Below are 57,671 nucleotides of genomic sequence, written 5' to 3' on the forward strand. Positions count from 1 at the left end.
CCCAGTTGTAAAGGTTACCGGTGGTCAGCCAGCTCTTGAGCGCACCGTAGTAGACGTTCAGGTCAAAGAAAACCCGGGGCTCCATCTTTTCGTTCCATAAGAAGGGGTAGAGGCTGATTACGGTCAGCAGCAGCCCCGTCACTATTGCTATGTTGCTGGTCAACCCAGAGGTGAGGGCGGCATAGGGCGAACCTGGGTGCTGCGGTGAGGTGGTCTGTGAGGGTGATACTGCGGGGCGAGGGCGCATGACCGTCCTGGTAGTGGATGGGGTAGTACAAGAGAAGAGTCTACCGGGCGGGCCAATCCTGCTTAGGTGCTCACCTGCTGGTGGCTTGGTCACTATGAGGCTAGGTGCCTCTTTGAGCCAGCTGGCATATAGACTGGTGGGGTGACTGAAGAACCTGCATCCACCACTCAAGACCTGCTCGGCCCCCAAGAAATCCGCGAACTCGCCGATATGCTCGGTATTCGCCCCACCAAAACGCTGGGGCAGAATTTCGTGATTGACCCCAATACTATTCGTCGTATTATCGCCACGGCTAAGATCAGCCCTGATGAGACGGTGGTTGAAGTTGGCCCTGGTCTGGGCTCTTTGACGCTGGGCATTCTGGATGCCGCCAAGGATATGGTGGCGGTGGAGATTGACCCGCCCCTGGCTGAACAGCTCCCTGCAACAATTGCCAAGATGCGCCCGGGCTCAGAAGCACGTATTGATGTGGTGCTGTCGGATGCCATGAAGGTCACCGAACTGCCTAAAACTCCCACCGCACTGGTAGCTAACCTGCCCTATAACGTAGCGGTCCCCGTCCTCTTGCATATGTTTGCACAGTTCCCCTCTATTGAGCATGCCTTGGTCATGGTGCAGGATGAGGTTGCTGACCGTCTGGCAGCCAAGCCCGGTTCTAAGATTTACGGGGTGCCTAGTGTTAAGGCCAACTGGTTTGCTGAAGTTTCCAAAGCGGGCGTGATTGGTACTAACGTTTTCTGGCCAGCACCCAAAATCAAATCTGGGCTGGTTGCCTTTGAACGCCGCGCAGAGTTGCTTTCTGACCTGCCGCGTGAAGAGGTCTTTGCCATTATTGATGCAGCATTCGCTCAGCGTCGTAAGACCTTGCGCGCTGCCCTGTCTACCTGGGCCGGTTCCGGTGCCCGCGCCGGCACCATTCTCGAAGCTGCGGGTATTGACCCCCAGCTACGCGGTGAAAAGCTGGATATTCACGACTTCATCAAAATCGCTGAAGCTGCCCGCACGGTGCCGGCGGTAGGAGAAGCCTAATGTCTGTATCGGTTAAAGCAACCGCTCCGGGCAAGGTCAACCTGTATTTTGCGGTCGGTCCCCTGAAGCCTGATGGGTACCACGATGTAGCCTCGCTGTATGCTGCGGTGAATATTCTAGAAACCGTTACTCTGACGGAAACCGATGTAACTGGGATAAGCCAGTCAATGAGCGTTGCCCCCGGTTCACCGGTGGCTCAGCAAGTGGAGCTAGGCGCTTTTGACCCTTCTGTAGTTCCTCTGGACAACACGAATCTTGCCTACCGCGGTGCGGCGGCTGTCCTGGCTGAAGCTGGGCTGAGCCCTGATGACGTCTGCTTGAACCTGCACATCGAAAAAGCGGTGCCCGTTGCCGGTGGTATGGGCGGAGGCTCTGCAGATGCTGCAGCGGCTATGAAAGCGATGAATTCTTACCTAGTGCAAACTGGCAGGCTTTCACAGGAGCTACCACACAACCGGTTGTTGCAACTCGCTGCTCCTCTTGGGGCAGACGTCCCCTTTGCCCTCCTAGGTGGGCTGGCTGTTGGGCAGGGCATCGGTGACCGCCTCCAAGCTATTCCTTTACCTGTGGGCGTTGAGCCGCTTCATTTCGGTTTTGTGCCAGCGGTCTCTGGGCTCTCAACCCCTGAAGTTTTTCGTGAGCTGGACGCTGGTCGGGCGAGCGGGCGTTACCCCGCGCCCGATGAAAACTTGGAGGTGCCGCAGCAACTTATTGCTACTCTGACATCACCGGCTCCGCTGACCGAGCGCCTGCCTCTTATTTCTAGCCTTCTGCGCAACGATCTCGCTGCGCCCGCCCTCAATCTGCTGCCTGAAGTGGAGCAAACCCTGGCAGTGACAGCAGAAAACCCAGGTGTAACGGCATGTTTTGTATCAGGATCCGGCCCCACCGTCGCCTACATCTCACAGTGAGTTAGCTGAAAGAACCTGCAGTCTACCCCTGAGGCGTGGGTAGAATAGGAGCTGTTCTTTTCAGATTGCAGTGACTGTGTAGGGAATTATGCTCAGCAATATTCGCAACCTTTTTTATCTGGTTGATTTCCCGGTGAAAACCAAATTGGCGTTATCGGTGATCGGCGCCTTCATCGTTTCCCTGCTTGAAATATTTGGTGTAGCTGCAACCTATCCGCTCATCTTGCTGGTTTCAGGGCAAAGTATTGAAAACGGACCCCTAGCCACTCTTGCTCAGCTTCTGGGAACCACTGATAGGCAACGTCTGATTGCACTTACTGGAATAATAGTTGTATCTGCATTTATCGGAAAATCATTGTTTACTATTGGCTTCCGATGGTGGCAAAGCGGTTTTGTCAACAAAATGGAACTGTCCGCAAGAGTCAATCTGCTGGACCTTTACCTAGACTCTCCCTACCCGGACCACAAGAAACGGGAACTCTCCAAAATCCATACCAACCTCGTGACATCAATGGCTCAGGCCTATCGAATGAGTATCTTTGGAGGGTTGAGCCTGCTGACAAACCTCATGACGATCACCCTCATGCTCGTCATTGTTTTCATTCTCTCACCACAGGTTGCCATTATTGCTGTACCTATTTTTGGTGCCGTGGGGTATGCCATTCCCGCCCTTTCTAAAAGACAGCTAGAAAAAATTAGCCATCAGATCACAAAGGCTGATCAAATCTCCTGGTTCTCATCAATGCCAGCTTTATCAGCTTTCCGAGAGATGCGATTGTTCTCCGTGGGAGATCAGTTTGTGCAGAAATATAAGCGCGGCGTTGAAATGAGCGCTAAGGCCCAACGCCAACAGGGTCTGGTCAACGAGCTACCTAAAAACATTATGGAAATCGTTTTTATTGTTAGTATTGCGTCCCTGGCAGTCTTTATGTTTTCTACCCGGGACCAAGCAGAAGCAATTGCAACTATGGGCGTTTTCAGCGTGGCCGCTGTACGTCTTATGCCCGCCATTAACTCAGCTATGGCCTCTCTTAACGTCGTAAGATCTGGGACTGCTGGTGTGCTCCTTCTCAACAGAGAAATTGAGTACTTCAAGGGTATTTCACGGTATTCAGCACTACCTTCTTCGAACACTGTTTTCACCGGCGATGTTGATGTTCAAGGGGTTAGCTTCCAATATGACCCGGCAGCTGAACCGGTCTTAAAGAATATCTCTATCTCAATTCCCGCAAACAAAACGGTAGCTTTTGTAGGGTCTAGCGGATCTGGAAAATCGACTCTGGTTGATATTATTTTGGGTATGCTCCCACCCACCCAGGGATCTGTCACCTGCGGCGGAATCCCTATTAGCGCTGACCTCAAGGCGTGGCAACAGCAACTGGGCGTCGTGCCGCAAAGTGTTTATGTGCTCCCAGGGAATCTCAAGGAGAACGTTGCTTTTGGTTTACCCGAGACTGACATCGATGATGCACAGGTAATCTCTGCTTTAGCTCATGCTGAGCTGAATGAACTAGTCGATATCCTACCGAACGGCATTACAGAAGACTTAGGGCAGGACGGCGGCAGGTTATCTGGCGGGCAACGTCAGCGTTTGGGGATTGCCCGTGCGCTGTATCGCACCCCCAAATTACTGGTTTTAGATGAGGCTACATCAGCTCTAGATAATAAGACCGAGCATAAGATCACGCAGACTATTGAAGGTTTAGCTGGTGAAATGACGATCGTGATGGTGGCTCACCGACTGTCTACTATCAAAAAAGCAGACATTATTTACTATATGAAAAATGGTGAAGTGGTGAACCAGGGAAGCTTCGAGGAGCTTTCTGAGCTGAACCCTGAATTCAAAGAACTTGTAGAGCTAGGTAAACTCTAGGCCAGATTTTTTCTATGAGTAGATGCACGGGAAACTAGCGGATGACGAATAATAGGACAATCTATTTTTTAGTAGATGAATTTCCGAGGCTTGGTGGAGCTGAGACTGTGACGGACAGGTTGGCATCGGAGCTTACGGAAAGAGGTGAGCGTGTAGTTGTACTTGCCAAAACCTCCGGTATGAAGCTACCCAGGGAGGGCGCATACACAGTTGAATATTGGTCTCCTTTCTCTTTTGCTCTAAAGCAGCCGGTTCTTAGGAAAACTTCATTGAGGCAAGTTCCTCGTGGGCTTTTCCTGTTCGCTCTTAAGAAATCTGGTCTCCTTAATAAACTTGTTGATATTTCTGCAGCGATACTTATTAAGAAGAAGATTCGTCGGTGGAATTCTGCTGACATAGTCATATCTACTCGGGCAGATATTCTGCTGCAGTTAATATCTTCTCCTGCATTTAATATTAGGGATAAACCTCTGATAATTAATCAATTTCACACGTCCTTAAACCCTCTTGGTGAATATGGCGCCTTTGTCGAAGAGGCAAGGCGTTCTCTGAAAGTAATTGATGGTTTTACTGTGCTGAGCGAAAACTGCAGGAACAGTTTTATAAACGATTGGTGCATTCCTACTCTCGTTCTGGCTAATCCTAATGCGCCGCTCAACAAATTTTCTATTTCATCTTTTGAAAAGAGAATTGTTATAGCCGCTCGTTTAGTTGAGAGCAAGCAGGTGGATATTGCTATTAAGGCCTTTTCCCGTTTTGTCCAAGACCCGCTCTATGAAGATTGGTGCCTGGAAATCTTCGGTGATGGAAGTGAACGTCATGCTCTAGAAAGTATGGTCCAGAATTTAGGTTTGGGAAAATCAGTTTTTTTCAGAGGTCAAGCCAGAACGCCCGAGGAAATTTTTTCGAGGGCCAGCATTCATCTCATGACATCAAGATTTGAAGGGCGTGGAATGGTTATCCAAGAAGCTGCGTGTTTTGGAATACCAAGTATCGCTTTCGATGTAAGCGGTGGGACGCACGAATTGGTCAAGTCTTTGGACGGAGTTCTCGTTCAGCCAGGAGACGCCGAGCAGCTGCTATCTGAACTAAAGAAAATGGCGGTCAATAGACTCCGGCTCGAGCAAAATTCATTGCAGGTCAGGTCTAAGGCTAACCAATATGACCCATCAACAATAGTAGATACTTTTTTGCGGTGGGTTGAGGAAATTCGGCATTAGGTTTCAAACGTTTTTTGGTAGCGTTTGATAGTGGAAAGGTGGAGAATCAAATTCGCGGACATTCAGTAGTTATTATTTCTAGTCAGGTACCTAAAATGGAACCCACCAGCGCCGGTGAGCGGTTGGTCGGTGAACTTTGTGAGGCCCTCAGTTCCCATGGGCACACCCCTCTGGTCATTGCCCCCCACCCCCGTAATGGTTTGGCCCAGCAGTACGCTGTCGCTCACCGTTTCCTTGATATGGATAAATTCAGCCGCATTCAAAAGTGGAGGGATCCGGTAGGTACCTGGACTCCTAACCTGGAATTCTTGCTTGCTGTGCGAAATGACTCCATGGCCATGAAACTTCTGCAATCTGCAGAAATTATTGATATGCAGTGGTCGGTTAATATTATGCTTGCCCCTTGGCTTCGCCGGGTAAACCCCTCAGCACGGCTCATTGGCACCTACCACGATATTAATGAACAGCGATTTAAACGCAGGTCTGCAGCTGAAACCAGCGCAACAAAAGCGCTGGTCTGGTCTGTGCAAGCCGAAATATCAGGGTGTTTCGATGCTGTTTCTGCTGGGTACCTTGATACGGCCGTAGTTCTTTCTGCTAAAGATGCAGGTTTGTTGAAAATCCGCCAAACGGACGTCGACAAGGTTGAGACTATCCTCCCTCCTGTTTATCTGGGTAACAGCGTCCCCCTAGCCCGAGTTGCACGTAGCAAGCATCTTCTCTTTGTGGGAACCATGTACCGCTGGGAGAACCACCAGGCTGTCCAGTGGCTGATTGAAAAGGTTCTGCCTCTCGTCTGGCAAAAGGACCCCGAGGTTACGCTGAAGGTAGTAGGGGAGAGCCCCTCCACCGATCTCCTACGGTTAGGTCAAGATTCCCGCATAGAATTTACGGGGTTCTTGCAGGAAATAGAGCCCGCTTATGCCGAGGCAACCGCAGTGGTTGCCCCCATCCAGCTGGGCAGCGGCGTCAAATTTAAAACTTTGGACGCTATTTTGCGTGCTGTTCCCGTCATTACCACAGTGGCCGGTTTCGAAGGTATCGCTCAGGTGAGCTGGGCATCAAAAATAGCTCACAACCCGCAGGAGTTTGCTCGTGCGATACTCGATGTGGTGGGTAACCCTGCAACCTACCAGGCAAAAGCAGACGAGGTCTGCTTAGAAGCTCAGCGCATTTATTCACAGCAGAGCTACCGAGCGAGAATTGGGAAAATCTATGGCACGAATTATTCCTGAAGTTTCGGTGGTGATACCGGCTTATAACGCTGCCGACTTCATCAGAGAACAGCTTGATGCTCTATTATCTGGTACTTTTCTACCCGGTGAGATTGTTGTTTCTGATAATGGTTCTACCGACACCACTGCTAGTCTCGTGCAGTCCTATGGCGATTCTGTAGTCCCAGTAAGAGTGGTGGACTCATCATCGCGTCAAGGTGTTTCGTACGCGCGAAATAAGGGAGCTGAAGAAGCTAATGGTAAGAAACTGCTGATTTGTGATGCAGACGATGTGGTGGATTCGCGTTGGGTTGAGCAAATGTCTCTGCATCTTGATTCTTGCGACCTTGTCGGAAGTGGCTATCAACATCTTGTGAGGCAGGCCAATGGCGACTATACGTTAGGTCATCTTTTCATCCACCAGCCTGAGGTCTTTGATGGGAACCGGTATCTACTGGGAGGAACTATAGGATTCAGAAGGGATGTATTTGAGTCCCTCCATGGGTTTGATATGTCTTACATAGGTGGGCATGACGAGGTTGATTTTTGTTTGAGAGCCTCTGCACACGGATATACTCAAGGTTGGATTCCAGAGCCTCTCATTCTTTACCGCCAACGTCCATCGCATAAGGGTCTGGCAAAGCAGTCCCGGAACTACGGGCGGACCTGGATACAACTGGCCCAGAACTTCTCACCTACTTACGACCATCACATCCCTTCCCTCAAGCTCATGATTCGTAAGGTAGTGCCCCAAGTACCTAGCGTGCTCTTGAAAAAGCAGATGAGCTGGGAAGAACTCAGGGGTTTCTACTGGAACGTGGGAAGACTTGAGGGCGTAATCAAGTACCGGGTGTTCAGGAGGACTCCGCAGCGCAATCTGCATAGCTCGGTACCTGATAGCCCTCGCTAAGAGGCTGCCGGAAGCCACCCTCGGTTGTGCAAAGACTGTTCTATACTTCTCCACATCGAGAGGTATGGAAAGTTCGCGTGGACATGCTCTGACGCCCGACGGCCCTTCTGCGCCGCTTCTTGAGGGTCTGCTAGTAATTGGTTGATACGCAGACTCCACGCTTCAGAATCACCCTGCGGATGGTAGTAGGCTACCTGATCGTCAAAGTAGTCTCTCATAGCAGCGGACTCGGTGAGGAGCAGAGCTGCTCCAGTGGCTGCCGCTTCGAGGGCAACAGTTTGCCCGGTAGGGTAGGCAAGCTCGACTGTTGGAATCGCTAAAATGGATGACTCATGCAAGACCTTAACGTACTCTTCGAAAGGCACCAGCCCATGGAAGATTATATTGCTGGGCAAATCGATTCCTGCAACTAACTCGGGCCTGGTATAGAGGTGGATATCCGCCTTGATAGTCCGGGCTGCTTCAATCAGGGTTGCATAATCCCTGCCGCGATCAAACCCGACTGCTGATATCAGCCCCGGCTTCTTCATATGTGGGCTGTAACTAAACAATTCTGGTGCAAATCCAAAATGTATAGCCTCTACCCGTTCCCGGGGAAATCCCGCATCGACTAGGATATCTACCTGATTCGAGCTCAAAACGAAGATAAGATCAACCGCCGAGTATTTTTTCACTAGTTCAGTGCGTTCCGAGGCTGATGCCTGCAGCAGCTCCTCAGCCAGCCAGCAAGAAATCATTGCTAGAGGCTTAGACGCATACGGGGGGATGTTTTTGCTTTTAAGCAGAGCAGGAAATTGAGCATGCTGTTCAAGAAAACATAGGACCGCCTCGCTCTTGACTACACGCGGTATAATCTGCAGAGCTTTGAGAATGGGGTAGCCAGCACGATGTTCAAGCACATCACGGATTTTGATGAGGGGCTGTCGCTCAGCATCTGCACCATCGTAGACAGTGTGGCCTAGTTGGTTTCTGAGTAGGTTGACCCCGTACGGGCCTTGCTCTACGGTTCCTGAACAAAGGACTGAAATAGATGCCATTGATAAAACAACCCTTTCGCAAATATTTTACTTATTATTTTGCGCGAATAATTGTGAATAATGAGCCGTAGCGTTTTGTCTTATGTGACACTTTCTCTATCAGATTTTATGAGACCAGATCGCTGAGCTCCATCCAGCGCATCTCTAATTCTTCAATCTCGTCCTGCAGACTCTGCTGCTGGGCGCCAAGATCTGCAAGACCTGTGTAGTCACTTTGGTCGTGCGCCACCATCTTTTCAGCCAGGGCATTTTTCTGGTCAGCTAGTTTGGCTAACTTGCGGTCAATCTGGTTGATTTCTTTTTGGGCTGCTCTTACTTCTGCTCCGCTCACCTTAGGCTCGGCAACAGCGTCCTGTTTTCCTAATGGAGATGAATCAACCGCGGCGCTGGATGGTGCAGATGCTGTTTGTGTAGATAGTTGCAGGTACTGGTCGACACCGCCGGGCAGGTGGCTGAAGGTACCATTCACCAGTGCGTATTGCTGGTCGGTCACGCGCTCCATTAGGTAGCGGTCGTGGGAGACCACCAGAAGAGTCCCTGGCCAGGTGTCCAGAAGATCTTCCATGGCTGCCAGCATATCCGTGTCAAGGTCATTGGAGGGCTCATCCAAGATCAGCACGTTGGGTTCATCGAGCAAAATAAGGAGCAGCTGCAGACGTCGCTTCTGGCCACCTGACAGGTCTTTGACGGGAGTAGATAGCTGCGCTGAGGTGAAGCCTAAGCGCTCCAACAACTGCCCGGGAGTCATTTCTTTCCCGCCGGTTACATACGTTGTACGTTTGCGGCCAATGACATCTGAGACCCGGTCGTTTTCGATGTCTTTTAGCTCATCGAGCTGCTGAGTAAGGGTGGCTACCTTAACAGTCTTGCCGTGCTTAACTCTGCCGGTGCTGGGCTGGACGGAGCCCGTGACGAGACCCAGAAGCGTCGACTTACCGGCGCCATTAACGCCCATAATACCGGTGCGTTCACCGGGTGCTATGCGCCAGGTAATTTTCTTGAGCACCTCTTTGGAAGAACCCGGGTGCTGGGCATCCGGGTAGCTGACTGAGACATCCTCGATATCAACGACGTCCTTACCCAAGCGTGAAACCGCCATTTGTGATAGTTCAACCTTGTTGCGTACCGGGGGAACATCAGCAATTAGACTATTAGCGGCATCAATGCGGAATTTAGGCTTGGATGTACGGGCGGGTGCGCCACGGCGTAGCCAGGCCAGTTCCTTACGCATGAGGTTCTGACGCTTAGCTTCAATGGTTGCTGCTTGACGGTCACGCTCAACACGCTGCAGGATGTAGGCGGCGTAGCCTCCCTCGAAGGGTTCAACGATGCCGTCGTGTACTTCCCAGGTGGCGGTGCAGATTTCATCGAGGAACCAGCGGTCGTGGGTGACGGTGAGCAACCCGCCAGCGTTTTTGGGCCAGCGGTTCTTCAAATGCTGGGCAAGCCAGGTGATAGCTTCAACATCAAGGTGGTTGGTGGGTTCATCAAGCATGAGGACGTCCCACTCGCCAGCTAGCAAGGCGGCTAGAGCTACTCTGCGGCGCTGGCCGCCGGAGAGTGAACCAATAGGGGCGTTCCAGTTGAGGTCTGAGACCAGGCCGGCAATCACGTCGCGCACTTTGGCGTCGGAGGCCCACTCGTATTCGGGGGTATCGCCCACAATCGTTTGACCCACGGTGAGGTCATCATTGAGGACGTCTGCTTGGTCTAGGTAGCCGATGCGGGTCCCTGAACGAACAGTTACCTTTCCTGAGTCAGGCTCGAGCCTCCCCCCTAAAAGTGAGAGCAGGGTTGATTTGCCGTCGCCATTACGACCTACGATGCCGATTCGGTCACCTTCGTTAAGCCCTATGGTTACACCCTCAAAAACAGTACGGGTGGGGAATTCGATGTGCAGCTCTTCGCCGCCTAATAAATGTGCCACCTCTCTAGGCTACAGGCACCTCGGTGGTTCTGCCCTAGAAAAGTATGTATCTGCAGGCAGAGACCGTTCTTACATCTTGTGAAGATGTGAGGTGCTCTACTCCCTAGGCAGGTAAAATTATGGCGGGTAAGGCACAGCCCCACCTAACGGGACCATAATGAGCGGAGCGCCATGTCAGATTTTAATGTTTCAACCCTTTTACACAGGTTTGGGCACAAAAAAACCTCTGATTCTGTTGTGCCGCTTGTAAAAAAACAAGTTCTTTTTATCTGCACCGGAAATATAGCTCGTAGCGCGTCTGCGCAATACATCTCCCGCTCTAAAATTTCACCGGAGGCGCAGTGGAGCTTTGACAGTGCTGGGACTGGTGCTGTGGTGGGCTCCGGTGTGGCCCCTTATATTGATAGAGAGCTAGATGTTCGTGGCGTTGAATATGGTGCTCACCGGGCCAAACAGGTAACGGAAAGAATGATCGCTGAATCTGCCTTAGTCCTGGTGATGGAGAAGGAGCATCTTCGCTGGTTGGTCCATGAGTGGCCGCAGTATCGGTCAAAAATTCACCTTCTGGGGCAAATGGCACGGCTGCGGAAGCATGCCGGACGGCGCGTTAATCCGGTCGCCTTCATGCAACAGCGCGTCGAAGAGCCTTTAGCATCCGATGAAATAGCTGACCCTTACCTCAGAGGTGAAGCTGCTGCTCAGAAGACCGTTCAGGAAGTCGAGAACGCACTTGATGTCATCATTCCCTGGCTAGGGTACTAAACTTTTGCGTGCGTTATAGCTCACTGTATTTCGTATCAGGGCATGACTTTGATACTATTTTGACTGTCTGTTCTCAAGGAGTTTTGCGTGAGTTCACCTCCAGAGCCAGTCAGTGATCCGCCATGGTGTAATTGGCAACACAGCGGCCTTTGGAGCCGTTATTCAAGGTTCGAGTCCTTGTGGCGGAGCTAGTCACCACGTTAAGCGTTGAAATAATCACCGGTGACGATTCCCATATCACTCGAGGAGTCCACACATTGTGAGCACTGCAGTAGCGAAAGCACCGTCAGCCGTCATCGTTCTAGCAGCAGGTGCTGGAACCCGTATGAAGTCAGAGACTCCCAAGGTAATGCACCCTATTGGTGGGCGTTCCATGGTTGAGCACGCGATAGCGGCTGCTCAGGATCTTCGTCCCCAGCTTCTAGCAGTTGTGGTGCGTCACCAGCGTGACAAGGTAGCAGCCCACGTTACTGCCTTTGACCCTTCTGTCACCATTGTGGATCAGGATGACGTTCCCGGCACCGGTCGTGCAGTTGAAGTTGGCCTCCTGGGTCTTGACGAGAGTGCCACCGTTGAGGGAACCGTTGTCGTCACCTACGGCGATGTTCCTCTACTCCGCTCAGAAACACTCAAAGAACTCATCGCGGTTCATGAGCTTGATGGTAATGCGGTCACTGTTCTGACCACTAATATTGCTGATCCTGGCGCTTATGGGCGTATCGTTCGCAACGCTGCGGGTGAAGTAACCGCTATTGTTGAGGCGAAAGACGCCACCAAAGAACAGCTAGCTATCACCGAGATTAACTCGGGTATCTACGCCTTTGATGCGGCTGTTCTCCGCGAATCACTCAAGCAGGTCACTACCGATAATGCTCAGGGTGAAAAGTACATTACCGATGTTTTGGAGATTGCTCGCAACGCTGGCCACCGCACCAGTGCTCTAGCGATTGAGGATCGTTGGGAAGTTGAGGGCGCTAACGACCGCGTACAACTCGCACAGCTGGGGCGTAAGCTCAACGACCGTCTGCTCGAGATGCATATGCGCAACGGCGTGACCATCGTGGACCCAGCTACCACCTGGGTTGATGTAACAGTAACCATCGACAATGACGTCACCATTCTGCCCGGCGTTCAGCTGCAGGGAACCACCAGCATCGCTACTGGTTCAACTGTTGGCCCTGATTCCACTTTGAAAAACATCACTGTGGGTGCCAACGTCACCATTGAACGCACTCACGGTTCTGACTCAGTTATTGATGCCGGTGCAGTTGTTGGCCCCTTTGCTTATCTGCGCCCCGGCACCCACCTGCACGAAGACGGCAAGATTGGCACCTTTGTAGAGACCAAGAACGCTGAAATCGGTAAGGGCTCTAAGGTGCCTCACCTGTCTTACGCAGGGGATGTCACCATCGGTGAGAACTCCAACATTGGCGCGGCGTCCATCTTCGTTAACTACGATGGTGTCAACAAGCACCGCTCCACCGTAGGTAATAACGTGCGCATGGGCTCCGATAACATGTACGTCGCTCCTGTCACTATCGGTGATGGGGCGTATTCTGGAGCTGGGACCGTTATTCGCCAGGACGTCCCCGCTGGCGCCCTTGCAATCAACGAAGCCCCCCAACGCAATATTGAAGGCTGGGTTACCAAAAACCGAGCGGGTACTGAGGCTGCAGCTGCAGCCGAGGCAGCAACCTCTGAGGAGAACAAGTAATGACGGAGATTACTAATCCGGGCGAAAAGAAGATGGCCCTGCTGAGTGGTAGCGCCCACCCAGAACTTGCACAGCAGATTGCAGCTGAGCTGGGCAACGAAGTTCTACCTAGCTCCTCTTACGTTTTTGCTAACGGGGAACGCTATGTACGCTTTGAAGAATCAGTGCGCGGTGCAGATGCTTTTGTGATTCAGGCGCATCCTGCTCCCATCAATGAGTGGCTGATGGAACAGCTCATCATGATTGACTCCCTCAAGCGTGCATCGGCTCGTTCCATTACCGTGGTTTCGCCGTTCTACCCCTATGCCCGTCAGGACAAGAAGCATAAGGGCCGTGAGCCTATCTCCGCTCGTCTCATCTCAGATCTCTACAAGACTGCCGGTGCTGACCGTCTGATGAGCGTGGACCTGCACACTGCTCAGATTCAGGGCTTCTTTGATGGCCCCGTGGATCATCTGATGGCAATCCCCCTACTGGCAGAGTACGTAGCGAGCAAGGTTGATACCAAGAACGTCACCGTTGTTTCGCCTGATACCGGCCGCGTGCGCGTTGCTGAAGAGTGGGCAGAGCTTCTGGGCGGCGCGCCTCTTGCCTTTGTGCACAAGACCCGCGATATTAATGTCCCCAACCAGGCTATCTCAAAGACCGTGGTGGGCGATATTGAAGGCCGTACCTGCGTGCTCATCGATGACATGATCGATACCGGCGGTACCATTGCTGGCGCGGTGAAGGTGCTCAAGGATAACGGTGCAAAAGACGTCATTATCGCAGCTACCCACGCTGTCTTCTCACACCCTGCCGCTGAGCGTCTGGGCTCCTGCGGCGCCAGTGAGGTGGTAGTGACTAACACCCTGCCGCTGCGCGATGACCAGAAGTTCGAGAACCTGACAGTTCTATCGATTGCCCCTCTCTTGGGCCGGGCTATCAAGGAAGTCTTTGATGAAGGCTCCGTCACCAGCCTGTTTGAAGGCAAGGCCCACTAGCTACCATCACCTATGATCATGCGGTTCCAGCTCAGTAGCTGGTGCCGCACGTTTTCATATTCTGACTTGTCTCGGAGTAGTTGCCGAGTCACTACAAAAGGAGTCTGATCATGAGAGTAGGTATGTTGTCTTCTTGGGATATGGAAGATCCATCCTCATGGTCTGGCGTAGTTTTGCCTGCTTGCCAAAGTCTTGCTGAAAAAGTTGAATTAGTACCTTTACAGGTGCCAAAAATGCGTGATTCTATGGTGGATCGTCTTCTTACACGGTTGCTCGGTCTCCTGAAGATTACCTACCTACCAGGTGATTCTTTCGCCACCTCCTTCCGCAAGGCACGGGCTGTGAGAAAGTTGCTGAATCAGCATCAAGTAGATGTAGTGGTATCGTTCGCAGCTGCCAAAGAGTCCTTGGGTGTGCCTGCCCATATTCCTCTAGTTCAGGTAACTGATTCGTCTTTTAAAGCCATAGTTAAGGCGTATTTTAAGCACCACAAAGTATCCCGCCTCACCCTGTTTCAAGGTGTAATGTTGGATCGTTGGGTAGCGCGTAGAAGTGATTATTTCTGTGTAGCCAGTGAATGGTCTGCCCAACAACTGATCAATGATAACGGGGTGAGCCCAGAAGCTATTCGCGTACTTCCTTTCGGTCCGGGAACTTCGCCTGTATCGGGGCCTTTAGGCTCTAAATCTACTGACCCAGGTATCGCTGTTCTCTTCATTGCATCTAACTGGGCCCGTAAGGGTGGGGAACGGGCTCTGAAGAGCTTTAGAAAAGCCCGTCTTGTGCGCCATGAACTCACTCTCACAGTGGTGGGGGCACCACCGCTCGTAACTGAAACAGATGGAGTGAAGTTCTTACCACGCCAAACACGTGAAGAATTATCTAGCTTGTATCGTTCCCACCACCTCTTATTAGAACCAACCGAGGCAAGCGCAGGTGGAGTGGTTGTGACTGATGCTCTCAACCACGGGTTGCCCGTACTTTCTACCCTGGTTGGTGGCATCACCACCCTGGTTCGCCCGGGTGAAACTGGTTGGCTAGTATCGCCGGATAACGCGGTTGAAGAAATGGCAGAGCTGTTGGTAACTCTGACGCCGGCCGAATTGACTCGAGTTTCAGCAGCTGCTGAGCAAGACGCTGGTCAACGTTTGACCTGGGAGAACTGGTCAAAAGGAATGCTAGAAGTCTGTGAAAAATTGGCTCCTTAGTGATTCTAAGCCTGGCTGAGAATATGGAGTCTGAGCCCAAAACGTCGCCGCTACCACAACAGATGACGTTGGTATCCGCCCCGCAACATGATTCGATAGGGAGTAGAGAGTATGCGAAGAAGAGGAGGCCGTGTGCCATTACTTTCGGTCATTATCCCTTTTTATGGTGACCCCACCGATACCCTAGCACTACTTTCAGAACTTGAATCTCAGGGAATCCCAGATTCCGTTGAAATTATCGTGTCAGATGATTGCTCACCCATCTCCTTCCCATCACATCAAGGTGTTACGGTAGTGCGCCGTAGCTCAAACGGTGGTTTTGGATCCAACGTCAACACCGCTGTTGCTGTTGCTAGGGGAGAGTGGGTGTTGATTCTCAACAGTGATTTGACCCCACCAGAGAACTTCTTAGTACGCATGATTCAGGCAGCCCAAGAGGAAGGAGCAGCCCTGCTGAGCCCTCACATCGTAGGCCACCGGGGTGAAAGTCAGTGGGTAGGGAGGAAATTCCCCCTAACTCGTCATCACATGTGGGAGTGGTTTACTCCGGCGGCGCGATTACGCTCCACCGTATTCTGGCACGCGATGGTGGGGCACGATGTAACCTGTGTCAGCGGCAAGCGAGCTGAGCCTGATTGGCTGATGGGAGCCTGCATGATGCTCCGTCGTCAAGACTTCAACGCTGTAGGCGGCATGGATGAGCGATTCTTTATGAATAGCGAAGAAATTGACTTGCAACGGCGGCTAGCTGAACGAGGCACGAAGAGAGTCTTTCGCGGAGATATCGTAGTGGAGCACCTGGGTGGAGGCTCATCGGGCGCGTCAGCTCAACGTCGTCAGTGGGTATTGGACTCTCGTTTTATCTACAACGCTAAATGGGGTCAAGGGCAGCACCTGGCGTTAGCCCTTAGATTGACGAGCTATGCAAACTTTTTCTTCAACTTGATTCGGTTCATCCGCAATAAAGCGGTGACCCCGCGCGCTGGTCTGCGCGAAGAACTGGCCTTTATCAAGAAAGCAGAACACAAAAACTAATGGCAGAGAAACTCCTGATCATCAGCCCTGCTTTTCACGGCTACTGTTATTCCATTGCAGACGGTTTCACCCAGCTTGGGTATGACGTTACTGTCCACCGCTATGACGCTTTTGATACGGTCAAAGATAAGGTCCGTAACAAGGCTCTTTATGAGCTCCCGTCTAAGGTTGGCTTTGATGGTCAAAAAGCTGCAGAAAAGGCAGCAACCACACAGGCTTTACAGGTTTTAGAGCAGGTTCAGCCTGATAAGCTCATCGTCATTAAAGCTGACACTTTGGGCGAGAACTTCTGGCAAGCAGTAGAGGAACGTAAAATTCCCTACATCCTTTGGCTCTACGACGACCTAAAACGCCACCGTTACACAAAAGATTTTTTGCGGCAGATACCAACCGTGGTGAGCTACGCACGGTCTGAAACCGAAAATTTTGCTAACGCCGGTATCAACGCCCACTTTGTGCCCAATGGGTATGACCCCAAGCTAGCTGCTTTTCCCACCTCACGTGTGCCTGAGGTGGTGTTTGTAGGTTCTCGATATGATAATCGTGAAACCATGCTGTTGGCGCTCAAAGACGCCGGCGTGCCAGTAAGAGCTTATGGGCGGGGCTGGTCGCACCACCCCTTTGATCGGCTACGCACCTGGGAGCTGAAACGCCCCAATATCCCAGCTGAACGAGACATCCCTTTGCACGAAGCATATCGCGTGCAGGCTGTCGCTGCAGCCTCTCTGAATGTTCATGGGCTCCAAGAGGGGCTAGCGATGCGCACATTTGAAGTGCCCGGAATGAATGGCCTTCAACTGATTGATCGCCCGGATGTTGCTGAATTTTATGAGGTCGGTAAAGAGGTTTTGCTGTATCAGAGCATCGATGAACTCATCGAACTTTGCCAACATATTGTTGCTGATCCAAGCTGGAGCGACTCAATCCGTTTAGCCGGGTTAAAGCGTAGCCAGGCTGAGCACACCTTCTCTCACCGGGCGCAAGCGATGGACACCCTATGGGCCTAAAATACCCTGCTGACCTTGATGCCTGGAGCAAGTGGCAAGCTAGCTCAAAACCTGAACGTCGAGCAAAAGACTTTCTGCGGGGGTTCTTACGGTTAGCAAACGAAAAGACCAGCGAGTCTAACCAAGGTGCAGCTAACTCCGTAACCGGAACTCTACATCTTCGTGGATCTTCCCCTCGCTTGCTTGTCGTTCTGGACTCCACCTCACCCACATCCTTGAGTTCCTTGGTGCGCCCTTTGCACTTTCTTGATGATGTAGACATTGCAGTATGGGCTCCTGAGGATGTATCAGCTCAACTACCTGATCACGTAACGGAGTGGCGCTGTGAACCTGCCACCGAAACAAGCTTGGACGCGCTGACAGATGTTAGGGCCGTGATGGCTCTCGGGCACTACATGGGATTTGGGGGTGCAGCATACCGGCTGACCCAGCGCACCGGCGCCCGGTTCGTGACCGTTCAGCATGGTCTGCACACTCCTTACGCCCCACCTTTGGCTCCAGGAACTCACCTCTTAGCTTTTAGCGAGGCTGATGCTCATTTCTGGATTTCGGACCGAACTGATGTTACCTATGATGTAGTGGGTTCTCAGCTCTTCTGGGATGCAGCGCAGAAGCCCAAGGTAGATATAACGGAGCTGGGGGAGCCAGTAGTCTTCCTGGGTCAAATGCACGGTGCAGAGTTGCCGCGCGCCTCCTTTGTAAGAGCCACCCTTAAGTTCGTTAAAAAACACGGGGCAGTCTATCGACCGCACCCTCAGGAGAAAGATAAACTATCAAGAGTAGTTCATGCCCTCATGAAAAAGATGGGTGTGACGATTGATGAATCTCAACAGCCTTTGAACCAGGTGAACAACCCTGTTGTTGCTATCTTTTCAACAGGCATCATTGAAGCGGCTATTCGCGGCGTGCCCTCCTGGGCTTATCACCCTGACCCCCCTGAGTGGCTCATGGAGTTTTGGGAACGTTATGGCATGAGTCAATGGGGAGATTCTCCGACACCGTCTCCTTCGCTTCCGCAGATAGAACCGGCCCGATCAATCGCTACTATCATCACTCAACAGTTGGAGAAGTAAAGATGCGTGTGTTGTGTGTTATTCCGGTTCGCGGCGGTTCTAAAGGCATTCCTCGCAAAAACATAAAGCTGATTGCGGGCAAGCCTCTGGTAGCTTGGACCATCGAGCAGGCTTTAGCCGCTCAGACCGCTCTCGCGGGTGAACACACGGTTGATGTGCTGGTTTCAACCGATGACGCTGAGATAGCAGAGGTAGCTCGCGCACACGGCGCCCAGGTACCTTTCATGCGCCCAGCTCATTTGGCTGAGGACACCACCGCTACAGAACCAGTGGTTGAACATGCCATCGAATTTTACACAGCTGCCGGTCAACGTCCAGACGCGGTAATGCTTCTGCAGGCAACCAGCCCGGTACGCCTGCACGGAACCTTAGAGCGCGCTATTCGCCAGTTCGCTGAGTCTGACTCAGACTCCATGGTAGGTGTCATTCCCATCGGTCCTTTCATCTGGAATGCTACCGAACCGCCCACCGCCCAGTATGAGGTCATGGCCCGCCCCCGCCGTCAGGAACTAACTCGTGAGACCTTTCGCTACCGTGAGAACGGGTCTATGTACATCACTAAAACCGAGCTCTACGAGACCCTACATAACCGTTTAGGCGGAGCAATTGAGCTATTTATGCTTGATGAGGTAGAGGGTGTGGACATTGACGCCATGATTGACTTCACCGTAGCTGAACATCAACTTAAACAGACTTTCTCAACAGAAGAAAACGAAGGTTAACCCCGATGAATATCGAACGTAATATCACCCCCTACATCGTTTTCTCTGAGGATCCGGTATTAACCGCTCTGCAGAAGATTTCTGCCAACCAGCAGCGCATTATCTTCCTGGTCAATGAGTCAGGCTACCTGCAGGGCGCCCTATCTGACGGGGATTTCCGCCGCTGGCTCATCGCTAACCCGGCTGCCAGCCTAGAAACTTCAACCTTTGAGGTCGCCAACCTCACCCCCAAAACCGCTCCCTTCGGGGCATCCCCTGCAGAGCTCCAGGGTGAGTTCGCCCAGGGAATTTCCCTGCTACCTCTGGTCGATGAACGTGGGCACTTGGTCGCTATTGCCGTGGACGAGCAGAACGTGCTGCGCATTGGGCGAACCGAAATCTCTGAGGACTCACCCGCCTTCATCATTGCCGAGATCGGCAATAACCACCAGGGCGATGTCGACTTTGCCAAGCGCCTGGTTGACCTGGCCGTTGAAACCGGCGCTGATGCCGTGAAGTTCCAGCTACGAGATATGGACGCTCTCTACCGCCAGGCTGGCTCAAAAAGCGCTGGCGAGGACCTTGGCGTGCAGTACACCCTTGATCTGCTGCGTCGCTTCTCATTTAACGTTGATCAAATGTTTGAGGTCTTTGACCACGTCAAGCAACACGATATGGACATCATGTGCACCCCTTGGGACGCTCCCTCGGTACAGGCACTGGTGGACTACGGTGTGCAGGGCCTGAAGGTAGCATCTGCTGACCTCACCAATCACGAACTTCTGCGGGATATGGCTTCTCGTGGTCTGCCTATGCTGGTTTCAACCGGTATGAGCCGTGAGGAAGAAATCCGTGAATCGGTCAATCTGTTGCGTTCAGCTGGTGCTTCCTACGCCCTGCTCCAGTGCCAGTCCACCTACCCGGCGCCTTTCAAAGACGTCAACTTGGCTTACATGGACCGTCTGGCTGAGATTGGTCAATCCCTGGTGGGCTACTCTGGTCACGAACGTGGTTACCACGTGCCCATTGCGGCTGTTGCCCGCGGCGCAAAAATCATTGAAAAGCACTTCACCACCGATAAGACCCTGGAAGGCAACGACCATACTGTCTCGTTGCTACCAGAAGAATTCAAGGCTATGGTGACTCAGATTCGTGAGGTGGAGGAGTCCATTGGCACCGCAGCGCCTCGTGAGGTTTCCACAGGTGAGCTGATGAACCGCGTCAACCTCGCTAAGTCACTGGTAGCTACTCGCACCATCGCTAAGGGAGAGGTCGTCTCAGAAGCCGATGTTGAGGTTAAATCACCAGGCCGTGGTCTGCAGCCCAACTACCTGCCTCAGCTGGTTGGCCGTACCATGCAACGTGAGGTTGAGGCTGGTAGCTTCTTCTTCGAGGGCGACCTCAAGGATGACCTGGTCACCCGCCGAGATTTCAAGTTCGACCGACCTTGGGGTCTGCCAGTTCGTTACCACGACTACAAGCCGCTGATTGAGGACACCAAGCCTGACTTCCTGGAATTCCATTTCAGCTACAAGGACCTCGAAATCAATATCGATGATGTCTTTGACCGCAAGTTGGGCATGTCCTTTACCACCCACCTGCCCGACCTCTTCGCAGGTGACTTCTTGGTCGACCTGGCATCCCGTGACCAGGAAATCTGGGAGCGCTCCATTGCTGAGGTTCAGCGCACCATTGACATTACCCGCGACCTGACCCGCTACTTCACCCTGGATAATGACCCCATCATGGTGGTTACCATGGGTGGCTTCACTAAGGACGGCCACATCGCACCGGCAGCCCGTGCCGATAAGTATGAGCGTATCGGTGAGGCGCTGAAGCACCTGAATACCTCCGGTGTGCGCCTTTCTGCGCAGACTTTGCCCCCTTACCCCTGGCTCATGGGTGGTCAGCAGTTCCACAACCTCTTCCTTGACCCCGAGGACACTGCCGACTTCTCAGACACTTACGACATTGAGCTCTGCCTGGATATCTCTCACACCATGCTGGCAGCTAACTTCCTCAAGATGCCACTGAGCGAAGCCGTTGAGCTTCTCGCACCGCGCTCTAACCATCTCCATCTAGTGGACGGCGTCGGCGTGGACGGCGAAGGCGTGCAGGTCGGTGAAGGCGACGTAGACTGGGCAGCCTTAGGGAAGCAACTGCGTAAACTCAACCCCACTGCCTCCTTTATTCCTGAAATTTGGCAGGGACACGTCAATAACGGTGAGGGCTTCTTCACCGCACTTGATCGGTTGGAAAAGTGGCTGTAAGCCATTCTCAGCCGGTGGCGCTCCACTGCGTACCGGTTCCAGGCTTTGGTGGGGTAGCCCGGCACGTTAGCGATATCGCTAAGGCCGGGCTACCCGGTTACCGCCTGGTTGTGCTCTGCCCTCCTGGTGCACTGTCTGCTCAGCTTAAGGAACTGGGAGCCGAAGTGTTGGAAGCAAACTTTGGTACGGATGCTGGGTTCACAGCGTCCCTACGTACCCTCACCAGCATCATCGAAAACCTGCAGCCGGCTATCGTACATAGTCATCTAGCCTATGCAGATGTGGTGGCAGCAGCCGCCGTCAATAGGCTCAAAGCGCGCAGACTCCTGCAGCGTTCAATCCACGCCCCCAGACTTTTTACGACTGAACACGGTATCGCAGGGGACGACGCGGTGTACCACGGTTCTCCCTGGCGCTCACGCCTGATGCGGGCGGTACATCGGGTTCGGCTCTGGGGTACAGATGGAGCACTCGCTGTTTCACAGTCCACCTCTGACCAAATGCGGCGTCAGTGGGGCGCACGTCAAGTGGGTGTGCTGACCAACGGTATCGACCTTTCTGGAATATCCAAGGCTGTTGTGACCCACCGAGTTGTTGCTGATGATTATCAGCTACGGGTTCTCTCGCTCTCACGTCTAGCTCCCGAAAAAGGGCTGGATGTTCTGATTGAAGCCTTCTCACAGCTACACCAGCAGGTGCCGGGTGCATCCCTTGAGATAGCTGGTGAAGGTGAGATGTTGCCCCAGCTTCAACAGCAGGTGAGGGATCTTGGCTTGGAGGGCTCAGTCAATTTTTCTGGTTTTGTTGACCCGATTGCTGCTATGAGCCGCTCAGATATCTTGGTTCAGCTTTCGGTCTGGGAGAACTGCTCCTACACTCTGCTGGATGCCAAGGCCGCTGGCCTTAAGGTAATCGCAACAGCGGTGGGAGGTAACCCAGAGATCCTTTCGGGTGCTGAGATGGTTCCGTCCTTAAGACAGATGACTCGCGACGTCGCTGCCTCGCTGGTTGCCAAGAAGGTTCTAGAGGCACGGGATCTACCTAATACAACATTCGAATGGACTACTACAGAAGAGATGACCAGCCACTTGGCTGATTACTACGGGGAGGGGGCAAGATGTCTATCATCGGAATAAGTGATGAAGGAAAACTGACTCTGGCGCAGAAAACCATCGGGCAGCAGGTCAAAGATTTGGGCCAGCGCGCCAAGGTTGAGGTGTCCCAGGTGCGCGTTCCTGAGTTCCTGCTTTTCGCTTCCCTACTTTTTGGGCAACCAGTTCCAGGGGTTGGATTACCGTTTAACCAGCTCTTGGTTTTCGTCATTGTGCTGTACGCAATGACCCACAAGCCGCTTTTCTCAACAGGTAAATGGTCTCATCTCTTCATCCTCTTCGGCGCTATATTGATCTATATTGCTGTTGTCTCCGCGTTCGCTGACCCCAGTGAGTACGCGGCAAACTGGACAAGACGCTGGTTGCGCCTTGCGGTATCTACCCTCCTGATTTATGTCATAGCAGTAGGTCAGATTCACTTACGGTCAGCGATTTTAGGCTACTCAACTGCGCTGGTCGTCAACGCGGCGCTCTTCTTCGCAGGGATAGCCCCCGACACCTACGGCGGCTATCTGACCGGTTACTTGGGCGACAAAAACTTTGCGGGCCTAGTTCATGCGCTTTTTGCCCTCCTAATCATGACCGCATATACCAAAAGATGGCAGCAGGTCACAGTTTTCTTGATTTCCTGTGGGCTCTTATGGACGACTGGTTCACGTACCTCCTTAGGCGCCCTAGTCTTTGCCTACCTTTGGATTCTTATCGCTCCCCGGCTTATTCCTGTGGCTAAAGTAGCTCTGCTAGGTGTGTTTTGGTGGCTTCTGGGGTTCCTCACTGAGGACTACTCCCAGGCTGAGGTTTTCGGCGACCGCATAGGCTCTGACGAGCTGCGTGAGCGCATTGACACGATGTCGTGGGCTAAGGTTCAAGACACCGGTTTCTTCGGTCAGGGACTGGGGGAAGCCTATGTCTACGATGTGATTGATGAACGAACTTGGTTCTTCCATAATTCTTACTGGTCAGCCTTCGTGGAGGGCGGCTGGCCCTGGGCTGTAGCACTGGCTGCAATTACCCTTTTCGTTGCAGTACGACCTCTGAGTAAGAACCCCGGGTGGAATAAATATCAAATCGTAGCCCAGGGTCTCGGAATCGCTCTTCTGGTGTGTGCCCTACGCTTGGGAGAGGTTTTCTATACGCTTCCTTGGGCCATCTGCATGGGGTATGTATTGCGTGTAGCTATTACAGCTAGATACGAAAATAACAATATGTTCGGATACGATCGAATCATCGAAGAGAGAAAATTCTGATGCCCCCGAAACCAGATGTATCTGTCATCCTGTGTGTAAGAAACGGCGCTGATGTCATTGCACGTCAGCTCGACGCCCTAGACAGCCAATCAGTCAGTTGCACATATGAGGTCATCGTAATCGATAACGGCTCGTCTGATGATACGGTCAAGGTCATTGACAGGGTAATCAAGGATTCAACCCATCTGAAAAAAATATGCAGACTCATCGATGGGGCTGATGCTTCGGGGCTGCCTCAATCGAGAAACCTTGGGGCTCAGCACGCTGAGGCAGATATTTTGGCGTTTTGCGATGCCGACGACAGGGTTGATGCTGAGTGGGTTCAATCCTATTTCGATGAACTGAACCATCAGACCGCCTTGCTCGGAGGAAAGGTGAACCCCGTTGATGAGGCTGGGCGAGCCGTCTCTGTTGGGATAGGAGAGGGGCTTGTAGCTACCCCCTACCTACTTCACGTTCCTGGCTGCAATTTTGCAATCAACCGGCGAGCCTATTTTGAAGTTGGTGGCTTCGACGAGGGACTACCTCGCTATGGTTTTGATGACGTTGATTTTTCATGGCGGGTTCAACAGGCAGGCTATGCAATCAACTACGTTCCTGGAGCCATAGTCGACTTTACCGTGAGCAGTAACAGTGCCTCCATCAAAAAACGATTCTATCTCGGCGTAGGGCGAGTTTTAATGGCCCGCCGTTACCCGAGCTACGATAGTAACCCTTATAAACTTCTCCCGACAGCCGGTGAAGCGCTGCGACAGACATTTGATTTTCTGTCGGACACTTTAAAGACAAAAGGAATAAACCGAAAATCTGCTTCTCAACTTGTTGCACAATACGGCAGAGTTTACGGTTCCATATTGTATCGAGGAAAAAATTATTGCCCAGCGCCCCAGCTTCTTAAGTATCAATAATGAATATAGTAATTGCTACTAATAATGGTGATATTGGTGGTGGGGAAGTTATGCTCCTGAACCTTGCCCGAGTAATACGTGCACTGGGGCATAAGGTAACGGTGTTAGGCCCTGCATCACCTGATGAGCTGCTTGAATCTGCTCGGGACGAAGGTTTCACCACCCTAACTTTGCCTGCGACGGATCGAAAGAGCTACATGATCCAGTTGCGAGCTTGGCGTGCTCGCAACCGCAAGAGCTTACTGTGGTGTAATGGGCTGGTACCCTCCCTTGCAACAGCCGGTGATACAAACCGGATCGTTCACCTTCACCAGCTCCCTACCGGTTCTCAAAAATATGCCTACTGGTTAGCAAAAAAGGGCGCTCGCGCTATCTTAGTCCCTAGCCACTTCGTAGCTTCTAAAATCAAGAACTCAACCGTCTTTGAAAACTGGGTTACAGAAGTACCGCAACCTATCGCCAAGACACCACCTTCTTCACCTATCCGAGTTGGTTTTTTAGGATGCCCATCTCTTATCAAGGGAACCAATACCTTGGCTGTAGCTCTTAGCTCCCTCAATTCTGAGGCAGCGAATTCCTATCAACTGGTTGTTGGCGGCACCGCAAAATTTGTTGACAACGCGAGCCAGAATCAAGTGATGGAGTCTCTTCTAGATCTTGGCGATCAGGTGGAGCTACTGGGGTGGGTGACTCCTGAGCAACTTTTTGCTCAGACCGATTTACTGGTTGTGCCCTCTGAAGTTGATGAATCATTTGGGCTTGTTGCCGCTGAGGCGATGAGCGCCCGTCATCCCCTGGTTATCTCTAATGCAGGTGCTTTGCCGGAGGTAGTGGGGGAGAGCTACCCCTGGATTTCTCGACAAAAAGATAGCGAACACCTTGCTGCAACTGTGGCTTCCTTGGCAGAGCAACTGCTGGCCAACGACCAGCGGCTGGATGAAGTTCTCTCTGAAAATTACTGGCGTTGGCACGAGCTGTATTCCCCCGACGCCGGTAAAGAACGAGTCCGCCGTCTGCTGAAAGACCTAGAAAGCTAAATTCTTATGAGTACCTATTCAGCTGCCGTCATTATTCCTACACGTGGCGGAGCCTCAAAACTTCACTACCCTCTGGACGCTCTTGAACAGCAAACAGAGAAAGACTTTCAGGTTATCGTCGTTATTGACGGCGATATTGATGCGTCAGCTTCAGTAGTACAGAGCTACATTGAACGCTCAACACTGAGTCTTTCTATGATTGTTTTTGACGAGAACCGGGGCCGGGTGGCAGCGCTAAATGCTGGACACTTAGCTGCTGATGCTGAGGTTCTCATCCGCTGTGATGATGATTTGCAACCATCACCTGATTATGTAGCTCAGCATCTTTCCCACCACCTCGCTGGGGAAGAAACTGGCGTTATTGGAATCTATCAAAACATATTGCCTGATACTCCCTATGCCAGGGTGTACGGTCGGTACCGCGATGCAAAATTTAGGCAAGATGCCTATTTAGCGCCCTCAGACCGCCAGTGGATGTACTGGGCTGGTAATGTCTCTATGTCCCGGAGTCTTTTTCACCAGCTAGGCGGCTACGATGAGGCTTACCGCCTGTATGGATGGGAGGACGTTGATATGGGATATCGGTTGTACCGTGCTGGTGCAAAAATTGTGATTGATCCTCAGCTCGCGACCCCTCATCATGTTGCCGCAACCACTACAGCTATCCGAGCTAAACGCGCTCTTTACTCTGGAGCAGCCCGAAATATCTTTGTACGTCAGCATGGAGAGAACGTCTTGGGGTCTGCTAACCCTCAGGGCTTTTGGGGTCTAGCCGTGAAAACGGTAGCTAAATTTTCCACGGAAACTAATGTAAAGTATTGGGGAAATGCCATAGACACTGTCGCTGATAAACTTCCCCCACGGCTGGCTGAAAAATTGATCTCCCTAATAGTCGAGTCAGCCAGCTATGCAGGGGTGACCCACCCCCAACGTGCACAGAAGAACTTCTAACCGAAAGAACATGCTCTCTATGCGTTCTCGCGCCACCATTGGTGACGGCCATACAGCTGGCACAGCCCCCATCGCCATAGCTCATGATTATCTCACCCAGCGCGGTGGAGCTGAAAGAGTTGTACTTGCTCTTCACAAGGCTTTCCCCGATGCCCCCATCTACACCACACTTTACGATCCTGAGAATACCTACCCGGAGTTCAAAGAGTGCCAAATAATCACCTCACCTCTAAACCGTTTTAAGGTCTTTCGCAAAGATCACCGCCTGGCACTCCCATTTTTGCCCTTTTTCTCTGGTCGTATGAAGGTTGATGCCCAACAGGTGGTTGTGTCAACCACCGGGTGGGCCCACGGTTTCGACGTACCGCAGAATGCCCTGGTCTACTGCCACTCACCGGCGCGATGGATCTACCTTACAGATCAGTATTTGGGCAGCCGTCTGAATAAGGGCCTAGCCCGAATCTTTAAGACGATGAGACCTTTCCTTCGCCGTTGGGACAGGGCTGCTGCTATGAGACTGCCAAACTATGTGGCAAACTCAAGCACCATTCAGCAAAGAATCTTCGACGTCTATGGCAAAAACGTTGATATCATCTTCCCTCCTTACTCCATGCAGGACGGGGAGCAACGAGAGCCGATTGCCGGTCTCGAGGATTTCATGGAGCGCGGCTACTTCATGATTGTTTCGCGGCTACTTCCCTACAAAAACGTCCAGCATGCGGTAGAGGCTTTTTCAGGTCTTGACCAACAGCTACTAGTAGTGGGTGCCGGCCCTATGCTGGATGAGGTCAAATCAATGAGCACCCCAAATGTAGCTTTCGTATCCAATATTTCTGACGCCCAAATGCGCTACGCATATGCAGGCTCAACAGCCTTACTAGCTGTGTCCCACGAGGATTTTGGTATTACCCCTCTTGAAGGTGGAGCTTTCGGCAAACCAACCATCGCACTCCAAGCCGGGGGCTTTCTCGATACTATTTCTGAAGGTATCAACGGTGCTTTTATTAATACTCCCAGCGCTCAAGATATTAGAAAAGCTGTCCAAGAATTAGATTCGCAGCAGTATTCAGCAGAGGCTATCAAAGAGCATGTTAAGAAGTTCAGCGAAGAGCGGTTTATCGATCAGATGAAAGCTCGTTTGGCTCAGACCTCTTAGGATCCGTTAACACGCTGTAGAAGTCCCTGATTGAGAAGAGAGTCGAGGAAAACGAGAACGCTTTCAGCAACGGCCTCGCGCGGCAATCCGTAGACATCGCTGATTTCAGTAATAATTTCTTCGGTACTAGCTGGCTGATCTAAAATTTCCCAGATGACTGTGCTCGGGCCTTTGAGCACAGCAATCTCAGATGTCAGAAGATTAGCAAGATACGACGCGTCGTCGTAAGGTTCCGAGCATTCAAAGCCCATGATGAAAGCTGTGTGCGGGGAGCGGCATAGTTTTTCTGTCACGATAATACTTTCCCTACTTTTCCCACACCCGAAAACGGCTGAAAAACTTTTCCCGGATTTCTTGAGGGCTAGGCTGGTGCCCCAGCTCCATGGCTAGATGGTCTCTGTTGACTCTAAGAATGCTGAGCAGAACCCTAGCTTTTCCCCGTAGACCTTGAGCGTGCTTGAACCGTGCTCTCCACTTAAGATGAATGGGTGTCTCTTCTGACACCGATTTCCATAGAAGGTAATCCGGGTGCTTGTTGAATTGCTCTAACTCACCAAGCGCTGCTGCGAAGGCTAATTCAGCCCCCAGTTCAGGCACGCGATCCCTCATTGCTTGCCAGTCTGCAGACGTTAGAGAGCTGTGCAAATGGTTGATGTCAGAATTGATCTGGGCTGCAGATCGGGCGCCGTGAACTACAACAAATATCCTGGAGTCAACCAAGGATGGTAGAAAACAGGGATAGTGAGCGATTTCGCGTATCCTGCGCTTCTGCCAGAGCATCTCAAAGACAGAGCCTTGAGCATCCCCGATTCCAGGAAAATAACGGTGAATATCGGCCAGACCCCACGAGCCGTGATAAAGAGTCATGGCATGCTCGAAGATAGAACCTGTCTCAAAGTGGGCCATAATCTCCCACCCATCTGCTAAGGCCGCATCCACAAGCCGGTCCAAGTGCTCTGGGCGCACTAAAATATCTACATCTGTGCTGTTTCTACCGGAGTAATAGACCTCCTCAGCGAAAGCGTAACCCTTAATGTGCAAGACATCTATGTGGTTGCGCTCAGCTAAATGCTGGAAGTAAGCATGTGACAACTGCATACGGATCGGTAGAGGCATATCAGTGCCCTCGGAAGGTGAAGAAGCGGGGTTATCAGACATGGCGCCTAGTACATCTCAAAAGCAGATAAGTAAGTGGTTACAGTTTATGCCAGCTTGCTCGTGGAGCATAGCTGGCATAGACAGAGATAGACCTGAGGTCTTATGAAGGACGAAGCTGAGGGCTAAATTTCAGATTTGGCCTTCTTTTTAGCAGAGCGCTTGCTCCCCTTTTTTGTTTTTTCGTCCTGGCCGTAGTAGCTGGCGTAGGCCCCATTGGAACTGTATGCAAAACCGTAGTAGGAGTTGCCCAGACCGGTGCGAGGCGCACGGTTAATGACCAGGCCAAGAATGCTGGCTTGGACAGCCCGCAAGTTCTTAGCTGCTTCAGCCAAGTTCTCTTTACGGGTTTTGCCGACAGTACCGACGAGTACAACACCGTCAACAGCAGTGGACAACAGGGCGGCATCGGTAACTGGAAGTACCGGCGGGACGTCAATCACCACAGTGAATTCTTGTGATAGCTCGTGAATGAGCTTGCGCATTTTATCTGAACCTAGGAGCTCTGAAGGGTTCGGGGGAATGCGTCCAGCTGGAAGGATGAACAGCTGCGTATCTTCGAACTCTCGCACCGCATCTGCCAATTCAACCTGGCCAGCCAGCACCTGAGTAAGGCCCACCTTTGAATCAACCTTGAACTTCTTAGCGATGGTGGGACGGCGTAAGTCAGCGTCAATAATGACGGTGGGCTGACCAGCATCTGCTAAAGCGCGAGCGAGTGAGGCAGAGACGGTTGACTTACCTTCACCGGGTTCTGCAGAGGTGACGATTATCGAACGAGGAGGATTATCTACGTTGACGAAGCGCAGGTTGGTGCGCATCTGGCGGATGGCTTCCTGCGAGATATGGTCATTCTTAGCGTGCAGAATGTTCTCTTCGCTGAGTTCTTCCGAAACCGGTAGAACGCCAAGCACGCCCGCATCAGCGGCTTTGGTGGCGTCATCGCGAGTGCGGAGCTTAGTGTCTACTGTGCGGCGTAGCATCACAGCGGCCAAAACTAGCGCGAACCCTAAGCCAGCTCCTATCAAAATGAGTTTAGCTGTATCGGGGCTTATGGGGGAGGGGTTAAGAGTCGCATCCTCGAGTGGAATCACCCTGACTGAGCTAGACCCTTCAAAATCGTTGACAACCTTAGCCACTGCTTCTAGGGAGCTATTAGCAAGCGCCTGGGCAGCTTCGGGGCTAGAGGCAGTCGCTGAGACGTTAATCAGAGCGGAGTTTGTGTCCACGTTGGCGTTGAGATTGCCCTGAATCTCGCCACGAGTAAGGTTGAGCTCAGGGTTGGCTGCAATAATCTCATCAGCAACAGCAGAGCTCTTGATAAGCGAAAGGTAAGCATTGGCTTTTTCTTTAGCTGCAGCTGAGCCAGAAATGACATCATCGATACCACTGCCTTCACCTACGGTTACATAACCGGTAGAGGATGAAGCGTAGACGCGGGGCTGTAGCAAGGAATACCCGAAGCCGAGGAGGGCGCCGACAAGCAGGCCGATGAGTAAGAGTTTGAGATTGGCGCGCAACATGCGCAGAAAATCAAGGATGGTCATAGAAACCTATATCTAGTGCAGGTGAGGGGGATATATTAGTCATTGATTTTATCAGTGAGGAGCGCCGACAGGGAGAGGGGTCTTTGAACGATTGAACACAGTCGGTACGCCTTGGTGCCCTAATCGGAGGGAGATTGGAAAATCTCTGACCGGTTACTTCAGGAGATTGAGTAAGTACTGACCGTAGCCACTCTTGATGAGAGGCTGCGCAATCTCTTCAAGCTGTTCGTCACTAATCCAACCCATGCGCCACCCAATTTCTTCAGGCGAACCAATGGAGAGCCCTTGCCGAGCCTGGACGGTGCGGATAAAGCTAGTAGCGTCAGCCAATGAATCGAAGGTGCCGGTATCGAGCCAAGCGGTGCCACGGGGGAGCACTTCTACCTGCAGTTTGCCCTGTTCAAGGTAGACCCTATTGAGATCGGTAATCTCTAGCTCCCCGCGGGGTGAAGGCTCAATGTTCTTGGCGTACTCAACAACATTGTTGTCATAGAAATATAGCCCAGGAATAGCGTATTCACTCTTGGGCGCCTCAGGCTTCTCTTCAATGGTGATTGCATTGAAGTTCTCATCAAATTCGACAACGCCGTATGCGGTCGGGTCAGCTACACGGTAGCCAAAGACTGCTGCGCCGTCGACATCGCTGTATTTACGCAACTGATTACCCAGGCCAGGCCCGTAGAAGATATTGTCGCCCAGGACAAGTGACACGGAGTCCTGGCCGATGTGCTCTTCGCCCAGGAGGAACGCCTGCGCGAGCCCGTCGGGGGAGGGCTGTACGACGTAGGAGAAGTTGACGCCGAACTGTGAACCGTCGCCCAGCAAACGCTGGAACTGAGCTTGATCCTGCGGGGAAGTAATGATGAGGATGTCTTGAATCCCAGCCAACATCAGCGTTGAGATGGGGTAGTAAATCATCGGCTTGTCATAAACCGGGGTGAGCTGCTTGCTAATGCCTAATGTGATGGGGTGAAGGCGTGAGCCTGTGCCACCCGCGAGTAGAATTCCCTTCATCCTTTTATTGTGGCATGAATGGCAGTGTTTTCACCCCCAAGCCGCAGCAATAAACACCGTGATGTACCTTAGTCTGGTTACATGGGTAAAATTCTTGTGACCGGCGGCGCGGGCTTTATTGGTTCTAATTTCGTGCACTACCTGTTGGAGAATACCGACCACAGTGTAGTAGTGCTCGACAAGATGACGTACGCAGCGAACGAGATGTCTTTAGCGGGTCTGTCTGCAGACCGTTTTGAGCTAGTCAAGGGCGATATCGCTGATATGGATATCGTTGATCCCCTGGTGAAGGGCGCAGACGCAGTAGTACATTATGCAGCGGAGTCCCATAACGATAACTCCCTGAATGACCCCACCCCCTTCGTCCACACCAACCTCATCGGAACCTTCACACTTTTGGAAGCTGTACGTCGGCATAAGACGCGCTACCACCACATCTCTACCGATGAGGTTTTTGGGGATCTTGAACTTGATGATCCCGCTAAATTTACCGAGACTACTCCCTACAACCCTTCCTCCCCCTATTCCTCCACTAAGGCAGGGTCGGACCTATTGGTACGCGCCTGGGTGCGCTCCTTTGGTATTGAAGCAACGATTTCTAACTGCTCCAATAACTACGGCCCTTACCAGCACATTGAGAAGTTCATTCCACGCCAGATCACCAATATTTTGGCGGGTATTCAGCCCAAGCTCTACGGTGAGGGTCTGAACGTACGCGACTGGATTCATGCCTCAGATCACTCATCAGCAGTGCATACCATTCTGGAGAAGGGAAAGATTGGCGAAACTTACCTCATTGGTGCAGATGGGGAAGTCAATAACATCACCGTTCTGCGCTCAATTCTTCGCCTGATGGGCCAGCCCGAGGACGCCTTTGAGCATGTTGTTGACCGCCCTGGTCACGACCTGCGCTATGCCATTGACGGTAGCCGACTGCGCGCGGAACTGGGTTGGGAACCTCAGTTCACTAACTTTGAAGCTGGCCTCAAGGACACCATCGCCTGGTACACCGATAACCGTGCTTGGTGGGAACCCCTCAAAGCTGAGGTCGAAGCTAAGTACGCTAAGGCTGGTCAGTAATGCCCAAGAACTTGACTGTTCGTAGCACTGATATTCCTGGGTTGCTGGTTATTGATATACCTCAGCACGGCGATAACCGTGGCTGGTTTAAGGAGAACTGGCAGCGCGAGAAAATGGTTGCCGCTGGCCTGCCTGATTTTGGCCCTGTGCAGAATAATATTTCCTTCAACGCTACTGCTGGAACAACCCGCGGCATCCACGCTGAACCATGGGATAAGTATGTTTCTGTGGCAACAGGTCGCATCTTTGGCGCCTGGGTTGACTTGCGCGCTGGGGATTCCTTCGGCGCAACCGTAACCGTGGAACTTGGCCCGGATACCGCTGTTTTTGTGCCCCGAGGCGTCGGTAATTCCTTCCAGACGCTTGAAGACAACACTGCCTATACCTATCTGGTGAATGATCACTGGTCAGCAGATGCAGTGGACGGCTACAAGTTCCTTAACCTAGCGGACGAAACGGTGGCGGTGCCCTGGCCAATTTCACTGGAGAAGGCAGAACTGTCGAACAAAGACAGAGCCCACCCACGCCTTGCCGAAGTAGACCCCCTGCAACCAGCACCTTTGTTAGTGGTCGGCGCTAACGGTCAGCTGGGGCGTGAGCTCGTACAGCAGCTTGAGGCTAAGAGCACTCCCTACATCGCTGCTACCCGAGAGCAGATTGATTTGGCAGAGCCAAGCGCCTGGGTGGAGGCTTACCGTTGGCGCTCGCTGCGGGGCATTATTAACGCAGCAGCGTATACCGCCGTTGATGCCGCTGAGACTGAGCAAGGCAGAGCGCAAGCATGGGCAGCTAACGCGACCGGTGTGGCTGCATTAGCCAGAATCGCTGATGAGGCAGGCATCCCTCTGGTGCATGTTTCTACTGACTATGTCTTTGACGGTAGTCTGCCTTTTGGCCAGGAGTACACGGTGGATGCCCCTGTAGCACCATTGGGTGTTTACGGTCAGTCTAAGGCTGCCGGTGAAATGGCGGCTCGCAGCGTAGCGCGACACTACATTGTGCGTACCTCCTGGGTTATGGGGGACGGCAAGAATTTTGTGGACATCATGAAATCATTGGCGGAGCGCGGCGTAGACCCCACAGTGGTAGCTGACCAGCATGGGCGCCCCACCTTCACCGAAGATCTGGCTGGCGCTGTTCTGCACTTGATCGAAGCAGACTGCGACTACGGCACCTATCATGTGTCTAACACGGGTGAGGTCATCACCTGGGCCGATCTCGCAAAAACCGTTTTTGAGGCAACTGGCCACAGCCCAGATCGGGTGACCCCGGTGACTACAGAGCAGTACTTTGCGAAAGCTGAGGTGGCCTCCCCACGGCCCACCAACTCTGCGATGGACCTGTCAAAAATCATTGAAACAGGATTCACCCCCAGGGATCATAAAAAAGCTTTGATGTCCTATCTCGCTTAGATGTGGTTATCCTGCTCTCAGTAGGGCGTCGTGCGGCAGCTCACCAGGTTGTCGGCGGCGTCCTGCCTTGTTTAAGCCTAAAAAATCAGTAATACTGGAGGGGTTGCCTTCATTGGCAACAAGCCAAGGCAGTGGAATGCTGGCGGGAAACCCCGGTAGGTCCGTAACTGACGGTGGCTGGTTAGAAATCGATTTCTGGCGCCAGTTCACTCTATAACTTGGCGCATCATCTCTAACCAACGAAAGGAATGCACACATGTCAGGTGCAGAAAAAATTTCAGCTAACGTCCGCGATGACTTCGGCAAGGGCTACGCACGTCGTATCCGCATGGCAGGCAACATCCCCGCCGTCATTTACGGCCACGGCGAAGACCCCAAGCACGTAGTACTGCCCGGTCACCAGACCACCCTTGCAGCTCGTACCCCCAACGCTATCTTCGATCTGGACATCGAAGGCACCAGCGTTCTGGCTATGGTCAAGGACATCCAGCGTCACCCCATCCGCCCCGAAATCCAGCACATGGACCTTCTGATCGTTAAGCGCGGCGAGCGCGTCGAAATCGAGGTCCCCCTGCACGTTGAGGGTGAGCCCGTCGTTGGTGCTGTAGCTAACCAGGAAGAAACCGTTCTTCTGGTTGAAGCTGATGCTATCAAGGCACCCGAGTCAATCACCGTTAACATCGAAGGTCGCGAAGTAGGCGCACACGTTCTGGCATCAGACGTTGAACTGCCCGCAGACGTAACTCTCGTTGCAGACGCTGAACTGCTGATCGTCAACATCTCAGAGCCCGAAGAACTTGACGTTCCCGAGCCCGGTGAAGAAGGCGAAAACGCTCCTGAGGGCGACATCGTTGAGGCTACCAAAGAGTCAGATCAGGTTGGCGAATCCAACGATTCAGACAACTCAAAGCACTAATGCTTTAAAGCACCTGGTGGCGCTCTAAGCCGCAGGTACTAGTCAATGCCCGCGCACTTGCACCTAAAATGTACAGTGTGCGGGCATTGATATTTTGAGAGAACCATGAATTTTTTGAGAAAACTTCTTAAGCCGAAAGAGGGCGTTAAAGTGGCTGATACCTGGTTGATTGTGGGTCTCGGGAACCCGGGTTCCGAGTATGAAAAAACAAGGCACAATATTGGTCAGATGGTGGTCGATCAACTAGCCCGTGAAATTGGCGGTTCTTTCAAGAGGCATAAGTCGCGTGCCCAGATTCTCGAGGGACGTTTAGGGATTGGTGGGCCTCGCGTAATTTTGGCAAAGCCGCTCACCTACATGAATACCTCCGGTGGACCGGTGGCAGGCCTTGCCCAGTTCTACGGTATCGACCCTGATCATATTATTGCCGTCCACGATGAGTTAGACATCCCTTTTGACACCGTCAAACTCAAAATGGGCGGGGGAGAAGGTGGGCATAACGGTCTACGCGATATGACCAAGGCCCTGGGCACGAAAGACTACTACAGGGTGCGTGCGGGCATTGGACGCCCACCGGGACGCATGCAGGTATCAGATTTTGTGCTCAAGCCCTTCAGCTCAACTGAGAGCAAAGAGCTTCCTTTCCTCATCTCGAATGCTGCTGAGGCTGTGGAGGTTCTCATCAAGCAGGGCCTCCTCGATGCTCAGCAGAAATTCCACGGAGCCTAGTTCTCCTTCCTGCTCCTCTAGAAAGCCGCACCTAACTACCATTTTTCTCAGCTGCGGAATAGGCTATAAAAGTATGCCGTTATAGAGGCAGAGCTATAGAAAGGGTAGACACGTGGCAACCGATTACCGTACCTCACCCGGTGTACCGCTTACCGACGATTTGGTGCGCGAACTCCGCAAAGACTTCCCCATCCTGGAGCGCACCGTCAACGGGAGCCCTCTCACCTACCTTGACACTGGCGCCACCAGCCAAAACCCCCTGCAGGTACTAGATGCCGAGCGAGACTACTACCTCGGAGCCAACTCAGCGGTTCACCGAGGAGCTCATACACTCGCCGTCGATGCAACAGACGCTTTCGAGGACGCCCGTCGTACCGTAGCAGGTTTCATCAATGCTACAGAAACAGAACTTGTCTGGACTTCTAACGCCACAGAAGCTCTCAACCTGCTCACCTACAGCTTCGCCAATGCCTCACAAGGTATAGGTGGCCAGGCTGCTGCCCAATTCGCATTGGGGGAGGGGGATGAAATTGTCACCACCGAGCAAGAGCACCATGCCAACATCATCCCCTGGCAGATTTTAGCTGAGCGCACGGGAGCCACTCTGCGGCACATCCCTGTAACCAATGAGGGGCTCATCGACTATGAAGCTGCTCAGACTGTTATCGGTGACCGCACCCGCGTCCTTGCCTTTACCCATGTCTCCAACGTCGCCGGTTCGGTGACCGATGTCGATCTTATGGTCTCACTGGCCCGTAAGGTCGGTGCGATTACTGTGCTGGATGCCTGCCAGTCAGTGCCTCACATGCCGGTGGACATAAAGAAATTGGACGTCGACTTCGCGGCCTTCTCTGCTCATAAGATGCTAGCTCCCACGGGCATCGGAGCGCTCTATGGCAAAAATGAGCTGTTGGAAGCTATGCCTCCCTTCCTCACCGGCGGTTCAATGATTACCAAAGTGACCATGAACGAAGCCCAGTGGATGCCTGCTCCCATTAAGTTTGAGGCCGGCACCCAACGCGTCTCTCAGGCTGTAGCATGGGCAGCTGCTGTGCGCTACCTGGAGCACCTAGGCATGGATCAGGTGCATGCCTGGGAGTCCCACCTAGGGCAGCTCTTGGCCGAGGGGATCTCTGAAATTCCAGGTATTCGTCTCATCGGTCCAGCTGCAGGCCAGCCCCGAGCAGGTCTTGCCGCCTTCCACGTTGAAGGCGTGCACCCTCACGATGTAGGCCAACTCCTCGACGAAAAAGGCATCGCGGTAAGAGTCGGGCACCACTGTGCCCAGCCTCTACACCGTGCCCTGGGGATCACCGCCTCCACGAGGGCTAGCGCCTACATCTACAACACCGCAGAAGACGTTGAGCGGTTCTTGAAACAGCTATCAACCGTGCGTGCATACTTCGGTTATTAACAACAAAACCCCGGGGTTAGAGCACCAGCTGATACCCCCTAATTTCTTACCCCCTTGAATCAATACAGGAGAATCAATGAGCGGCCTTGAACAGCTCTATCAACAAATTATTCTCGAGCACTCCAAGCAGCGTACCGGAGAAGGCCTGATTGAGGCCGAAGGTAGGCGCGCTGCAAGCAACCACCAGTACAACCCCACCTGCGGCGACGAAATCAACCTGAGAGTAATCCTCAAAGACCAAGAACAGGTCATCGAGTCAGTTTCCTGGGAAGGTGACGGCTGCTCTATCTCAATGGCTGCTGCCTCCGTCCTCTCGGACATGGCACCCGGTATGACAACTCAGGAATTTCAAGCACTAGTTGATGACTTTCGCGAAATGCTGCGCTCACGCGGCACCGCCGAACCAGATGAAGAAGTACTGGGCGATGCAGCTGCCTTTGCCGGTGTTTCTAAGTTCGTAGCACGTGTGAAATGCGCTATGCTCTCATGGGTCGCTGCCGAAGAGGCTACTAAAGAAGCAGCTGCATAGCACCTAACCAGACTGATAAAAACCCTGCCTGCACCCCGGTCACTGGCAGGGTTTTTGTTGTCTAAAACACGCTCTGACCTGCAGTGTCCCCCAAAAAGCTGGCTCAGCTTACTACCCATTCACCTCCCCTTTACCGTACCGTTGAAGAAGACCAAAATACTTCGCGCTCGCACCGTGAAGACCAACACCTTAGGGGATTAATGAATATCGGTTACGCCGCAGGCGCTTTCGACCTTTTTCACGTAGGGCACCTCAATGTGCTCCGTGAAGCTAAAAAGAATTGTGACTACCTCATCGCAGGCGTAGTCTCAGACGAAATGCTAGAACTCACCAAGGGACGCAAGCCCATAGTCCCCCTGGCAGAGCGTATGGAAATCGTTTCTCACATCGACTTCGTCGATGAAGTACGCGCCGAAACCGTGGTCGATAAGCTAGAAACCTGGGAACAGGTACGTTTCAACACCTTCTTCAAGGGCGATGACTGGAAGGGAACTCCCCGCGGCATTGATCTTGAGAACCGCTTCGCCGAGGTCGGCGTAAACGTCGTTTACTTCCCTTACACCGCTCATACCTCCAGCACCAAGCTGCGCGCCGCTCTAGCTGCGCTTACCCCCGCAGCTGCATAAGCAGAATCTCAATACTCAAGCGTATAAAAGAACCCGGTCAACATTTCAATGTCGACCGGGTTCTTTTATGCCCAGAAAAGGTTTAGTAGTTGTTCTTGATGAACTCTTCAGCGCTTGACCCAAGGGCCGAGAATACGCGGCCAATCTGAGGCTCAGCAGCGGCTGCAATTTTCTTGCCCACCAGAGGGATGGAGCACTTCACTTCGCCGTTTACCGTGGCAGTAGTGCGCTCACCATCTGAAATCAGTTTCTGCTGAGCGGTACCGGTAACGGGCACACCCTTAACCGAAACCTCAGAGTCGACCGTGCGTGAGCCATCTGCTGCCGGTGCCGATACACGGTCAACCTGAGTCATCGTGATACCGCTGCTGACACCGGGAATCTTTTTTGCCATGTCAGGAATACGATCAGCGGGAATGCCGCGGACAGTTGTTGCGGTAAAAGCGCCGGTATGGTCGCCTTCAACAGAGAACAATTCGAGAGTGACCCTTACTTTTTCGCTGGAAAAACGTGCGAAATTTTCGTCAGCGAAAGCGCGTGCTACTTGGTCAATCGGTGCGTTGATAATGGTGGTGCTCTGAACAGCCATGCGATGCCCCTTTCAAAGGCTTTACTGAAGTGTCTTGTTTATTCTACGTGCGTCAGCTCAGTAAACACCGAGCAAAGGCACGGTTTGCTTCTTTTAAAGTAGCGGAGGCGCCCCTCTCTCAGAAGGGGCGCCCCAAACTCAATCATTCACAGGAAAGGTCTTATTTATTCCTAAGCCCGCTCACAATTTGCCGAGCACGCCGGACAAAACTGGGGTGCTGCTGATCCAAGGTCGATAGCTGGTCGCTCAGCTTATCAGCAGCTTCATTATTGCCCGGAACTCTCAAAGTGCCCCGAAGGGACTTTGGGTCAGCTAGACCGGCATCAAGCTTGCGCGCTAGATCTTCAGCGCTGGTGACAACAATAGTTTCTCCGTGCTCTTCCATCACCCGGGAAAACTCCACCTGGTGGTTATCTACTACCTCATCAAGTTCGGTACGGCGGGGAACAGCTAATGGAATAGCACCTACCTCACGGGCGTCCAGGATAGAACCTGGGCCACCCTGAACTAGCACTACTTTTGCTTCACGGTAAAGTTCAAGAAGCTCAGCACGAGACATACGTTCAATAGCTTCAGCGTGCTGGGGTGCGGCTGTGAAACCGTGCTGCACCAAGCAGGTAACATCAGGGTGCTCAGCCAAATAGGTGTCTACCCAGCTCACTAAACGATCGAAGTGGTGGTAATCGGTGCCCAATGACACCACGAGGTCATAACTCTTAACGGTCACGTTAAACTCCAATACTTAGAGAATATGGCCGATATTAACGGCTTCAGGGAATGCCTTCTTCTGCTCATCCCACTGCACCACAAAGAGGTCACTCATGGGGTAACACATACGGCCAGTCATGGTCGGCATCGTGATGCGGTCATACGCCTCGATAAAGACGGTTTTAATTCCCAGCATCTTGGCGATAATGAAGAAAGGAACAGCTACAGCGGCACCAGTGGAGATAACAGCATCGGGGCGTTCTTTGCGAAGAACCCGCCAAGCAACTCCAACATTGCGTACAGCATTAGGAATATTGCGGGTGGTAGGGAAGTGCACCCAGTAGGTGCGTTCACCTTCGAGTGCTGAGCGTACTTCGGGAAGATCGAAGGTAGCCCAAGCACGATCATGGTCTTTCCAAAATTTATCAAGAGCGATGAGCTGGGCAAGATGCCCGCCGGCGCTAGCGGTGAGGAGCACTTTCATGCGCGTTCTTTACTTACTTCTAGAGGTTGGTTGAGGAGGTGTAGTAAACAGGGATGACCTGAGTACCAGCTGAGGGAGTCAGCTCGTTAAAGAGACGGCTGACGCTGCTACGCTGACTCTTATCGGTAAAGGGCAGCAACAGGACACCTGTGCTATCTGCGGCTAACATGACCTGAGCAACTGAAGCTGTTGAATCCGCTTCAACCAGAACCGGTGAGTTTTGCTTAATGTGGGCGTCCATCGCGGAGGGCGCGATGGTATCGAAAGCTGCGGCGTCTACAAAAGAGGTATTGGCTGCCACCACGCCCTGCAAAGTGTGAGCCAGCGAGGTAGCAATACCGGGGGTGGGGGAGTAGACAGTGATGCCGGTCAGGCCTGCCTTGGCAAGATCACCTTCGGGAGCGCCGATACGACGCAGAAGCTGCTGAGCAGATTCACGTTCATCGCCATCAGCCATCAAGGAAACCTGCGAGCCTGAAATTTCAGAAAGACGCTGGGGGTAGCCGAGACCGCGAGCGGTACGGTCAGCTACATAAGCAAAGAAAATACCTAGCAGAAGACCGGTAGCAGCACCGATGAAAATAGTCTGAGCCATGCTGAAGGAAGCAGAATCCTGGGGAGGCTGAGCCTCTGAAATGATGCTGCCACTGTCAGTGGAGGTGGTGACAACGCTCAGCACTGCTTCGTCAACGACCTGCTTGGTCATATCATCCGCGACTGAGTCAACTTTCCCGCGCAACTCGTCAAGACCTGCCTGGAAGGTGCCCTTACGGTGATCGAGGTAAGCCTTGGCGACAGTATTAGCTGCATTGGCTGCATCTTCGGGGGTTTCCGCGGTGACCACAATATCCAAGATGGTGCTGTTGGAATGACCTGCAACATCGAGGGTGTCCTTGAGGTCGGTGACATCCATACCGAGATCATCTGCTGCCGCCTGCAAGACGGTGCGCGATCCGGCGATAGCCTCTTCGGTGTCCATATCAACAGCATTGAGTGCTGACCTCAGTGAGGTGCCGCTGCTGGGCTGAACCACGTTGATAACAGCCTTAGCCTCGTAGCGTTCGGGGAACATGCTACCTGCTAGTGCCCCCAAAGCAGCAAAGATAAGTACAAACAGTAGGACGATGTTTTTTTGACGCATAACGCGGCGGACGGCGGTGCCCAAAGTGACGGGCGGTGTCTGCTGCTCGTTGCGTGAGCGGGTATTTCGCTCCATGGGTGTATGTTCCTTCCCCAGTTTTGGCCTAGCGGCCGAATTTGCGAGTGAGTGAGTTGAAAAGTTTTTCGAGGCCAACCGCTGTTCTGAAGCGGTAGAGCAGTAGAAGATAGGCTGGAATAATGATGGAGGCGTAAATCAGTAGAGCGATAAGGGTCTGACCCCACAGCAGTACGCTGACCACTCCGCCTAATCCTGGTAGTAAGGCCGCAAGAGCAATAATGGGCAGTATCTCTGAGGTCTGAGGCCTGATACCAACTTTGGTGTAAACCTGGAATGTTGCCATTCCGCAGTCCACTAGCACAGCTGCTGCCCAGGCCGTTGCGGCGCCTTTTAGACCCCACATAGGAATGAGTATGAGGTTCAGAGCCACGGCAACGGCTAGAGCTGACAGCTTGTTATAGAGCTGCCACCTACTCTTACCGCTCATGAGGAGCACGCTTTGCACACCTCCAGCAGCCATCTGTAGCAGCATAGCTGAGCAGATAATCCAGAAAAGGGGCGCACCGATGGTGAACTCTTCACCGAAGAAGCGGAGCAGAGTTTCCCCAAAGATAGCCAGGGTAATGAAAAAGGGCCAGCCAACAGCGATGAGAATACGGGTTGCAGAAACGAAGATCTGACGGGCACGAACCATGTCAGCTCGTGCGATGGCAGCAGAGATTTCAGGGCCGGTAACTACACGCGCAGTGTGCTCCACCATAGCCCCAACACGCACGCACCGGTTAACGGCACCGTAGATACCGCTAGCAACCGGGCCCAAAAAGACGCCGATCAGTAAAACATCAATCCATTCAAGGGTAGCTTCGACCATGGCTGAAACGCCTCGGGCAGAGCTGAAAGACCAGAAGCTTTTGGCCGATTCAGGTGCAGCTACTGAAGCCTGATGGATCGAAACCACAGCTAGGTGGCGCGGGACGTAATGCGGCAGGTCAGGCTCAGATGGCATATATTTCTTGACCCAGAGCACAGCCAACAAGAGCACGAGCAGGATAGGAAGTGACCAGGCGAGTGCCAGGTAAACTACCGCCCCTGAAAAGCTAACCGCAAGAAGTACTGCGAGAATGCGCAGGGTGGGTAAAACAGCGCTCTGCAAGAAAGTAAATTCAACGGTCTGACCTAAGCCACGGAGTGCTCCGAAGGCCAGCGTCATCCAGGCTGCAGTCAACAGAAAAGGGGCTGAAGCAAAGATTGCTAGTCGGACATCAGGGTCAAGCTGTGGCGTGATGGCAGGTAGCGCGTAGATGAGCGCAGCTGCAACTACCGCTAAAGCGATAAATGTTGAAGGCCCAACAGCAAAACGGATGAGTCGTGGCAGTGCAGAATAGCGTCCAACGGCCCGTTGCGCGCTCATGGTGCGCACCAGGCCGGTATCGGCACCAAAGACACACAAGGAAGTACCCATAGCGAAGAGCGCCATGACCTGAAAGAAAGCGCCAGCGCCTGAAACACCTGCACCGTTGGACACGATGAGGGTAGCTACAAATGCAGCAGCAGAACCGTATATGACGTAAAGGGTTGAAAAAGCCCCGCTCTTAGCTAAGGAACGAGCCACTAGAGACCCTCCCCGTACGTTCGAGATCGCATCATCAGCGCAGCACACAACATCAAAACAGAGAGCTGAATAACGTCAAAAGAGTAGAAAGTTACTACTGCTAAGGCCGACACAATCACAGAGTGAACCCATAGACCGGTGTGAGAAGCGATATGCCAGGTGTTAATTAATACGGAAATAAAGTAGGTCAAGAAAAGCCCTAGGCCTACAAAACCGAAGCAGAACATGAGAGCCCAAATCTGGCCCTGCGTTCCCATCGAGACACCCACACTGTCAGACATCTGCGACGTCCCGTAACCAACCAGTGGGGAACGCATGGTGTAAGCGAACGTAAGTTCATAGAGCGAAGCTCGACCACCGGTGGAGTTAGAGTACTCCTGACGGCCCAGAATCTCTTCAACTGCACCTGAGACTGTCAGGTAGGTGACCGTTCCTACCAGTAGGAGTGCGCCGATACCTACCGCTCGCCAGTCACCCTTAAAGAGCAGCCTCATCAAAACGTAGGCGCAAGAAGCACCAAGCCCGATGAACATACCTCTGTTGGAGGTCGCTACAGCCGGTACTAAAGAAAGCACGACGGCGATACCCAAAAAAAGCTTGATCTTGTTTGACTTTACGCCTGCCATCACTCCAAAAACCACAGGGGTCAACAAGGCATACGCCAGACCCCAGGAGTTAGCGTAGGTGAAGGGAGCAGAGGGGCGGTTATAGGGGATTTCAACGCCCCACGGCATCTGTACTTCAGCCATTGCTGGAAAAACGTAGTTACGCACCAGCTCATTGCTCAGTAGGCCACCGGGCATGATAAAACTCATGGGGGTGCGCAAACGGAAGTCAGGGAAAATGAGGGCTAAATGACCCAGGACCACCATAGTGAACCAAACGGTCAGTAAACCACCCAGTAGATGATCGTTGGGGATGCGCTCGCGGGCATTGAAATAGTAGAGAGTGAAGATACCAGCGTTGAAGATATTCATGTAGCGCTGAAACCAGCCCAGGAATTCTGAAGCAGTATCAATCGAGACGAGGCAGACCACACCCCAGAACATGAGCGCAAACCAGAGCCACATGGTTGAGTGCACCAGCACATTGCGCCGCATGATCATGCAAATAATCATGACCGTCGACAAGATGGTGGGAGCAAACTGCAGCAGCCCCATCGCCCAGATAACGGGTAAACCGTAAAAAAGAGTGAGAAGGGGCCAGGCAGGTAGCGGTGCATTCACTGAGGGATGCACCGCTGAGAGAAAACGGTTGTTTTTAGCCGTTGGCTTGAGAGAAACCGTCATTCGGTTTAGAGCCCTCGGCCGGTTTTGTTGACCAGGTCAAGAAGCAGCTGGGGCTTGATGAGACCGGTTGCCACAATGAGTGCTGCCCAGGCACGAAGCTGAGTAGGGTCGCGGCGGATGGCTGAGGTGGCGAACTGCTTCGCTAGCTGCTTGTTATCGAGGGCTGCGTGGGCGAAAGCAACCTGACCAGCAATACGAGCAAGACCTTTAGGCTGACGCTCAAATTCGGGGTACTTCTGCAGAATGTAGGTGAGCCCATCAACCATTGACTGCCATCGACCGGCAAAGAATGAAGGGCGATCCCACAGAATGAGGGCTCCTGGCTGCTGGATGGAATGGATATCGCCTAGACGAGTTGCTCGCAGCAGCAGGTCGTAGTCTTCACCATAGGCTGTAGGTAAGTCCTCGTCTACTAGCCCGATAGATCCCTCCGGGAGCAGATCATCACGCTTGAAGAGGGTGGTGCAGGGGTTGATTTCAATGATGCGAGAAAGCAAGAAATCATCAAAAGTTGCTACAGCGGGAGCAAGGCGCTCAATGTCCTTGCCTTCGGAACGAACGACAATACCTGAGGAAATTGCTACAGCTTCGGGGTTCTGCTTCCACAAATCAATTTGAGCCGAGATTCGGGTGGGGTACCAGTAGTCATCGTCGTCGCAGAAACCGACGTACTCACCGGTGGCTTCAACGACACCGGTGTTACGGCCACCAGCCAACCCCTTTGAATGGGTGTTCACCAGGGACTTGAGGGACCTGTTATCAGGAACCGTCATGTCAGAAAGGTCATCAATCTCGACATAGTCAAAGACCACGATAACTTCGATGGGCCCGGCGTAGTCCTGGTCAAACATAGACTGAACAGTCTGGCGGAGCAGCTGGGGGCGTGCACCAGCAGTAGCAATAAGTGCAGAAATTTTAGGGTATGACATGGTGATTATGCTCCTTTAGGAGTGCTGAGTGAAACGAACTTGCGGCGCATTGATAGCAGAACTGTTGCCGCGTTTGAAAGGAAGAGTAGGCCGTAGACCAGGATAAAACCCCAGCCAGTGCCCCAGAAGATGAAGCTCCAGCAGAAAGTACCTGAGTCCATGTGAAGGTTGACAAAGGAACGGAGATTACCACCGGACGCTGGTGCAGCAGTGCCCCTGTTGTTGCGGAGCTGTTCAGCTAGAATCTGGCTCATGAAATGACCGGTAATGATGACACAGAAAGCTAGGGGGAGCCACCACAGACCCCAACCAGCGAGAGGCCAAGAATCCTGGTACTTGATGAAGCCAACCAAGATGGTGAGATGCATAGCAGGAGTGCGCATAGCGTCTACCACGTGATCTAGCCATTCGCCGGCGGGTGAAGATGCTCCAGTAACTCGTGCAACCTGGCCATCGGCTGAATCCAATGCGTAGCCTAGAGCAAAGAGAAGAGCCGCTACAGCACCGAGCCACAAAGAAGGTGGGAATAATATCAGCAGCAGCATGGCCGCCACCGAGGTCAGTGCGCTAATAGCCGTGACGCCGTTAGGGGTGATACCCCATTTTACGGCTGCTGCTGCAAATACGCGGGCTACTCGACGGTTGACCCAGCGGGTGTAGGCGGGGACTCCAATTCCCGGTTTCTGGGCTGAATTGAGATGTGAAAGAGTTTCCCTAAAACCATAGCAGGTGCCTGAGGCGCGTGAAGTCATAGTGGTGCCCTTGAATTCCCTAAAAAGTGCGTGCGTGATGAGTGGAGTTTACGAATATCTCGTGAGCTGGATTACGCTATATCTGCTGGTCAGGCAGATAGTCGCGCGCAGTGAAACTCTTGAGAAGTCCTAAACCTACCCTTAATTTTAAATGAACATGAGAGGTGGGGACAGGTGATTTTCTTAGGACAAGAGCCGTTTTGATTTATACCCTTCCCCACACTTTGTGGGGTGTCACGTGGACACCGTCCAGGAAAAACAGTGATCCGCCCTAAGGGACGGATCACTGCTTCAGGCTCAAGGATTACTGATTCTTGAGGGTTGCTTCCATATCGAAAGTGGCGCTTTCGCCACGGCGGTAGGCGTGAACCTGTGCTGCAATGACGTTCTTGCCCTGGTTGAGCTCGCTTGCCGGAATCGTAATAGTGATGGGGTGCTGCTTAGCGTCGCTGTAAGCAACTCGCGCCAGCGCCATGGATGAGGCAGTAGCGTTAGCGGCTAGATTTTCACGGTGAACTTCTTTACCGTTCACGTAGATCGCCATACCATCATCAGCGTAGGTAGTCAGAACCAGCGACTGCCCTGCAGCAGGATCAATGGTGAGCTCTTTACGCAGGAACATGGCGTTGGGCTGGTTCCACCACCTGAAGCCAAGGTTTGATGCCAGGCTCGGCTCGCCCCAGCCAATGCTGCTGGGGCCGGTGTACCACTGGCGACCTGTGTTGTAGGCGTAGTTAGTATCGCGCCACGTACGGTCATAAATATTGGTGAGGCCAAAGGTTACGTCCCAGCGGTCCCCACTCACAACAAGCTTCTGATCAGCAGGAGCTTCAGGCTCGACAGGTTCCACCGGATCAGCAGGATTAGGGTTCTCATCAACTACAGGAGGAGCAGGGTCATTAGGTACTGGCTCCTCGATGGGAGGGATAACCGGAGTTTCCTCGTTATCTACGGGAGGATCAACGGGTTCTTCTACCGGGGGAGCAGGCTCTTCAACGGGAGGATCGACAGGTTCTTCTACCGGGGGAGCAGGCTCTTCGGCCGGGGCAACAGGTGCAGTAGCTACAGGGGTGGTCTCTGAGTAGTTGCCAACGTTGTCAACGGAGCGAACAAAGTAGCGAGCACCGTCGGTGTGAGCAACCGAGTAGGAGGTGCCACTCTTGACGGTTGCGATGACGCGGTTATCGCGCAGCACCTGGTAGTCGGTGCGACTGCGAGTGTTGCTTGTCCAGGTCAGCTCATCGGTGGTTCCGTCAGTGGTGACCTGTAGGTTACTGGGGGCTGCTGCAGGTTCAACGTCACGGGGGGTGAATCGAACGAAGCCGACTGTGGATTGACCGCCGCTTGAGCCACGGCTACGGGTGATGTCGCCGCCGGCCCAGAGAACGCCGTTGGAATCAACAAACGATTCCCACACGCCGTAGCCTTTATCACCTGAAATTTCGGGTGAAAACTCGGGTAGAACCTCGCCGGTCTGAGCATCAAATGCGCCAACCAGTCGGATGCGGTGAATGTCTGATGCAGTGTCCCAGGGGGTCTGGTAGAGGTCGCCGCCTTCATAAACCCAGTTGCCACAGTGGCAGGCACCGTACATAACATCGGTGTTGGTGTCGAGGTGAAGATCCTGGAAGTCGCCGCCTGACCTCGTGATGGATGAGGACATGCGGGAGAGGTCTGACAGGCTGTACTGGGCAATAAGGTGCTCTGAGCCACCTGCCCATACCTCAGAATGAGCGTGCTGAACATCAAACTGGAAGCCGCCATTAGTGGTCCTGATGGGGTAGGAGGGCTTCCAAACCCAAGGCTTAGAGACAGCGCCTACAGCGGTGCTGAGATAAGCAAGTTTTACAGTGTTGGCATCGTTGACCTTGGTGAAATAGCCAGCAAGTGCAACTCCGTCTTCGCTTGCGGATATACCGTTGACGGTGCCGTTAGTTACAGGCCGCCATGATAGATCAACTGAATGATCGGCGAGCAAGAAACGTGCAACGTTACGGGAGTATACGTAGTTGCTGCCGGTTGCACCCTTGACGTGGGTGAAGGCACCACCGATGTAAACGTAATCTCCCTGAACCTGGATGGTTTTGACAACGGGTACAGCGCCAGAAACACGGTTGACAATATCCCAACCCAGTGAAGTGTCGGTTTCGCCGGTCACGGGGTTAAGAATCACAAAGCCGTTAGCGGGCTGACCATTGACCTCGGTGAACTCGCCACCGACGGCTAGAAGACCATTAGGCAGTGACTCTAGAGCCTTAATTTGCCCATTGAACGTGGGGGTAAAGCTTCGAACCAACTCTGCGGAATCCACATCGTAACCTGCAAGGTAACTCTGTTCAACGGTTTCTCCGCTGGCACTGACAACATTTTTGAAGTCGCCACCGGTGAAGACAGTTTTGCCTACCTGGGCAATAGCCTGCACGCGGGTGTTCAGTTCACCTATGACACCGGTGCCCGACTCCATGGAGGTACGCCAACGCATCGGGGCAGTGAAGCTGTTAGGCAGCTGTCGGTTAGCCTCAGCAGCGAGACCGCTGTCAGGAATCTGTGCGAACCCAGCATCGTTCTGGTTGATTTTGGGGCGGATAAATACCTGGGTGAATCCCATGGGAGCGGTGCCGGTCGGGGTCCAGAGGTACGAGCTGGCATCGGTGTTGCCGCGAACATAGGAGCCGTAAGCAAAGCCGTTCTTCCACCCGTGCACAGCCGCTGAAGTGAAACGCAGAGTGTTGTAGCTCTGGTTCCATGAGGCGATGCCACCGGTGGTTAATCCGTAGGTTCTACTTCCGCCAATTGAAGAAGGGTTCTCGAAACGAACGCCGTCCCAGTTAGTGTTAGCCTGGAGCGTCCAGCTCCAACTTTCGGTGTTGATACGTTTTGCGTAGACATTCTGCCAGTCAGTGCCCTCTGTATTGACTGCACGACGGAAGCGGACGCCGTCCTCAAGCGAGTCAACACGTTCACCGTCAAGCAACTCATCAACGGTGTCTGACGATAGCTGAGCAGGAGTGAAAGCTTCAGGGCCAGTGGGCTTAGTAAAGATATCTTCAGCCTTGCCACGACCTTGGTATTCCTCAGTCCAACCTTCACGGCCGCGACCAAGCATGACCCAGCCGCCACCGTCAGTTTCCTGATCACAGTAGAACTGTGCAGGGGCATCCATCGAGGGAGTGAAGAGCCAGTAGGTGCCTGACTTTGACTCAGGGTCATTCTGCTTAACTTCCCAACAGGAAGCAGCAGCGGTTTCTGAGCTCAGGCCGTTAGGAACATAGGTGTTATTGGCGCTAGCGCCCGGCAGCATAGCTACACCGACACCCAGCGCGGTTGCACCAACGGCCAACTTAGAGATAAATGATGGTTTTTTCATATCTTTTAGCAATCTGCGTTGTTGGGGAAGTCTTGTGAAGCGATCTTCCAAGCCCCATGATCTTCAATGAGAGTAAAAATGTTGAGTGAACGTGGCTGCCCAGTGGGGTTCATCTGCGTACCAGCAACGTTGACAACTTTGACGTCTGAGGAGTCCAGGCATACCTCAAGGAGTTTCGCGGGCTTGCCTTCGTACTCACCATCAGCCAGTTTGGGGTTTCCTACGACCCTAGAAGTTCCCTCTACCTTCCAGCCGCTCATCGCGTACTCGGTGGCAGTAGCAAGATACTGATCTAAAGCTGAACCAGTAGTTATCTTTTCTAATTCATCTACTGTGGCTTCAGAAACATACTTATAGGGGTCAACGTCCTCATCAATCTCAGAATTATCGTTGCCCTCTTCGTCCTGGTTCGTCGGTGGGGCTTGATCTGAGGTAGTGACGCCAACTGCCTCTATTGAGGAGAGTACCTGCTGTACATCTGTGTACAGTTTCTCAGTTGTTTGGACCTCCGCAGCATCTAGCGGAACCTCTTGAGCGTCAGCTATCTCTTCAGATCCTGCGAAGTTCTCTTCAATAGAGGTGCCCTGGCTTTCGCTAGCACTGCCTTCTTGTGATGCAGAGACTGATGCTGTTGGTGAAGCTGAGGAGGTTGTCGAGGTTTCAGCCGGTCCCGATTCGGCTGGCGAGTTCTCTGACCCTGCCCCTGAACATCCTGTGAGGATGAGGGCGCTGAGGGCGCCGACTGTCAAAAAGACTGTACGGCTAGAACTCGTAAAAATGGGCATAGTAAACCCGTGTTTTTTCATGAATCCCTAATATTCTTTTAGTGCGAGGTTACCCATTCTCATCAAGCTGTGCGAAGAGCTGTGGTGTGATGAGGCGGGCTGAAAAAGTGTTTCTCTGAAGATAATACTACAGCTCACCACTAATAAATAGCGAGGGTTTTAAGCGACTGTCACTGTATATGGTGACAGCTGTTTTCGTGTACTAATCTTCTTTTCTGCCGCTCGAAATACTTAAATTTTCATCTTGTAAATCTGCTCCATGGACCCTCTGCTTTGGGGTGGGTCTGTATGGAATAATGAGAGGGCTGTTGTTCCGGGCTTGGAAGGGGATAAAACATGGCTTTATATGGCATAACAGAGGCACTCAAGGACGAGGCGACCTATGCCGCCATCATGGGGGTCACTGCTGCTCATCCAGCTGCAAGGGTGGATGAATTTGTCATCGGGTGCCCGGAGGGTGCGAGACCCTTTTTGCTGCAAGGAATTTCGAATGTCACCAGCATGGGGGACACCGCCCGGCCACCTGTTGTTTTAGTGATAACTGCCACTGATCGCGAGGCGGAGGATACGGTATTAGCCTTGTCCTCTTTAATGCCGGCAGGAGAGGCAGTGCTCTTCCCTGCCTGGGAAACCCTTCCTCACGAACGGTTGTCGCCCCGCAGTGACACTGTGGGGCAGCGTCTTGCGGTTCTTCGATCTTTGGCTGGCCCCGGGGTAACCTTTCCCCGTGTTGTAGTTGCACCAGTTCGTTCACTTTTGCAGCCTCTCGTGGCAGGTTTGGAAAAGATGGAGCCTGTTGAAATCAAAAAAGGCCAAGAGGTCGATTTTAATTTAACTGTGAAACAGTTAACACAAGCTGCCTACTCGCGAGTAGACCTTGTTTCTAAGAGGGGCGAGTTTGCAGTGCGAGGTGGGATCTTAGATATTTTCTCACCAGTTTCAGACCACCCTGTGCGCATCGATTTCTTTGGCGATGAGGTCGAGGACATCAGATATTTCTCTGTAGCTGACCAGCGCACTATCAACAGCGAGACCCACCCTGGCGTCTTACTTGCGCCACCCTGTAGAGAACTACTCATCACCCCCTCAATCATGAGTAAAGCCGCCCGGCTTAAAAGTAGCTACCCCGGCGCTGCTGGCATGCTCGAAAAAATTGCCGGCGGTATTTACGTTGAGGGAATGGAATCCTTGATTCCTCTGCTGGTTGATGACATGGTTACGCTGCTAGACCACCTGCCTGAAGGTTCTTTGCCTATCATCATCGAGCCCGAACGAGTTCGCTCTCGCGCGGCGGATTTAGTAGCCACCAACGAAGAATTTCTCCACGCTGCCTGGGACTCAGTCACAGATACATCTGATGCCCCCATTGACCTGGGGCAAAACGGTATTTCGGATTTGGGGTCAGGTAGTTTCAAAACGGTTGCCGCAATGCGAGAACTCGCTCTGGCTAAAAATATGGGCTGGTGGTCCATGACCTCACTCGGCGTTGATAGCGCCATCGATGACGGCATTGACTCAGTGCAGTTCTCAGCCCGAGTGCCCCATACCTATGCTGGCAACGTTACTGAACTGCTAGAAGAAGTCGGTAAAAAAGTAAAAAATGGCTGGCGTATCGCTGTAGTCACCCATGGGCCCGGCCCCCTGGCGCGCCTACTTGACCTATTCCAAGAAGCAGAGATCCCGGCGTCCAGAGTAGAGAGCCTTGAGAGAGCACCTGAGCCCGGCATCATTGAGATGACCACAGCTAATGCAGGTCACGGTTTCATGATGGATGACGCCAAGTTGGGGCTGCTCACGGAGGCCGATATTTTAGGTCGCACATCTCCCTACACCACCCGCGACCTGCGCAGCGGTAAGATGCCGGTGAGGCGTCGCAAAAATGCGGTGGACCCCATGAGCCTAGCGGCTGGTGACTATGTGGTGCACGAGCAGCACGGTATCGGTCAGTTTGTGGAACTGGTACAAAGACCCATCGCCGGAGCCGCCGTGACCCCAGGGCAGCCTAAGCCCATGAAGGAATATCTGGTTCTTGAATACGCCCCCAGTAAACGAGGCGGCCCCAAAGACCGGTTATTTGTACCCAGTGACCAGCTAGACCAAGTCTCTAACTATGTCGGTGGGGACGCCCCCGTCCTTTCAAAGATGGGAGGAAGTGACTGGGCTAAAACCAAGAGCAGGGCACGTAAAGCTGTCAAGGAAATCGCGGCCGATCTGATTAAGCTCTACTCGGCCCGCCAGGCCTCACGCGGACACGCTTTTGCGGCTGATACGCCCTGGCAGTCTGAACTTGAAGAAGCTTTCCCCTATAACGAGACTCCCGACCAGTTAGTCGCTATTAACGAGGTCAAAGCAGACATGGAGAAGGAAGTCCCCATGGACCGCCTGATCTCGGGCGATGTGGGGTACGGAAAGACTGAAATTGCGGTCCGAGCCGCTTTTAAAGCTGTGCAGGACGGTAAGCAGGTGGCGGTTCTTGTTCCTACCACCCTGCTGGCGCAGCAGCATTTTGAGACCTTCACTGAACGATTCTCCGGGTTCCCGGTCAGTATTCGTGTGTTATCCCGCTTCCAGAAGGCTAAAGAATCTGCCGAAACGTTAGAGGGTATTAAGAACGGTTCAGTGGACGTTGTGGTGGGCACCCACCGTATTCTCTCTGAGTCCACCGAATGGAAAGACCTGGGCCTGGTCATCATCGATGAGGAGCAGCGTTTCGGTGTTGAGCACAAAGAAAAGCTGAAGACCATGCGCACCAACGTTGATGTTCTGGCGATGAGTGCTACCCCCATTCCGCGTACTCTGGAGATGTCCCTGACCGGTATTCGTGAGACCTCTACGCTGGCAACTCCACCCGAGGAGCGCCACCCCGTACTGACTTTTGTTGGTCCCCGCACTGATCAGCAGGTTACCGCGGCTATACGCCGTGAACTCATGCGTGAAGGCCAGGTATTTTTCGTTCACAACCGGGTATCTTCTATCGAAGAGACCGCCAACCAGTTGCAGAAACTGGTGCCTGAGGCTCGCATTGCGGTGGCGCACGGGCGAATGAGCGAATCTCGGCTGGAAAAAATTATCGTGGATTTCTGGGAACGTAAGTTCGACGTGCTGGTATCAACCACCATTGTGGAGACCGGCCTCGATATCTCTAACGCCAATACCCTGATCGTTGATAACGCTCAGAATTATGGTCTTTCGCAGCTTCACCAGTTGCGTGGACGCGTGGGGCGCGGGCGAGAACGCGCTTACGCCTACTTTCTCTACCCACCTGAAAAGATGCTGTCCGAGGTTGCTCACGAGAGACTGAAAGCGGTTGCAACCCACAACGAGCTGGGTGCAGGCATGCGTCTGGCGATGAAGGACCTAGAAATCCGTGGTGCCGGCAACCTCCTGGGAGGCGAGCAGTCCGGGCATATCGCTGGGGTAGGGTTTGATCTCTATCTGCGCCTGGTGGGGGAGGCCGTTGCTAACTTCCAGCACGGTGAGAAGGAAGAGGCACCAGCGGAAATCAAGGTTGACCTACCGGTCAATGCTCATATGCCGCATGACTATGTCTCATCAGAGCGGCTGCGCCTTTCTGCCTACCGCCAAATCGCCCAAGCACTGACCGCCCAGGAACTGAACGAAGCACGCGAAGAACTGGTAGACCGCTACGGTGCTCTGCCTGAACCTGTAGAGAACCTCTTCACCATTGCTGCCCTGCGCCAGCGCGCGCGTGCAGTGGGTTTGAGGGAAATTGTTGCTATGGGCCCAAAGGTTCGCTTCTTCCCAGTTAACAATCTGCCCGAATCTAAACAGATGCGGCTAGAGAGAATGTACCCCGGTTCTCTCTACCGCCAGGTGCCCGGCACCGAAAACTGGCAGATACTGGTCCCCCGCCCTAAGACCGCTAGGGTGGGTGGGAAAGATTTGGTAGACGCCGCTATGGTTGAGTGGACGGAGCAGTTCCTCCACGCCATTTTCGAAACTAGCTAGGGGCCGATACGCAAAATGGGACTCCCCAACCGGGGAGTCCCATTTTTATCGTAGCGTGGTGACTACTTCATGTAGAGATCGGTGCCACCTGAATACACCGCTTCATTGGTCTTTGACGGTAGAACCCAGAGTGGGATGATGAAAGCAAGAGCGTAGAGCACAATTGCGATGGTCCACCAGATCCATCCACCCTCGGGGTAGGTGCCCAGAGCGTAGAAGCAACCGAGCAGGACCGCGAAGCACAGCACGAAGAGTGCGATGTTTGAGCCCATCTCCTTAGTACCAGAGTACTGGGGCGCACCTGAGCGGGGAGGGTTACCTGATTCCAGGCCGAGTGACTCGACGTTTGAGCGCTTCTCAGCCTCAGAGCGATCGTTATCAGACATAAGATAGTCCTTTGGGTGTGTGTACAGCTTAATGTTTAGTATAGGTGCTCAGGCGCAGCTTCGCACAGTGTGTCACTAAAATGAACGCCAACTTGAGTAAGCGGCGCGTGCTTTAGTAACCGCTTTCGCTTGCCTCGCCCGCACCAATAATAGCGATTCCCTTTGAAGCGCCGATACGGGTCGCTCCGGCAGCAATCATTGCCAAAGCCTCTTCACGGGTGCGGACGCCGCCTGACGCCTTGACGCCCAGGTCGGGGCCAACGGTCGCACGCATCAGTGCAATATCTTCAACGGTCGCCCCGGCTGAAGAGTAGCCGGTAGAAGTTTTCACAAAATCGGCTCCGGCCTCAACGGATGCTTCGCAAGCTAAAACTTTCTGATCATCTGTCAGTTCGCTGGTCTCAATAATGACCTTGAGGGTAGCACCCCCGGCATGGACGGCGTCCGCTACAGCCTTGATATCTGCCACCAGGGCATCGCGGCGTTGAGCGCGAGCATCTGCAATATTAATGACCATATCAACTTCGCGGGCACCTGCCTCTACAGCGGTCTTAGCCTCGAATGCCTTCACCTCGGTAGCAGAAGCGCCAAAGGGGAAACCAACAACCACGCAGGGCACTGACCGGGAGCCTGCTAGCTCCTCGGCAAGAACCGGGGCCCACACGGGGTTAGCGCAGACACTAGCAAAGCCATACTCACGGGCTTCGCTGCACAGACGGCGTACATCTTCTTCAGAGGCGTTGGGAGCAAGGATAGTGTGATCAATCATTGCTGCGAGCTGGTCGCGGGTTAGTTCAGAGGTCATTTTTTCTCCTGATAATGGTGGGGCAAAACTGTATCTACCCAAAGTAAAAAGAGGTGGTGAGGGGCTAAATTCCCAGGGCTGCTGCCATATCTGCTTTGATGACATCGAGTTTGGTGACTGCGGCAGCGCGAGCATCAGCCACCGAACCGGTCACCGGGACCACAGCTTCAAGGTAGCACTTGAGTTTAGGCTCGGTACCAGAGGGACGCACAATTACGCGGGAGTCGTCTTCAGTGTAGTAGCGCATACCATCGGTGGGCGGCAGAGTTTCGGTTCCCTCGGTAAGGTCTTCAACGGAGGTTACCGCTGCACCGGCTAGCTGTGCCGGAGCATTCTCGCGCAGGCGCTTCATCATGGCAGGGATCAGAGCCAGGTCATCAACACGAACCGAGAGCTGGTCGGTAGCGTAGACGCCGTGCTGGGCTGAGAGATCATCAAGCAAACCGGGCAGGCTGCTGCCAGCGTCTTTGAGCTCTTGAGCGTAGGCCGCCATAACCAGGGCAGCTGAGATACCGTCCTTATCGCGCACCTGAGCATGGTCCACACAGTAACCCAGCGCTTCCTCATAGCCAAAGCTCAAGTTTTCTACACGTGCAATCCACTTGAAACCGGTCAGAGTTTCCACATGGTTGACACCGGCGGAACGAGCCAATGCACCCACCTGGCGTGAGGAGACAATGGAGTTAGCGAAAGTTGCCTCAGCAGGGTTCTCAAGGGTGGAGAGCATGCGGTTGGCTAGAATCGAACCAGTCTCATCGCCTCGCAGCATACGCCAGGTGCCGCCGTCCTTAACCGCGAAGGCCGCACGGTCAGCATCGGGGTCATTCGCAATAATCAAATCGGCATCTAGCTTCTGAGCCAGAGCAAAAGCCAGGTCTAGAGCGCCGGGCTCTTCCGGGTTGGGAAAGGCAACCGTGGGGAAGGCAGGATCGGGATCTGCCTGCTCTGGTACCAGACTAACATCGGTGAAACCAGCCTCGCGCAGTACATTTTCAGCAGTCTTGCCACCCACACCGTGCATAGGAGTTAGCACGATCTTGAGGTCACGGTTCTGTTGGGGAGCCAGCGCTAATACGGTAGCGATGTAGTTATCGGCCACAGTATCGGGCAGGACACTCCAGCCCTCGTCAGCTAGAACTGGCTGGCTAACAGCGGCAATAGCCGCCGCGATGTCACCATCGTAGGGAGGGACAATCTGAGCGCCGCGAGCGCTCTCCTCTACTGCCTGACCGCCCAGATAGACCTTGTAGCCGTTGTCGTTGGGAGGGTTGTGAGATGCTGTGACCATCACACCAATTTCAGCTCCGTATTCACGGGTAGCCCAGGCCGTCACAGGGGTGGGTAGGGGAGAGGGCATGAGCTTGACCTCGATACCTGCTGCAGTGAAAATTGCTGCGGTATCGAGAGCGAAAACATCAGAATTCTTGCGTGCATCGAAACCAACGACCGCTGAAATCTTTTCCCAGCCCTCGGCCTCAGCTCTGGCTGTGGCGTAATCAGCTAAACCCTGAGCGGCGCGCTGCACCACCACGCGGTTCATCCGCATAGGACCAGCACCCAACTCAGCGCGCAAACCGGCGGTGCCGAACTGCAAAGTGCCAGAAAAACGATCAGCTAAATCTGCTGCCGCGGCTTCATCACCAGCCTCAGCCTGGGCCAGAATACCTTCAAGCTGGGCACGAGTCTCAGCGTCCGGGTCGGCAGCGATCCAGGCATTGGCCTGCTCGACGAGCTGAGGTGTAAGGGTAGACATCAATAAATCCTTAGATTTAGCAGCCACATTCGCAGTGGCCTGTGGTTAGAGGGAAGCGATAATATCTGCCAGAAGGCGGGAAATACGGGGCCCGGCGGCTTCGCCCGCTTCGATGACCTCGGCATGGCTGAGTGGAGTCTCCTGAATACCAGCAGCCAGGTTAGTGACCAGCGAAATACCAAAGATTTCGAGCCCGGCAGCACGAGCGGCAATGGCTTCCAAAGCAGTAGACATACCGACCAAGTCTGCGCCCAGCACTCCAGCCATCTTCACCTCAGCAGGAGTCTCGTAGTGAGGCCCGGGGAACTGCATATAGACACCTTCCTGCAAAGAAGCGTCAATACCGCGGGCGATTTCACGGATACGGGGGGAATAAAGATCAGTCAGGTCAACAAAGTGTGCACCGGTCAGCGGGGACGCCGCCGTGAAATTAAGATGATCAGAAATAAGCACAGGCTCACCGGCAGAATAAGCAGGGTTCAAGCCGCCGCACCCATTGGTCAAAATCATGGTCTTGGCACCGGTAGCAGCCACAGTGCGCACCCCGTGCACTACCGCGTCCACGCCGCGCCCCTCATAATAATGGGTGCGTGAGCCAATCACAAGGGCACGCTGACCCTCAGGGGTAAGGATTGAGGTAAGAGTGCCGGGGTGGCCCACTACGGCAGCCTTATGGAAACCAGGCACCTCAGAAGCATCAAGGGTATGGGTCACTTCACCGATGAGAGTGGCGGCCTCACCCCAGCCTGAACCAAGAGTTAGGCCAAGGTCATGCTTCTCAACGCCGGTCTTTTCAGCAATAAATTCAGCGGCCTCACGAGCCCGCACCAGCGCGGGATGATTGGGGTCAGCGGTCGATACAGCGGGGATATTTGATTCATTCAACACGCCTTCTAGCCTACCAATAATGACGGGGCGAGCCTAGGCGGAGTCTAGGGTGGAGTGAGCGTTGGGGTAGGGTGGGCGCACTCCTTTAACCTGGCCCCTTAGGAATACGGGACGGGGATGCTTGCCGCCGGCTGACCCTCTCGCCGGTTCGCTAGCGCTCACGAGCGATTCATGCCAGCCCCAAGCCAGCCGGTGGCAAGCATCCCCGTCCCTTTTCCCCTCTGGGTCGGTCGGCGAGAGTG

50 protein-coding genes and 1 tRNA gene (1 of these 51 only partly in view) are annotated in these 57,671 nt (G+C 53.1%); 30 read left to right on the forward strand and 21 right to left on the reverse strand.

Going from position 1 to position 57,671, the window contains the following annotated elements:
* Positions 1–247, reverse strand: partial view of a glycosyltransferase 87 family protein gene (locus L6990_RS09580; RefSeq protein ID WP_237203899.1) — the 5' portion only. Its footprint begins 1,004 nt before the window's first position; the window shows 247 of its 1,251 coding nt (coding positions 1–247); it begins with the start codon at positions 245–247; the stop codon falls past the left edge of the window.
* Positions 248–457: 210 nt separating this feature from the next.
* On the opposite strand from L6990_RS09580, the gene rsmA reads away from it, so the two are divergent.
* The 6 genes from rsmA (at position 458) to L6990_RS09610 (ending at position 7,404) form a co-directional block, all read left to right on the forward strand.
* On the forward strand, positions 458–1,276 hold the full coding sequence (rsmA, locus tag L6990_RS09585) for a 16S rRNA (adenine(1518)-N(6)/adenine(1519)-N(6))-dimethyltransferase RsmA (protein ID WP_237203956.1): 819 nt from the start codon (positions 458–460) through the stop codon (positions 1,274–1,276).
* Complete coding sequence (locus L6990_RS09590) at positions 1,276–2,187, forward strand: GHMP family kinase ATP-binding protein (protein ID WP_237203900.1); 912 nt, start codon at positions 1,276–1,278, stop codon at positions 2,185–2,187. Before rsmA ends, L6990_RS09590 begins: the two co-directional genes overlap by 1 nt.
* Before the next feature lie 88 nt (positions 2,188–2,275).
* Entirely contained in the window at positions 2,276–4,060 is a 1,785-nt protein-coding gene (locus L6990_RS09595; protein WP_237203901.1) for an ABC transporter ATP-binding protein, read from the forward strand.
* A 41-nt stretch (positions 4,061–4,101) separates the two neighbouring features.
* Positions 4,102–5,280, forward strand: a complete 1,179-nt coding sequence (locus L6990_RS09600) for a glycosyltransferase (protein WP_237203902.1) — start codon at positions 4,102–4,104, stop codon at positions 5,278–5,280.
* 95 nt (positions 5,281–5,375) lie between these two features.
* A complete protein-coding gene (locus tag L6990_RS09605; RefSeq protein ID WP_237203903.1) occupies positions 5,376–6,515 on the forward strand; it encodes a glycosyltransferase in 1,140 nt (379 codons plus the stop codon).
* The gene (locus L6990_RS09610) at positions 6,496–7,404 is read left to right on the forward strand and encodes a glycosyltransferase family 2 protein (protein WP_237203904.1); all 909 of its coding nucleotides are present in this window, start codon (positions 6,496–6,498) and stop codon (positions 7,402–7,404) included. The genes L6990_RS09605 and L6990_RS09610 overlap by 20 nt, the downstream gene beginning before the upstream one ends.
* Here L6990_RS09610 and L6990_RS09615 read toward each other — a convergent pair.
* Together L6990_RS09615 and L6990_RS09620 are read right to left on the reverse strand one after the other, a co-directional pair.
* A complete protein-coding gene (locus tag L6990_RS09615; protein WP_237203905.1) occupies positions 7,401–8,441 on the reverse strand; it encodes a glycosyltransferase family protein in 1,041 nt (346 codons plus the stop codon). The two genes, L6990_RS09610 and L6990_RS09615, sit on opposite strands and share 4 nt — an antisense overlap.
* 106 nt (positions 8,442–8,547) lie before the next feature.
* Positions 8,548–10,368 carry an ABC-F family ATP-binding cassette domain-containing protein gene (locus L6990_RS09620; RefSeq protein ID WP_237203906.1) on the reverse strand — a complete coding sequence of 607 codons (1,821 nt, stop codon included), beginning with the start codon at positions 10,366–10,368 and terminating at the stop codon, positions 8,548–8,550.
* Between the two features lie 171 nt (positions 10,369–10,539).
* Between L6990_RS09620 and L6990_RS09625 the strand changes: the two genes are divergently transcribed.
* The 16 genes from L6990_RS09625 (at position 10,540) to L6990_RS09700 (ending at position 27,532) form a co-directional block, all read left to right on the forward strand.
* Positions 10,540–11,130: an arsenate reductase/protein-tyrosine-phosphatase family protein gene (locus tag L6990_RS09625; RefSeq protein WP_237203907.1), complete on the forward strand. Its 591-nt coding sequence runs from the start codon at positions 10,540–10,542 to the stop codon at positions 11,128–11,130.
* A gap of 116 nt (positions 11,131–11,246) precedes the next feature.
* Positions 11,247–11,318: transfer RNA gene (locus L6990_RS09630), tRNA-Gln, on the forward strand.
* 71 nt (positions 11,319–11,389) lie between these two features.
* Entirely contained in the window at positions 11,390–12,844 is a 1,455-nt protein-coding gene (gene glmU, locus L6990_RS09635; protein ID WP_237203908.1) for a bifunctional UDP-N-acetylglucosamine diphosphorylase/glucosamine-1-phosphate N-acetyltransferase GlmU, read from the forward strand.
* Positions 12,844–13,827, forward strand: coding sequence for a ribose-phosphate diphosphokinase (locus L6990_RS09640; protein ID WP_237203909.1), 984 nt, complete (start codon positions 12,844–12,846; stop codon positions 13,825–13,827). Before glmU ends, L6990_RS09640 begins: the two co-directional genes overlap by 1 nt.
* A gap of 110 nt (positions 13,828–13,937) precedes the next feature.
* The gene (locus L6990_RS09645; protein ID WP_237203910.1) at positions 13,938–15,035 is read left to right on the forward strand and encodes a glycosyltransferase family 4 protein; all 1,098 of its coding nucleotides are present in this window, start codon (positions 13,938–13,940) and stop codon (positions 15,033–15,035) included.
* Positions 15,036–15,167: 132 nt separating this feature from the next.
* Positions 15,168–16,070, forward strand: a complete 903-nt coding sequence (locus L6990_RS09650; RefSeq protein WP_237203911.1) for a glycosyltransferase family 2 protein — start codon at positions 15,168–15,170, stop codon at positions 16,068–16,070.
* Positions 16,070–17,077 (forward strand): CgeB family protein, encoded by a 1,008-nt coding sequence (locus L6990_RS09655; RefSeq protein WP_237203912.1) that lies wholly within the window; start codon positions 16,070–16,072, stop codon positions 17,075–17,077. Before L6990_RS09650 ends, L6990_RS09655 begins: the two co-directional genes overlap by 1 nt.
* Positions 17,068–18,150, forward strand: coding sequence for an RNA-binding protein (locus tag L6990_RS09660; RefSeq protein ID WP_237203913.1), 1,083 nt, complete (start codon positions 17,068–17,070; stop codon positions 18,148–18,150). The genes L6990_RS09655 and L6990_RS09660 overlap by 10 nt, the downstream gene beginning before the upstream one ends.
* A gap of 2 nt (positions 18,151–18,152) precedes the next feature.
* Entirely contained in the window at positions 18,153–18,872 is a 720-nt protein-coding gene (locus L6990_RS09665; RefSeq protein ID WP_237203914.1) for an acylneuraminate cytidylyltransferase family protein, read from the forward strand.
* 5 nt (positions 18,873–18,877) lie between these two features.
* On the forward strand, positions 18,878–21,121 hold the full coding sequence (locus tag L6990_RS09670) for an N-acetylneuraminate synthase family protein (RefSeq protein ID WP_237203915.1): 2,244 nt from the start codon (positions 18,878–18,880) through the stop codon (positions 21,119–21,121).
* On the forward strand, positions 21,112–22,257 hold the full coding sequence (locus tag L6990_RS09675; RefSeq protein ID WP_237203916.1) for a glycosyltransferase family 4 protein: 1,146 nt from the start codon (positions 21,112–21,114) through the stop codon (positions 22,255–22,257). Before L6990_RS09670 ends, L6990_RS09675 begins: the two co-directional genes overlap by 10 nt.
* Complete coding sequence (locus tag L6990_RS09680) at positions 22,239–23,480, forward strand: hypothetical protein (protein WP_237203917.1); 1,242 nt, start codon at positions 22,239–22,241, stop codon at positions 23,478–23,480. Before L6990_RS09675 ends, L6990_RS09680 begins: the two co-directional genes overlap by 19 nt.
* On the forward strand, positions 23,480–24,388 hold the full coding sequence (locus L6990_RS09685) for a glycosyltransferase family 2 protein (protein ID WP_237203918.1): 909 nt from the start codon (positions 23,480–23,482) through the stop codon (positions 24,386–24,388). The genes L6990_RS09680 and L6990_RS09685 overlap by 1 nt, the downstream gene beginning before the upstream one ends.
* On the forward strand, positions 24,388–25,425 hold the full coding sequence (locus L6990_RS09690; RefSeq protein ID WP_237203919.1) for a glycosyltransferase family 4 protein: 1,038 nt from the start codon (positions 24,388–24,390) through the stop codon (positions 25,423–25,425). Before L6990_RS09685 ends, L6990_RS09690 begins: the two co-directional genes overlap by 1 nt.
* A gap of 6 nt (positions 25,426–25,431) precedes the next feature.
* A complete protein-coding gene (locus tag L6990_RS09695; protein WP_237203920.1) occupies positions 25,432–26,376 on the forward strand; it encodes a glycosyltransferase family 2 protein in 945 nt (314 codons plus the stop codon).
* 19 nt (positions 26,377–26,395) lie between these two features.
* Complete coding sequence (locus tag L6990_RS09700; RefSeq protein ID WP_237203921.1) at positions 26,396–27,532, forward strand: glycosyltransferase; 1,137 nt, start codon at positions 26,396–26,398, stop codon at positions 27,530–27,532.
* Here the strand turns inward: L6990_RS09700 and L6990_RS09705 are convergent.
* The 4 genes from L6990_RS09705 to rfbA form a co-directional block, all read right to left on the reverse strand.
* On the reverse strand, positions 27,529–27,825 hold the full coding sequence (locus L6990_RS09705) for a PqqD family protein (RefSeq protein ID WP_237203922.1): 297 nt from the start codon (positions 27,823–27,825) through the stop codon (positions 27,529–27,531). The two genes, L6990_RS09700 and L6990_RS09705, sit on opposite strands and share 4 nt — an antisense overlap.
* A 13-nt stretch (positions 27,826–27,838) precedes the next feature.
* Positions 27,839–28,690: a nucleotidyltransferase family protein gene (locus tag L6990_RS09710; RefSeq protein WP_237203923.1), complete on the reverse strand. Its 852-nt coding sequence runs from the start codon at positions 28,688–28,690 to the stop codon at positions 27,839–27,841.
* 122 nt (positions 28,691–28,812) lie between these two features.
* The gene (locus L6990_RS09715; RefSeq protein WP_237203924.1) at positions 28,813–30,234 is read right to left on the reverse strand and encodes a polysaccharide biosynthesis tyrosine autokinase; all 1,422 of its coding nucleotides are present in this window, start codon (positions 30,232–30,234) and stop codon (positions 28,813–28,815) included.
* Positions 30,235–30,387: 153 nt separating this feature from the next.
* Positions 30,388–31,248: a glucose-1-phosphate thymidylyltransferase RfbA gene (rfbA, locus tag L6990_RS09720; protein WP_237203925.1), complete on the reverse strand. Its 861-nt coding sequence runs from the start codon at positions 31,246–31,248 to the stop codon at positions 30,388–30,390.
* A gap of 81 nt (positions 31,249–31,329) precedes the next feature.
* Between rfbA and rfbB the strand changes: the two genes are divergently transcribed.
* The 7 genes from rfbB to L6990_RS09755 all read left to right on the forward strand — a co-directional run bounded on the left by rfbB (position 31,330) and on the right by L6990_RS09755 (position 37,954).
* The gene (gene rfbB / locus L6990_RS09725) at positions 31,330–32,328 is read left to right on the forward strand and encodes a dTDP-glucose 4,6-dehydratase (protein WP_237203926.1); all 999 of its coding nucleotides are present in this window, start codon (positions 31,330–31,332) and stop codon (positions 32,326–32,328) included.
* Entirely contained in the window at positions 32,328–33,740 is a 1,413-nt protein-coding gene (gene rfbD, locus L6990_RS09730; RefSeq protein WP_237203927.1) for a dTDP-4-dehydrorhamnose reductase, read from the forward strand. The genes rfbB and rfbD overlap by 1 nt, the downstream gene beginning before the upstream one ends.
* Before the next feature lie 256 nt (positions 33,741–33,996).
* Positions 33,997–34,656, forward strand: coding sequence for a 50S ribosomal protein L25/general stress protein Ctc (locus L6990_RS09735; RefSeq protein WP_237203928.1), 660 nt, complete (start codon positions 33,997–33,999; stop codon positions 34,654–34,656).
* Positions 34,657–34,806: 150 nt separating this feature from the next.
* Positions 34,807–35,385 (forward strand): aminoacyl-tRNA hydrolase, encoded by a 579-nt coding sequence (gene pth, locus L6990_RS09740; RefSeq protein WP_237203929.1) that lies wholly within the window; start codon positions 34,807–34,809, stop codon positions 35,383–35,385.
* A 112-nt stretch (positions 35,386–35,497) separates the two neighbouring features.
* A complete protein-coding gene (locus L6990_RS09745; RefSeq protein WP_237203930.1) occupies positions 35,498–36,799 on the forward strand; it encodes a SufS family cysteine desulfurase in 1,302 nt (433 codons plus the stop codon).
* A 76-nt stretch (positions 36,800–36,875) separates the two neighbouring features.
* The gene (sufU, locus tag L6990_RS09750) at positions 36,876–37,328 is read left to right on the forward strand and encodes a Fe-S cluster assembly sulfur transfer protein SufU (RefSeq protein WP_237203931.1); all 453 of its coding nucleotides are present in this window, start codon (positions 36,876–36,878) and stop codon (positions 37,326–37,328) included.
* Positions 37,329–37,528: 200 nt separating this feature from the next.
* On the forward strand, positions 37,529–37,954 hold the full coding sequence (locus L6990_RS09755) for an adenylyltransferase/cytidyltransferase family protein (protein ID WP_237203932.1): 426 nt from the start codon (positions 37,529–37,531) through the stop codon (positions 37,952–37,954).
* 82 nt (positions 37,955–38,036) lie between these two features.
* Here the strand turns inward: L6990_RS09755 and L6990_RS09760 are convergent, their stop codons facing one another.
* From L6990_RS09760 to L6990_RS09805, 10 genes are all read right to left on the reverse strand, one after another.
* Positions 38,037–38,543 carry a DUF2505 domain-containing protein gene (locus L6990_RS09760; RefSeq protein WP_237203933.1) on the reverse strand — a complete coding sequence of 169 codons (507 nt, stop codon included), beginning with the start codon at positions 38,541–38,543 and terminating at the stop codon, positions 38,037–38,039.
* 160 nt (positions 38,544–38,703) lie between these two features.
* Positions 38,704–39,270: a glycosyltransferase gene (locus L6990_RS09765; protein WP_237203934.1), complete on the reverse strand. Its 567-nt coding sequence runs from the start codon at positions 39,268–39,270 to the stop codon at positions 38,704–38,706.
* Between the two features lie 15 nt (positions 39,271–39,285).
* A complete protein-coding gene (gene pssD, locus L6990_RS09770) occupies positions 39,286–39,735 on the reverse strand; it encodes a PssD/Cps14F family polysaccharide biosynthesis glycosyltransferase (protein WP_237203935.1) in 450 nt (149 codons plus the stop codon).
* 19 nt (positions 39,736–39,754) lie between these two features.
* Complete coding sequence (locus tag L6990_RS09775) at positions 39,755–40,951, reverse strand: YveK family protein (RefSeq protein WP_237203936.1); 1,197 nt, start codon at positions 40,949–40,951, stop codon at positions 39,755–39,757.
* Between the two features lie 28 nt (positions 40,952–40,979).
* Positions 40,980–42,506 carry a polysaccharide biosynthesis C-terminal domain-containing protein gene (locus L6990_RS09780; RefSeq protein ID WP_237203937.1) on the reverse strand — a complete coding sequence of 509 codons (1,527 nt, stop codon included), beginning with the start codon at positions 42,504–42,506 and terminating at the stop codon, positions 40,980–40,982.
* Positions 42,506–43,795 (reverse strand): O-antigen ligase family protein, encoded by a 1,290-nt coding sequence (locus L6990_RS09785; RefSeq protein ID WP_237203938.1) that lies wholly within the window; start codon positions 43,793–43,795, stop codon positions 42,506–42,508. Before L6990_RS09785 ends, L6990_RS09780 begins: the two co-directional genes overlap by 1 nt.
* Before the next feature lie 5 nt (positions 43,796–43,800).
* Positions 43,801–44,724 carry a glycosyltransferase family 2 protein gene (locus tag L6990_RS09790; RefSeq protein ID WP_237203939.1) on the reverse strand — a complete coding sequence of 308 codons (924 nt, stop codon included), beginning with the start codon at positions 44,722–44,724 and terminating at the stop codon, positions 43,801–43,803.
* Positions 44,725–44,729: 5 nt separating this feature from the next.
* Positions 44,730–45,476: a CDP-alcohol phosphatidyltransferase family protein gene (locus tag L6990_RS09795; RefSeq protein WP_237203940.1), complete on the reverse strand. Its 747-nt coding sequence runs from the start codon at positions 45,474–45,476 to the stop codon at positions 44,730–44,732.
* Between the two features lie 304 nt (positions 45,477–45,780).
* A complete protein-coding gene (locus L6990_RS09800) occupies positions 45,781–48,843 on the reverse strand; it encodes a fibrinogen-like YCDxxxxGGGW domain-containing protein (protein WP_237203941.1) in 3,063 nt (1,020 codons plus the stop codon).
* 5 nt (positions 48,844–48,848) lie between these two features.
* The gene (locus tag L6990_RS09805) at positions 48,849–49,628 is read right to left on the reverse strand and encodes a hypothetical protein (protein WP_237203942.1); all 780 of its coding nucleotides are present in this window, start codon (positions 49,626–49,628) and stop codon (positions 48,849–48,851) included.
* Positions 49,629–49,964: 336 nt separating this feature from the next.
* Here L6990_RS09805 and mfd point away from each other — a divergent pair, with 336 nt between their 5' ends.
* Positions 49,965–53,597, forward strand: a complete 3,633-nt coding sequence (gene mfd, locus L6990_RS09810; protein ID WP_237203943.1) for a transcription-repair coupling factor — start codon at positions 49,965–49,967, stop codon at positions 53,595–53,597.
* Positions 53,598–53,659: 62 nt separating this feature from the next.
* On the opposite strand, the gene L6990_RS09815 is transcribed toward mfd, so the two are convergent.
* The 4 genes from L6990_RS09815 to L6990_RS09830 all read right to left on the reverse strand — a co-directional run bounded on the left by L6990_RS09815 (position 53,660) and on the right by L6990_RS09830 (position 57,411).
* Positions 53,660–53,983, reverse strand: coding sequence for a hypothetical protein (locus tag L6990_RS09815; RefSeq protein ID WP_237203944.1), 324 nt, complete (start codon positions 53,981–53,983; stop codon positions 53,660–53,662).
* Between the two features lie 112 nt (positions 53,984–54,095).
* The gene (gene deoC / locus L6990_RS09820) at positions 54,096–54,788 is read right to left on the reverse strand and encodes a deoxyribose-phosphate aldolase (protein ID WP_237203945.1); all 693 of its coding nucleotides are present in this window, start codon (positions 54,786–54,788) and stop codon (positions 54,096–54,098) included.
* Positions 54,789–54,852: 64 nt separating this feature from the next.
* Positions 54,853–56,541, reverse strand: a complete 1,689-nt coding sequence (locus L6990_RS09825) for a phospho-sugar mutase (protein ID WP_237203946.1) — start codon at positions 56,539–56,541, stop codon at positions 54,853–54,855.
* A gap of 45 nt (positions 56,542–56,586) precedes the next feature.
* Positions 56,587–57,411, reverse strand: coding sequence for a purine-nucleoside phosphorylase (locus L6990_RS09830; RefSeq protein WP_440480501.1), 825 nt, complete (start codon positions 57,409–57,411; stop codon positions 56,587–56,589).
* Between the last annotated feature and the right edge of the window lie 260 nt (positions 57,412–57,671).

This window comes from Rothia endophytica (genome assembly GCF_928381505.1).
In the GTDB taxonomy this organism is placed as follows: domain Bacteria; phylum Actinomycetota; class Actinomycetes; order Actinomycetales; family Micrococcaceae; genus Rothia; species Rothia endophytica_A.

Bases quoted from the DNA above. Each gene is read 5' to 3' on its own strand.
- rsmA (WP_237203956.1), top strand. From the start codon at position 458: ATGCTCGGTATTCGCCCCACCAAAACGCTGGGGCAGAATTTCGTGATT.
- L6990_RS09590 (WP_237203900.1), top strand. From the start codon at position 1,276: ATGTCTGTATCGGTTAAAGCAACCGCTCCGGGCAAGGTCAACCTGTAT.
- L6990_RS09595 (WP_237203901.1), top strand. From the start codon at position 2,276: ATGCTCAGCAATATTCGCAACCTTTTTTATCTGGTTGATTTCCCGGTG.
- L6990_RS09600 (WP_237203902.1), top strand. From the start codon at position 4,102: ATGACGAATAATAGGACAATCTATTTTTTAGTAGATGAATTTCCGAGG.
- L6990_RS09605 (WP_237203903.1), top strand. From the start codon at position 5,376: ATGGAACCCACCAGCGCCGGTGAGCGGTTGGTCGGTGAACTTTGTGAG.
- L6990_RS09610 (WP_237203904.1), top strand. From the start codon at position 6,496: ATGGCACGAATTATTCCTGAAGTTTCGGTGGTGATACCGGCTTATAAC.
- L6990_RS09615 (WP_237203905.1), bottom strand. From the start codon at position 8,441: ATGGCATCTATTTCAGTCCTTTGTTCAGGAACCGTAGAGCAAGGCCCG.
- L6990_RS09625 (WP_237203907.1), top strand. From the start codon at position 10,540: ATGTCAGATTTTAATGTTTCAACCCTTTTACACAGGTTTGGGCACAAA.
- L6990_RS09640 (WP_237203909.1), top strand. From the start codon at position 12,844: ATGACGGAGATTACTAATCCGGGCGAAAAGAAGATGGCCCTGCTGAGT.
- L6990_RS09645 (WP_237203910.1), top strand. From the start codon at position 13,938: ATGAGAGTAGGTATGTTGTCTTCTTGGGATATGGAAGATCCATCCTCA.
- L6990_RS09655 (WP_237203912.1), top strand. From the start codon at position 16,070: ATGGCAGAGAAACTCCTGATCATCAGCCCTGCTTTTCACGGCTACTGT.
- L6990_RS09660 (WP_237203913.1), top strand. From the start codon at position 17,068: ATGGGCCTAAAATACCCTGCTGACCTTGATGCCTGGAGCAAGTGGCAA.
- L6990_RS09665 (WP_237203914.1), top strand. From the start codon at position 18,153: ATGCGTGTGTTGTGTGTTATTCCGGTTCGCGGCGGTTCTAAAGGCATT.
- L6990_RS09670 (WP_237203915.1), top strand. From the start codon at position 18,878: ATGAATATCGAACGTAATATCACCCCCTACATCGTTTTCTCTGAGGAT.
- L6990_RS09680 (WP_237203917.1), top strand. From the start codon at position 22,239: ATGTCTATCATCGGAATAAGTGATGAAGGAAAACTGACTCTGGCGCAG.
- L6990_RS09685 (WP_237203918.1), top strand. From the start codon at position 23,480: ATGCCCCCGAAACCAGATGTATCTGTCATCCTGTGTGTAAGAAACGGC.
- L6990_RS09690 (WP_237203919.1), top strand. From the start codon at position 24,388: ATGAATATAGTAATTGCTACTAATAATGGTGATATTGGTGGTGGGGAA.
- L6990_RS09695 (WP_237203920.1), top strand. From the start codon at position 25,432: ATGAGTACCTATTCAGCTGCCGTCATTATTCCTACACGTGGCGGAGCC.
- L6990_RS09700 (WP_237203921.1), top strand. From the start codon at position 26,396: ATGCGTTCTCGCGCCACCATTGGTGACGGCCATACAGCTGGCACAGCC.
- L6990_RS09710 (WP_237203923.1), bottom strand. From the start codon at position 28,690: ATGTCTGATAACCCCGCTTCTTCACCTTCCGAGGGCACTGATATGCCT.
- L6990_RS09715 (WP_237203924.1), bottom strand. From the start codon at position 30,234: ATGACCATCCTTGATTTTCTGCGCATGTTGCGCGCCAATCTCAAACTC.
- rfbA (WP_237203925.1), bottom strand. From the start codon at position 31,248: ATGAAGGGAATTCTACTCGCGGGTGGCACAGGCTCACGCCTTCACCCC.
- rfbB (WP_237203926.1), top strand. From the start codon at position 31,330: ATGGGTAAAATTCTTGTGACCGGCGGCGCGGGCTTTATTGGTTCTAAT.
- rfbD (WP_237203927.1), top strand. From the start codon at position 32,328: ATGCCCAAGAACTTGACTGTTCGTAGCACTGATATTCCTGGGTTGCTG.
- L6990_RS09735 (WP_237203928.1), top strand. From the start codon at position 33,997: ATGTCAGGTGCAGAAAAAATTTCAGCTAACGTCCGCGATGACTTCGGC.
- sufU (WP_237203931.1), top strand. From the start codon at position 36,876: ATGAGCGGCCTTGAACAGCTCTATCAACAAATTATTCTCGAGCACTCC.
- L6990_RS09755 (WP_237203932.1), top strand. From the start codon at position 37,529: ATGAATATCGGTTACGCCGCAGGCGCTTTCGACCTTTTTCACGTAGGG.
- L6990_RS09760 (WP_237203933.1), bottom strand. From the start codon at position 38,543: ATGGCTGTTCAGAGCACCACCATTATCAACGCACCGATTGACCAAGTA.
- pssD (WP_237203935.1), bottom strand. From the start codon at position 39,735: ATGAAAGTGCTCCTCACCGCTAGCGCCGGCGGGCATCTTGCCCAGCTC.
- L6990_RS09775 (WP_237203936.1), bottom strand. From the start codon at position 40,951: ATGGAGCGAAATACCCGCTCACGCAACGAGCAGCAGACACCGCCCGTC.
- L6990_RS09785 (WP_237203938.1), bottom strand. From the start codon at position 43,795: ATGACGGTTTCTCTCAAGCCAACGGCTAAAAACAACCGTTTTCTCTCA.
- L6990_RS09790 (WP_237203939.1), bottom strand. From the start codon at position 44,724: ATGTCATACCCTAAAATTTCTGCACTTATTGCTACTGCTGGTGCACGC.
- L6990_RS09795 (WP_237203940.1), bottom strand. From the start codon at position 45,476: ATGACTTCACGCGCCTCAGGCACCTGCTATGGTTTTAGGGAAACTCTT.
- L6990_RS09800 (WP_237203941.1), bottom strand. From the start codon at position 48,843: ATGAAAAAACCATCATTTATCTCTAAGTTGGCCGTTGGTGCAACCGCG.
- L6990_RS09805 (WP_237203942.1), bottom strand. From the start codon at position 49,628: ATGCCCATTTTTACGAGTTCTAGCCGTACAGTCTTTTTGACAGTCGGC.
- mfd (WP_237203943.1), top strand. From the start codon at position 49,965: ATGGCTTTATATGGCATAACAGAGGCACTCAAGGACGAGGCGACCTAT.
- L6990_RS09815 (WP_237203944.1), bottom strand. From the start codon at position 53,983: ATGTCTGATAACGATCGCTCTGAGGCTGAGAAGCGCTCAAACGTCGAG.
- deoC (WP_237203945.1), bottom strand. From the start codon at position 54,788: ATGACCTCTGAACTAACCCGCGACCAGCTCGCAGCAATGATTGATCAC.
- L6990_RS09825 (WP_237203946.1), bottom strand. From the start codon at position 56,541: ATGTCTACCCTTACACCTCAGCTCGTCGAGCAGGCCAATGCCTGGATC.